49 protein-coding genes are annotated in these 46,975 nt (G+C 63.9%); 30 read left to right on the top strand and 19 right to left on the bottom strand.

What is annotated here, in order from left to right:
* Window positions 1–116: 116 nt before the first annotated feature.
* Window positions 117–716: a uracil-DNA glycosylase family protein gene (locus ACEQXV_RS16320; RefSeq protein WP_370250885.1), complete on the top strand. Its 600-nt coding sequence runs from the start codon at window positions 117–119 to the stop codon at window positions 714–716.
* Entirely contained in the window at window positions 713–1,501 is a 789-nt protein-coding gene (locus ACEQXV_RS16315) for an SseB family protein (protein ID WP_370250886.1), read from the top strand. Before ACEQXV_RS16320 ends, ACEQXV_RS16315 begins: the two co-directional genes overlap by 4 nt.
* A 67-nt stretch (window positions 1,502–1,568) precedes the next feature.
* On the opposite strand, the gene ACEQXV_RS16310 is transcribed toward ACEQXV_RS16315, so the two are convergent.
* The 6 genes from ACEQXV_RS16310 to ACEQXV_RS16285 are packed head-to-tail and all read right to left on the bottom strand — an operon-like array spanning window position 1,569 to window position 8,137.
* Complete coding sequence (locus ACEQXV_RS16310) at window positions 1,569–2,501, bottom strand: 2-hydroxyacid dehydrogenase (RefSeq protein ID WP_370250887.1); 933 nt, start codon at window positions 2,499–2,501, stop codon at window positions 1,569–1,571.
* 12 nt (window positions 2,502–2,513) lie between these two features.
* Window positions 2,514–3,653 (bottom strand): rod shape-determining protein RodA, encoded by a 1,140-nt coding sequence (gene rodA / locus ACEQXV_RS16305; RefSeq protein ID WP_370250888.1) that lies wholly within the window; start codon window positions 3,651–3,653, stop codon window positions 2,514–2,516.
* Window positions 3,650–5,596 (bottom strand): penicillin-binding protein 2, encoded by a 1,947-nt coding sequence (gene mrdA, locus ACEQXV_RS16300; RefSeq protein WP_370270033.1) that lies wholly within the window; start codon window positions 5,594–5,596, stop codon window positions 3,650–3,652. Before mrdA ends, rodA begins: the two co-directional genes overlap by 4 nt.
* Complete coding sequence (locus ACEQXV_RS16295) at window positions 5,593–6,126, bottom strand: rod shape-determining protein MreD (protein ID WP_370270032.1); 534 nt, start codon at window positions 6,124–6,126, stop codon at window positions 5,593–5,595. Before ACEQXV_RS16295 ends, mrdA begins: the two co-directional genes overlap by 4 nt.
* On the bottom strand, window positions 6,119–7,060 hold the full coding sequence (gene mreC, locus ACEQXV_RS16290; RefSeq protein ID WP_370270031.1) for a rod shape-determining protein MreC: 942 nt from the start codon (window positions 7,058–7,060) through the stop codon (window positions 6,119–6,121). Before mreC ends, ACEQXV_RS16295 begins: the two co-directional genes overlap by 8 nt.
* 36 nt (window positions 7,061–7,096) lie before the next feature.
* Entirely contained in the window at window positions 7,097–8,137 is a 1,041-nt protein-coding gene (locus ACEQXV_RS16285; protein WP_370250892.1) for a rod shape-determining protein, read from the bottom strand.
* Between the two features lie 291 nt (window positions 8,138–8,428).
* Here ACEQXV_RS16285 and ACEQXV_RS16280 point away from each other — a divergent pair, with 291 nt between their 5' ends.
* Window positions 8,429–9,412 carry an acyltransferase family protein gene (locus ACEQXV_RS16280; RefSeq protein WP_370250893.1) on the top strand — a complete coding sequence of 328 codons (984 nt, stop codon included), beginning with the start codon at window positions 8,429–8,431 and terminating at the stop codon, window positions 9,410–9,412.
* Window positions 9,413–9,473: 61 nt separating this feature from the next.
* Here ACEQXV_RS16280 and ACEQXV_RS16275 read toward each other — a convergent pair whose 3' ends face one another.
* Both ACEQXV_RS16275 and ACEQXV_RS16270 read right to left on the bottom strand, forming a co-directional pair.
* Entirely contained in the window at window positions 9,474–11,045 is a 1,572-nt protein-coding gene (locus ACEQXV_RS16275; protein WP_370270029.1) for a 2-isopropylmalate synthase, read from the bottom strand.
* Window positions 11,046–11,270: 225 nt separating this feature from the next.
* On the bottom strand, window positions 11,271–12,065 hold the full coding sequence (locus ACEQXV_RS16270) for a glutathione S-transferase family protein (protein ID WP_370270028.1): 795 nt from the start codon (window positions 12,063–12,065) through the stop codon (window positions 11,271–11,273).
* A gap of 84 nt (window positions 12,066–12,149) precedes the next feature.
* Here ACEQXV_RS16270 and ACEQXV_RS16265 point away from each other — a divergent pair, with 84 nt between their 5' ends.
* Both ACEQXV_RS16265 and ACEQXV_RS16260 read left to right on the top strand, forming a co-directional pair.
* Window positions 12,150–12,818 (top strand): SDR family NAD(P)-dependent oxidoreductase, encoded by a 669-nt coding sequence (locus ACEQXV_RS16265; protein WP_370250896.1) that lies wholly within the window; start codon window positions 12,150–12,152, stop codon window positions 12,816–12,818.
* The gene (locus tag ACEQXV_RS16260) at window positions 12,815–14,344 is read left to right on the top strand and encodes a cryptochrome/photolyase family protein (protein WP_370270027.1); all 1,530 of its coding nucleotides are present in this window, start codon (window positions 12,815–12,817) and stop codon (window positions 14,342–14,344) included. Before ACEQXV_RS16265 ends, ACEQXV_RS16260 begins: the two co-directional genes overlap by 4 nt.
* 6 nt (window positions 14,345–14,350) lie before the next feature.
* Here ACEQXV_RS16260 and ACEQXV_RS16255 read toward each other — a convergent pair whose 3' ends face one another.
* Complete coding sequence (locus tag ACEQXV_RS16255; RefSeq protein ID WP_370250898.1) at window positions 14,351–15,871, bottom strand: MORN repeat-containing protein; 1,521 nt, start codon at window positions 15,869–15,871, stop codon at window positions 14,351–14,353.
* Window positions 15,872–16,023: 152 nt separating this feature from the next.
* On the opposite strand from ACEQXV_RS16255, the gene ACEQXV_RS16250 reads away from it, so the two are divergent.
* The gene (locus ACEQXV_RS16250) at window positions 16,024–17,682 is read left to right on the top strand and encodes an NAD+ synthase (RefSeq protein ID WP_370270025.1); all 1,659 of its coding nucleotides are present in this window, start codon (window positions 16,024–16,026) and stop codon (window positions 17,680–17,682) included.
* 221 nt (window positions 17,683–17,903) lie between these two features.
* Entirely contained in the window at window positions 17,904–18,455 is a 552-nt protein-coding gene (locus tag ACEQXV_RS16245) for a 2OG-Fe(II) oxygenase (RefSeq protein WP_370250900.1), read from the top strand.
* Here ACEQXV_RS16245 and soxR read toward each other — a convergent pair.
* On the bottom strand, window positions 18,452–18,898 hold the full coding sequence (gene soxR, locus ACEQXV_RS16240) for a redox-sensitive transcriptional activator SoxR (RefSeq protein WP_370250901.1): 447 nt from the start codon (window positions 18,896–18,898) through the stop codon (window positions 18,452–18,454). The two genes, ACEQXV_RS16245 and soxR, sit on opposite strands and share 4 nt — an antisense overlap.
* Window positions 18,899–18,979: 81 nt before the next feature.
* Between soxR and ACEQXV_RS16235 the strand changes: the two genes are divergently transcribed.
* Entirely contained in the window at window positions 18,980–19,360 is a 381-nt protein-coding gene (locus ACEQXV_RS16235) for a VOC family protein (protein WP_370250902.1), read from the top strand.
* Between the two features lie 53 nt (window positions 19,361–19,413).
* On the top strand, window positions 19,414–19,848 hold the full coding sequence (locus ACEQXV_RS16230) for a DUF1801 domain-containing protein (RefSeq protein ID WP_370250903.1): 435 nt from the start codon (window positions 19,414–19,416) through the stop codon (window positions 19,846–19,848).
* A gap of 21 nt (window positions 19,849–19,869) precedes the next feature.
* Here ACEQXV_RS16230 and ACEQXV_RS16225 read toward each other — a convergent pair whose 3' ends face one another.
* The gene (locus ACEQXV_RS16225; RefSeq protein ID WP_370250904.1) at window positions 19,870–20,277 is read right to left on the bottom strand and encodes a metallopeptidase family protein; all 408 of its coding nucleotides are present in this window, start codon (window positions 20,275–20,277) and stop codon (window positions 19,870–19,872) included.
* Window positions 20,278–20,381: 104 nt separating this feature from the next.
* On the opposite strand from ACEQXV_RS16225, the gene ACEQXV_RS16220 reads away from it, so the two are divergent.
* The 3 genes from ACEQXV_RS16220 to ACEQXV_RS16210 all read left to right on the top strand — a co-directional run bounded on the left by ACEQXV_RS16220 (window position 20,382) and on the right by ACEQXV_RS16210 (window position 24,572).
* The gene (locus ACEQXV_RS16220; RefSeq protein WP_370250906.1) at window positions 20,382–21,644 is read left to right on the top strand and encodes a SulP family inorganic anion transporter; all 1,263 of its coding nucleotides are present in this window, start codon (window positions 20,382–20,384) and stop codon (window positions 21,642–21,644) included.
* 71 nt (window positions 21,645–21,715) lie between these two features.
* Complete coding sequence (gltX, locus tag ACEQXV_RS16215) at window positions 21,716–23,038, top strand: glutamate--tRNA ligase (RefSeq protein ID WP_370270024.1); 1,323 nt, start codon at window positions 21,716–21,718, stop codon at window positions 23,036–23,038.
* Window positions 23,039–23,180: 142 nt separating this feature from the next.
* Window positions 23,181–24,572, top strand: a complete 1,392-nt coding sequence (locus ACEQXV_RS16210) for an MATE family efflux transporter (protein ID WP_370250908.1) — start codon at window positions 23,181–23,183, stop codon at window positions 24,570–24,572.
* Between the two features lie 84 nt (window positions 24,573–24,656).
* On the opposite strand, the gene ACEQXV_RS16205 is transcribed toward ACEQXV_RS16210, so the two are convergent.
* Entirely contained in the window at window positions 24,657–25,067 is a 411-nt protein-coding gene (locus tag ACEQXV_RS16205; protein WP_370250909.1) for a hypothetical protein, read from the bottom strand.
* Window positions 25,068–25,349: 282 nt separating this feature from the next.
* On the opposite strand from ACEQXV_RS16205, the gene rplO reads away from it, so the two are divergent.
* The 18 genes from rplO (at window position 25,350) to ACEQXV_RS16115 (ending at window position 41,266) form a co-directional block, all read left to right on the top strand.
* Window positions 25,350–25,823 (top strand): 50S ribosomal protein L15, encoded by a 474-nt coding sequence (gene rplO, locus ACEQXV_RS16200; protein WP_370254204.1) that lies wholly within the window; start codon window positions 25,350–25,352, stop codon window positions 25,821–25,823.
* Between the two features lie 128 nt (window positions 25,824–25,951).
* Window positions 25,952–27,325 carry a preprotein translocase subunit SecY gene (gene secY, locus ACEQXV_RS16195; protein WP_370270022.1) on the top strand — a complete coding sequence of 458 codons (1,374 nt, stop codon included), beginning with the start codon at window positions 25,952–25,954 and terminating at the stop codon, window positions 27,323–27,325.
* Window positions 27,322–27,969 carry an adenylate kinase gene (locus ACEQXV_RS16190; protein ID WP_370270020.1) on the top strand — a complete coding sequence of 216 codons (648 nt, stop codon included), beginning with the start codon at window positions 27,322–27,324 and terminating at the stop codon, window positions 27,967–27,969. Before secY ends, ACEQXV_RS16190 begins: the two co-directional genes overlap by 4 nt.
* Before the next feature lie 187 nt (window positions 27,970–28,156).
* Window positions 28,157–28,525, top strand: a complete 369-nt coding sequence (gene rpsM, locus ACEQXV_RS16185; protein WP_370270019.1) for a 30S ribosomal protein S13 — start codon at window positions 28,157–28,159, stop codon at window positions 28,523–28,525.
* Between the two features lie 12 nt (window positions 28,526–28,537).
* Window positions 28,538–28,927: a 30S ribosomal protein S11 gene (gene rpsK / locus ACEQXV_RS16180; RefSeq protein ID WP_370270018.1), complete on the top strand. Its 390-nt coding sequence runs from the start codon at window positions 28,538–28,540 to the stop codon at window positions 28,925–28,927.
* Window positions 28,928–29,042: 115 nt separating this feature from the next.
* The gene (locus ACEQXV_RS16175; RefSeq protein WP_370270017.1) at window positions 29,043–30,059 is read left to right on the top strand and encodes a DNA-directed RNA polymerase subunit alpha; all 1,017 of its coding nucleotides are present in this window, start codon (window positions 29,043–29,045) and stop codon (window positions 30,057–30,059) included.
* A gap of 138 nt (window positions 30,060–30,197) precedes the next feature.
* Window positions 30,198–30,620 (top strand): 50S ribosomal protein L17, encoded by a 423-nt coding sequence (gene rplQ, locus ACEQXV_RS16170; RefSeq protein ID WP_370251441.1) that lies wholly within the window; start codon window positions 30,198–30,200, stop codon window positions 30,618–30,620.
* A 336-nt stretch (window positions 30,621–30,956) separates the two neighbouring features.
* Window positions 30,957–31,568 (top strand): autoinducer binding domain-containing protein, encoded by a 612-nt coding sequence (locus ACEQXV_RS16165; protein ID WP_370251442.1) that lies wholly within the window; start codon window positions 30,957–30,959, stop codon window positions 31,566–31,568.
* 60 nt (window positions 31,569–31,628) lie between these two features.
* Window positions 31,629–32,216 (top strand): acyl-homoserine-lactone synthase, encoded by a 588-nt coding sequence (locus ACEQXV_RS16160; RefSeq protein WP_370251443.1) that lies wholly within the window; start codon window positions 31,629–31,631, stop codon window positions 32,214–32,216.
* Window positions 32,217–32,275: 59 nt separating this feature from the next.
* Complete coding sequence (locus ACEQXV_RS16155) at window positions 32,276–33,604, top strand: replication-associated recombination protein A (RefSeq protein ID WP_370251444.1); 1,329 nt, start codon at window positions 32,276–32,278, stop codon at window positions 33,602–33,604.
* A gap of 45 nt (window positions 33,605–33,649) precedes the next feature.
* The gene (gene crcB, locus ACEQXV_RS16150) at window positions 33,650–34,030 is read left to right on the top strand and encodes a fluoride efflux transporter CrcB (RefSeq protein ID WP_370251445.1); all 381 of its coding nucleotides are present in this window, start codon (window positions 33,650–33,652) and stop codon (window positions 34,028–34,030) included.
* Window positions 34,027–35,073, top strand: coding sequence for an RluA family pseudouridine synthase (locus tag ACEQXV_RS16145; RefSeq protein WP_370270015.1), 1,047 nt, complete (start codon window positions 34,027–34,029; stop codon window positions 35,071–35,073). The genes crcB and ACEQXV_RS16145 overlap by 4 nt, the downstream gene beginning before the upstream one ends.
* Window positions 35,070–35,747 (top strand): HAD-IA family hydrolase, encoded by a 678-nt coding sequence (locus ACEQXV_RS16140; protein WP_370270013.1) that lies wholly within the window; start codon window positions 35,070–35,072, stop codon window positions 35,745–35,747. The genes ACEQXV_RS16145 and ACEQXV_RS16140 overlap by 4 nt, the downstream gene beginning before the upstream one ends.
* The gene (locus ACEQXV_RS16135; protein ID WP_370270012.1) at window positions 35,744–36,457 is read left to right on the top strand and encodes an ATP12 family chaperone protein; all 714 of its coding nucleotides are present in this window, start codon (window positions 35,744–35,746) and stop codon (window positions 36,455–36,457) included. Before ACEQXV_RS16140 ends, ACEQXV_RS16135 begins: the two co-directional genes overlap by 4 nt.
* A 235-nt stretch (window positions 36,458–36,692) precedes the next feature.
* Entirely contained in the window at window positions 36,693–37,709 is a 1,017-nt protein-coding gene (locus ACEQXV_RS16130; protein ID WP_370270011.1) for an amino acid ABC transporter substrate-binding protein, read from the top strand.
* A 148-nt stretch (window positions 37,710–37,857) separates the two neighbouring features.
* Complete coding sequence (locus ACEQXV_RS16125) at window positions 37,858–39,147, top strand: amino acid ABC transporter permease (RefSeq protein WP_370270009.1); 1,290 nt, start codon at window positions 37,858–37,860, stop codon at window positions 39,145–39,147.
* Window position 39,148: 1 nt separating this feature from the next.
* Window positions 39,149–40,453, top strand: a complete 1,305-nt coding sequence (locus ACEQXV_RS16120; RefSeq protein ID WP_370270007.1) for an amino acid ABC transporter permease — start codon at window positions 39,149–39,151, stop codon at window positions 40,451–40,453.
* Between the two features lie 12 nt (window positions 40,454–40,465).
* On the top strand, window positions 40,466–41,266 hold the full coding sequence (locus tag ACEQXV_RS16115; RefSeq protein ID WP_370251452.1) for an amino acid ABC transporter ATP-binding protein: 801 nt from the start codon (window positions 40,466–40,468) through the stop codon (window positions 41,264–41,266).
* A gap of 57 nt (window positions 41,267–41,323) precedes the next feature.
* Here the strand turns inward: ACEQXV_RS16115 and ACEQXV_RS16110 are convergent, their stop codons facing one another.
* The 7 genes from ACEQXV_RS16110 to ACEQXV_RS16080 form a co-directional block, all read right to left on the bottom strand.
* Window positions 41,324–41,824 carry a histidine phosphatase family protein gene (locus tag ACEQXV_RS16110; RefSeq protein ID WP_370270006.1) on the bottom strand — a complete coding sequence of 167 codons (501 nt, stop codon included), beginning with the start codon at window positions 41,822–41,824 and terminating at the stop codon, window positions 41,324–41,326.
* Entirely contained in the window at window positions 41,821–42,465 is a 645-nt protein-coding gene (locus tag ACEQXV_RS16105) for a ferredoxin (protein ID WP_370270004.1), read from the bottom strand. Before ACEQXV_RS16105 ends, ACEQXV_RS16110 begins: the two co-directional genes overlap by 4 nt.
* A gap of 39 nt (window positions 42,466–42,504) precedes the next feature.
* Complete coding sequence (gene argB, locus ACEQXV_RS16100; protein WP_370270003.1) at window positions 42,505–43,371, bottom strand: acetylglutamate kinase; 867 nt, start codon at window positions 43,369–43,371, stop codon at window positions 42,505–42,507.
* Window positions 43,372–43,435: 64 nt separating this feature from the next.
* Window positions 43,436–44,089 (bottom strand): ribosome biogenesis GTP-binding protein YihA/YsxC, encoded by a 654-nt coding sequence (gene yihA / locus ACEQXV_RS16095; protein WP_370251456.1) that lies wholly within the window; start codon window positions 44,087–44,089, stop codon window positions 43,436–43,438.
* A gap of 1 nt (window position 44,090) precedes the next feature.
* A complete protein-coding gene (locus ACEQXV_RS16090; protein ID WP_370251457.1) occupies window positions 44,091–44,828 on the bottom strand; it encodes an MOSC domain-containing protein in 738 nt (245 codons plus the stop codon).
* The gene (gene yidC / locus ACEQXV_RS16085; protein WP_370251458.1) at window positions 44,828–46,651 is read right to left on the bottom strand and encodes a membrane protein insertase YidC; all 1,824 of its coding nucleotides are present in this window, start codon (window positions 46,649–46,651) and stop codon (window positions 44,828–44,830) included. Before yidC ends, ACEQXV_RS16090 begins: the two co-directional genes overlap by 1 nt.
* Before the next feature lie 120 nt (window positions 46,652–46,771).
* Window positions 46,772–46,975: EAL domain-containing protein (locus tag ACEQXV_RS16080; protein ID WP_370270002.1), on the bottom strand; the 204-nt coding region annotated here is incomplete at its 5' end.

Raw genomic sequence — 46,975 nt, 5'->3', positions numbered from 1 at the left:
CCCCCCCCCCCCCCCCCCCCCCCCCCCCCCCCCCCCCCCCCCCCCCCCCCCCCGGGTCGGCGCCGAAGGCGGCGAACCGTTCGGGTCTTCCCTTTCGGCCGGTCCGGCGCTTTCTTATGCCCATGTCCTTTGCCGCCTTGTCCCGCAGCATATCGGCCTGCCACCTCTGCGCAGAGCGCTTCGCCGCGACCCACACCGGCCATGCGCCACGGCCCGTGCAATGGTTCCAGCCTGGTGCGCGTATCCTGGTGGCCGGGCAGGCGCCGGGCCTTCGGGTGCACCAGTCGGGCAAGCCCTTCACCGACCGCTCAGGGGATCGGTTGCGCATGTGGATGGGTGTAGACGAAGACACGTTCTACGACCGCGCCCGCGTGGCTATCGTGCCCATGGCTTTTTGCTTTCCCGGCTATGACGCCAAGGGGGGCGATCTGCCTCCCCCGCCGATCTGCGCAAGGACCTGGCGCTCTGCGGTGTTGGAGACCCTTCCGGGGATCAAGCTCACCCTTCTCGTGGGGGCCCATGCACAGCGCTGGCACCTCGGCGGGCACGCGCCGGTCACCGAGCGCGTCCGCGCATGGCGCGACTATGCGCCCATGGTCTTTCCCTTGCCTCATCCGTCCTGGCGCAATACCGCATGGCTGAAGAAGAACCCGTGGTTCGAGGCTGACCTCCTGCCCGCTTTGCGAAGACGTCTGACCGAGGTGCTGGACACATGACCGAGATGACCCCGCTCGATGCGGCCCATGCTGCGATGGAGGCCGCGCCCCAGGACGATGCAGTGCGCCTGCGGTTCTACGAGCGCCTGGCCGACAGCGAGCTTTTTCTCGCCCTTGAGGGGGAACCGGGGGGCGACCAGATCACGCCACGCATCTTTCCGGTCGAGGATCAGAGCTTCGTTCTGGTGTTCGACAGCGAGGAGCGGTTGGCAGACTTCGCGGAAGGCACGGCGCCCTACGCCGTTCTGTCGGGACGGGGGCTTGCCGCCATGCTGTCCAGCCAGGGGATAGGCCTTGCGGTCAACCCTGGCGCGCCCTCTTCGATCCTGATCCCGGCAGAGGCCGTCGACTGGTTGGCTGACACGCTTTCGGAGGCGCCGGAGGAAGTGGAGGAAACCCCCGAGGCAATCGCGCCTCCGTCCGGATTGCCAGAGGCACTGATCACGGCCCTGGATACCAAGCTGGCCACCGCGGGCGGCCTGGCACGCCTGGCCTACCTCTCGGCGGTGACCTATGCGGGCGGTAGAAAATCCCACTTGCTGGCCTTCGTCGATCCGGTTCCCGGCGCAGAGTCGGCACTTGCCCGCGCGGCAGGCGAGGCGCTGACCTTCTCGGGCATCGAGGCAGGCGTCATGGATGTGGGCTTCTTCCGGGCATCAGACCCTGTCTGCGCCAAGCTTGCAAAGACAGGTCTGCGATTCGACCTGCCGGAACCCGCGAAAGCCGACCATGTGCCGGGCAGTGCCCCCGGGATGGACCCGGACATGCCCCCGAAACTGCGCTGACATCCAACCGGTTTCGCCGCTCAAGGCGCATACACCCACATGGCCCGTGCACGGGCGGCACCCCGTCTTAGTATCCGGCGGAGCGATCCACGAGATGTAGCAGCGGCTCGCCGGCTTCGTTGCGACGGATGTTTTCCGCCACGACCTCCGACGCGGTCCCGGGGCGGGTTTCCGACGCGATATGCGGGGTGACGGTCACGCCCGGATGCGTCCAGAACGGATGGGCCTCCGGCAGCGGCTCGATCCGGAAGACATCCAGCGTGGCATGGGCCACCTGCCCGGTATCGAGGGCCGACAACAATGCGCTGTCGTCGATCAGCGGGCCGCGACCAGGGTTGATGATGAAGGCCCCGCGCGGCAGCAAGGCCAGCGTTCTGGCATTCAGGGTGTTCTCGGTCGCGGGCGTGTTGGGGAGCAGCAAAACCACGATCTCGGCGGTCGACAGGCAGGTGTCCAGACCCGTGGCCCCATGAAAGCAGGTCACGCCTGGCACGGATTTCGGGCTTCGGCTCCAGCCCGTGACGTTGAAGCCAAGCGCCAGAAGTGCCTCGGCGCAGGCGCTCCCTAGCGCCCCCATTCCCAGGATTGCCACCGTGCGATCCCTTGCGAGCGGAGGCACCGTCGGGGCCCAGATCCCGGGTGCCCCCTTGATATGCGCGTCCATCCCCAGATGGTGCCGTAACACGTGGCCAGTGACCCACTCCCGCATCCCTTCGCGCAGGCCCGCATCCACCATACGCGTCAGCGGAACCTTCAAGGTGGGATTGCCCACGATGGTTTCGACCCCCGCCCAAAGGCTCAGCACAGCCTTGAGCCGGGGAAAGTCCGAAAAGTCCTGCACGTCGCTGTTGGGGGCATAGACGATGTAATCGACCTCTTCGGGCGGTGCCTTGGTCACCAGTCGGAAGGGGCCGACCCCGCTCGCTTCGAGGGCGCGCTTCAGAGGGGTTTCGTACATCGGCCAGCGTTCGGGCCGGGCGGCAAAGAGGATCGTCAGCATTCAGGAAGTCCTTCAGCGGGGGCGATGGATATGGGCCGATTGCACGAGGCCGAACGCGACCATCAGAACCAGCATGGCCGAGCCACCGTAACTGACCAATGGCAACGGAACGCCCACCACGGGGGCCAGCCCCATGACCATCGCCATGTTGATCGCAAAGTAAAGGAAGAAGGTCACAGCGACCCCGAGCGTCACAAGTGAAGCGAAACGATCCTTGGTCTGCATCGCCGTGACGACGCAAAACAGCAGGATCAGCAGGTATAGCCCCAGAAGAGAGATAGCCCCGATGAAGCCGAACTCTTCGGCCAGTGTCGTGAAGATGAAGTCGGTGTGCTTCTCGGGCAGGAAGTTCAGGCTCGACTGGGTGCCTTGCATGAAACCGCGCCCGGTCCAGCCGCCCGAGCCAAGAGCGATCTGGCTCTGGGTGATGTGATATCCCGCGCCAAGCGGGTCCGAGGACGGATCAAGGAAGGTGTCGATGCGCCGGTACTGGTAGTCCTGCAACAGCTGCCAGGGCGTCCCGCGAGAGGTGAAAACCGCCGTCACCACGCCGCCCCCCGCTGCGATCACGGCGGCGAAATAGGCCCAGTGAACCCCGGCCAGGAACATGACGGCCCCGCCCCCGATCAGCAGCAGCAGCGCGGTGCCAAGGTCGGGCTGGATGAAGGTCAGGAAGGTCGGCACCAGGATCATCGCAACCGGGATTGCAACATAAAGCGGGTGCGAAACTTTGCGGATATCCAGCCAGTCGTAATAGGCGGCCAGCAGCATGACCAGGGTGATCTTGGTCAACTCCGAAGGCTGCAGCCGCATGAAGCCAAGGTCGATCCAGCGCTGTGCACCCATCCCGACAGAGCCGAAAAACTCCACCACAAGAAGCAGGACAAGCGACAGGCCGTAGGCGACCGCCGAGACGTTGCGCCAGAACCAGATCGGGGTGAAGGCCACGATCAGCATGGCGAAGAAACCGAGGGTAAAACGCTGCATCTGCGGCGCCGCCCAGGGCCGCATGGACCCGCCCGCAACCGAATAGAGCATCAGGAAGCCCACGCAGGCCACGCTGGTCACCAGCAAGATCAGGGCCCAGTTCATGTGGAGAACCTTACGCAGGCCGGTCGGCGTGGCCTTCTGGGTGTATTCCAGGAAACTCATGCTCTGATCCGCCCTGTCTGCTCGTCGTCCTCGGGGGCCAGAAGCTGCATGGTGTCATGCATTTCCTCGATGTCGCGGCGTTGGCCAACCGGGTAGGCCTCCAAAGGCGGGACCTCGCCATACATGGCGCGCAACAGGATATCGCGGGCAATCGGGGCGGCCACGGCGGACCCGCCACCACCATGTTCAACCACGACACTGACCGCATAGCGCGGGTTGTCGGCGGGGGCATAGCCGACGAAGAGCGCGTGGTCGCGCCGTTCCCAGGGCAGGTCTTCGTTACGTGTCACGCCGGATTCGCGTTCGGCCGCCGTGATGTTGCGGACCTGACTGGTGCCGGTCTTGCCTGCGATCTCGTAGCCTTCCTCGATCGACCGTGCCCCGAAGGCCGTGCCACGGCGGAAGTTTGTCACGTTCCACATCCCCTGACGGATCACGGCAAGGTGGTCCGCTGAAATCGCAATGTCTTCGAAGTCCCGCTGGCGTTGATCGACGCCGTTGATCGTGCGCACGAGCTGCGGCTGGATCATGCGCCCGGACGCAAGCCGGCTGGTCATGACGGCCAGCTGCAGCGGGGAGTTCAGCACGTAGCCCTGACCGATCGAGGCGTTGAGCGTGTCGCCAACCACCCAGTCCGCGCCGCGGTTTTCGCGCTTCCATTCGCGGGTGGGGATGAGCCCCTCTGAAACGCCGGACAAGGGCAGCTCGTGCCGCTCGCCAAGACCGAACCGGCGGGCCATGGCGGCAATCGCCTCGATCCCGACCCTCTGGGCCAGATCGTAGTAATAGACGTCGCAGGACTCGGCGATGCCATCGACCATATCCATCCGCCCATGCCCACCCCGACGCCAGCAGTGGAAACGCCGGGTGCCCAGTTCGACGAAGCCGTTGCAGGTAATGGTTTCATCGGCTTCGATCACCCCTGCCTCCAATCCGGCCAGCGCGGTGATCATCTTGAAAGTCGATCCGGGTGGGTAGAGCCCCTGCACGGTCTTGCTGGCAAGCGGGCGGTAGGGGTCGTCGGTCAGGCTGCCATAGTCCGCGACCGAGATACCCCTCACGAACAGGTTGGGGTCGAAAGAGGGCGCAGAGGCCAGCGCCAGCACTTCGCCCGTCTCGATCTCCATCACGACCGCCGAGGCGCTCTCCCCCGCAAGGCGCGCCTGCGTGTAGTTCTGCAACCCGGTGTCGATGGTCAGTTGCACGTCATCGCCGGGCTCGGGCTCTTCGCGGTCAAGTTCGCGCATCACCCGGCCCGCGGCGTTGACCTCGACCCACTGGTTGCCAGCTTCCCCGCGCAGCTCTTGCTCCATCCGAGCTTCGACGGCGTAACGGCCAACCTGGAAGTCGGGGGTTTGCAGAACCGGGTCGGTGTCGCCGGTCGATTCAAGGTAGTAGTCCGAAACCGGACCCACATAGCCCACAACATGGGCGAAGTCCGCGCCAAGCGGGTAGACCCGGGAAAGGCCCACCTCGGGGGTGATGCCGGGCAGGGCAGGGGCATTCACGGCGACCGAGGAAAACTCTTCCCAGCTCAGCCGGTCGGCAATCGTGACACGCACATGCGGCGCGCGGGCCATCATCTCCTCGCGCGCCCGCGCGAGCGCCGCCATGTCGATGTTGATGATCCGCGATAGTCGGTCGAGCACGGCGTCGATATCGTCGACATTCTCGCGCACCATGACGACCGAGTAATTCTGCTCGTTATCGGCCAGGATACGGCCCTGCCGATCATAGATCAGGCCCCGGGCCGGAGGCAGCAACTGGATGTTGATCCTGTTTTCTTCAGCCAGCAGGCGGAAGTCGCTGGCGCGCTCGACCTGAAGGTAGCGCATCCGTGCTGCCAGGATCGCCCCGGTGGTCAGCATCAGCCCGCCCACGACCATGGAGCGTCGCGAAATGCGGCGGGCGCTTTCCTCGGCCTCTTTCTGCGTGCGTTTCATGGCTTGCCGCTCTCCAGGTCGACAGCGGGCAATTTATCCATTCCCAGTATGAATTTCGAGAGGATGACGACGAGCGGGTAGATCACGATCGTGGCAAGCCCCTCCATCAGCGACAGGCCGAGGCTCGGCTGGTCGGCAACCAACACCCACAGGATCACCCGCTGGCACATGACCATGGCAAGGATCGTTCCGGCTACAACCGCCCATTCAAAGAGAAATGGGGTCTCTGCAATCCCTGTGCGGCGGTTGCGAAGGGTCTCGGTCGCGACCACGGCCAACCCTGTCCAAAGCCCCGGCGGGCGTTGCAGCAGAAAATCGCTCAAAAGGAAGAGGAAAAGGATCGCCCAAAGTGGAACGGAGCCGGGCTGGCGCAAGATCCAGGCCAGAGTGACACAGAGGATGAAATCGGGTCCGGGCAGGCCGGGAGTGCCGGTTTCCAGCGGCAGGATGCGGAAGAAGATCACGGACAGGCCGAAAAGCAGGTAGACCGTCCGGAAGCCCCAGAGGCGACGCTGAAACTCGTCACCCATCTGTGGCCTCCGCCTCAACGGCCAGTTCCTCGGCCTCCTCCAGCGTGGGTTGGGTCAGGTCGTCCGATGGCAGCGGCCAGGGCGGCCCGATCAACCCGCCGGGGTCCGACAGCGACGACCCGGGATGGCTGCGCATGACACGCAGGAAGTTCAGGCGCGAGAAGTCGGCCGATGGCCGCGCGCGCAGGCGCCCATCACGGTCAACGACAACGTGGCCAATCAACAGGCCGGGCGGAAAGACACCGCCATCGCCCGATGTGATGATCCGGTCTCCGGGAGAGATATCTTCGGGCTGTTCGAGAAACTCCAGCAGCGGCTGCCCGCTGTTGTCGCCCATCAGCAGCGCCTGCTGATTTGACGGCATCACCGTCACCGGGATGCGGCTGGCAGCATCGGTCAGCAGCAGAACCCGCGAAGTGTTGCGCGAAACACCCGATATGCGCCCCACCACGCCAAGCCCGTCCATCGTCGCCCATCCGTCTAGGATTCCGTCTCGCTCACCGACATTGAGCAGGACGGACCGCCGGAAGGGGCTGCCGCTATCGGCCAGCACAAGGCCGGTGACGAAGGTCAGTTCCGGGTCGAGCTGCACCCGGTTCAGGTCGAGCAGCCGGGCGTTTTCCTGCTCCAGTTGCAGTGCGGCTTCGCGCCAGGCGCGCATCTGCTGCAACTCGCGCCGCAGTTCCTCGTTTTGCTGGTAGAGGCGGGTATAGGACTGGAAGTCGTCGATCATCCGTCCCGCGGCAGTCACCGGGGCCATGACCCATTCAAGATTGGGCACGATGCGGTCGGTAATGGCGCCGCGCAGCCGTTCCACGCGCGGGTTGTCGATGCGCCAGATCAGGACCAGGACGGCAAGACATAGCAGAAGCACCGCCAGCAGCAGGCGCCGGACGGGTCGGATATGGCTGCTGTCTGCGCGCTCTTTGGCCATTCAGTCCTTCGGGTCGGGCCGCGCGAGGGCGGCCGGTCAGCTTTCGTAGTCGATTGCGTGACGCAGGAGGTTTTCGTATTCGAGCGCCTTGCCGGTGCCGAGCGCCACGCAGTTGAGGCTTTCATCGGCGACAGAAATCGCCAGCCCGGTCTGTTCGCGCAGCGCCAGGTCAAGTTCACCCAGAAGCGCGCCGCCCCCGGTCAGCATTACGCCACGATCGACGATATCCGCCGCCAGGTCGGGCGGGGTCGCTTCCAGCGCGCCCATGACCGCCTCGCAGATCTGCTGCACGGGTTCGGCCAGTGCCTCGGCCACCTGGGCCTGGCTGATCTCGGTTTCCTTGGGAACGCCGTTCAACAGGTCGCGCCCCCGGATCTGCATCGACGCGCCGCGTCCGTCATCGGGCATGCGCGCAGTGCCGATCGACGTCTTGATGCGCTCTGCCGTGGCTTCCCCGATCAGAAGGTTCTGCTGGCGGCGCAGGTAGCTGATGATTGCTTCGTCCATGCGGTCACCCCCGACGCGGACCGAGCGGGCATAGACAATGTCGGCCAGCGACAGAACCGCCACTTCGGTCGTCCCGCCGCCGATATCCACGACCATCGACCCGGTCGGGTCGGTGATGGGCATGCCTGCCCCGATGGCTGCGGCAATGGGTTCTGCGATCAGCCCCGCCTTGCGGGCCCCTGCCGACAGAACCGACTGGCGAATGGCCCGCTTTTCCACCGGGGTCGCGCCATGGGGCACGCAGACGATGATCTTGGGCTTGGTGAACGTAGTGCGCTTGTGGACCTTGCGGATGAAGTGCTTGATCATCTCTTCGGCCACGTCGAAGTCGGCGATCACCCCTTCGCGCATCGGCCGGATGGCCTGGATGCTGCCCGGTGTCCGGCCAAGCATCAGCTTGGCGTCCTCGCCAAAGGCCAGAGCCTTCTTGACCCCGTCCTTGACCTGGTAGGCCACCACCGAGGGTTCGTTGAGGATCACGCCCTTGCCCTTGACGTAGACCAGCGTGTTCGCGGTGCCCAGGTCGATGGCCATGTCCGCTGAAAAAAGGCTGCCAAAAAGTCCGGCCATTTCGGGGTGAATCCTGCTCTGGTGCGTTTCGTGTCCATTGTCGCGTTCGCGGGGCAGGGACTCAGGGCCCGTCAGCCGCGCTGAACGCATCGCATATAGTCAGTGGCAGGGTCTTAGGTAAAGCCTTGGCGGCGAAGAAATCAGCGCATTTTCGCCAGTTGTCGATTGCGGAAGCGGGGTTCGCGACCGGGCAATAGTCAGTCGTCATGGCGAAAAAGGTTTAGTTTGCACACTGGATCGCGCTAGAGGAACGAAGGTGAGCGTTTTTGTAACAGTATCAGGGTCTGTGGAGTGGCGAGTTTAGGGACGCATGGGAATGCGGCCGCTTCGACCGGGGCCCGCTATGGCGGCATCGACCTGGCAAGGTTGGTGCTGGCCTTGTGCGTTGTGCTTGCCCATTGCGCCACGTTCCAGGCAGTCGGAGACTGGGCACATTTCTTTTTCAACAATGGCCTGGCACGGATCATCGTGCCCTTCTTCCTGCTGACCACCGGCTATTTCTTCGAACGCCAGATGCGGGCGGGCCTTGCGCCCTGGTTGTGGCGGGTGGGACATATCTACCTGGCCTGGACGCTGATTTATCTGCCTTTCCTGCTATTCTACCAGGCCGTCACACCCTACCGGATCGCTCTGACGCTGTTCTTTGGCTTCTTTCACCTGTGGTATCTGCCCGCCCTGTTGGGTGGCATGGCACTGCTTTACGTGATGCGCAATCTGCGGGACGGGGTCTTGTTCTGGGCTGCGTTTGCGCTCTTCCTCGTCGGCTCTGCCCTGCAATACGCGGAAAACCTGTTGCTCGACCTCAATGCCTTCGACAGCCCTTACGACCTGCTGGTTCTGACCCGGAATTTCCTGTTCTACGGCTTTCCCTATCTGGCGCTCGGCCTGCTGATCCGGCGGCGAGAGCCCTTGGTAGGCCAGCCCGCACTGGTCAGGCTGGCCGTCCTTGCGGCGGGCTTCCTGTTTCTCGGGGGGGAATGCTTTCTGGAATTCAGACTGTTCGACCCCAATGGTTTTTTTGACCTGACGGTTTCTGCCTTTGTGCTGACGCCTGTCCTGTTCATTGCCGTACGCGATCTGCCGTTGGTGCTGCCAGGGTTTGATCCGCGCAAGCTGTCGATGGTCGTCTACCTAAGTCACCCGCTTTACCTGTTGCCCTTGCGGGAACTGACCGGGGCAGGGCCGCTGGCGCTGACGGTCATGACGCTCGCTGTAACGCTGCTGCTTGCGCCTGCGTGGTTATGGGTGGCGCGTCGCCTGCCGATCCTTCCCTGAAAAAGAAACCGGCGCCGCAAGACGCGCCGCCGGGTCCAATCCGTTGATCTGTCAGGGCTGCTCAGGACACGTCCTTGTAGGACACTTCCCGCGTATCGCCGCCCGATCCAAGCTTCTCGCGCCGCACGATCAGGCGGTTGAGCGCGTTGACATAGGCTTTCACGCTGGCAACGACCGTATCGGTATCGGCCGACTGACCCGTCGCGATGCGGCCATCTTCTTCGACGCGCACGGTCACGGTGGCCTGGGCATCCATGCCCTCGGTTACCGCGTGCACCTGGTAGAGTTGCAGGACGGCCTCGTTGGGATAAAGCGCCTTGACCGCGTTGAACGCCGCATCGACGGGCCCGTCGCCCTGCGCCGTGGCCTGCTTGTCCTTGTCACCCACGCGCAGCGTGATGTCGGCGGACTGGGGCGCCTCGGTGCCGCAGATCACGCGCAGGAACTTCAGCTCCAGGTGGTCCTCGGTGCCCGCAGCGGCGGCATCGGTGACCAGCGCGATCAGATCGTCGTCGAAGACCTCCTTCTTGCGGTCGGCCAGTGCCTTGAAGCGCACGAAGAGATCGTTGAGCTGGTTGTCGACCATGTCGAAGCCCAGGTCCTTGAGCTTGGCGCGCAGCGCCGCGCGACCTGAATGCTTGCCCAGGGGCAGCGAGGTGCCCGCAAGGCCCACATCCTCGGGCCGCATGATCTCGAACGTATCGGCGCTCTTCAGCATGCCGTCCTGGTGGATACCGCTTTCATGGGCGAAAGCGTTCTTGCCGACGATGGCCTTGTTGGGTTGGACGGCGAAACCCGACACGGTCGAGACCCGACGAGAGAGGTGCATGATCTGGCGGGTGTCGATATTGGTGTGCCACGGCATGATGTCGTTGCGCACCTTCAGCGCCATCACGACCTCTTCCAGCGCGGTGTTGCCCGCGCGTTCTCCAAGACCGTTGATCGTGCATTCGATCTGTCGTGCGCCGCCCGCGACAGCGGCCAGCGCGTTCGCGGTCGCCATGCCAAGGTCATTGTGGCAATGGGTGGCGAAGATCACCTCGTCGGCACCCGGAACCTCGGCAATCAAGCGGCGGATCAGGTCGGCCGATTCCGCGGGCGCGGTGTAGCCCACGGTGTCGGGGATGTTGATCGTGGTGGCACCCGCCTTGATCGCGATTTCAACCACGCGGCGCAGGTAGTCCCATTCCGTCCGGGTTGCATCCATCGGCGACCACTGCACGTTGTCACACAGGTTACGGGCGTGGGTCACCGTGTCATGAATGCGCTCGGCCATTTCGTCCATGGTCAGGTTCGGAATGGCGCGGTGCTGCGGCGAGGTGCCGATAAAGGTATGGATGCGCGGGGAAACGGCATGTTTCACGGCCTCAAAGCAGCGGTCGATATCCTTGTAATTCGCCCGCGCAAGGCCACAGATCGTGGCGTTCTTCGCCAGTTTGGCAATCTCGGACACGGCGGCGAAATCACCTTCCGACGCAATGGGAAAGCCTGCTTCGATGATGTCGACGCCCATCTCGTCCAGAAGGGCCGCGATCTCCAGCTTCTCGTCGTGGCTCATGGTGGCGCCGGGGCTCTGCTCGCCGTCGCGCAAGGTGGTGTCGAAGATCAGAACGCGATCTTTGTCGATGGTCATGGGATGCAATCCTTGGTCTTAGCCTGAGTTGTGGTGCTGTGGTCTTCGGCGCTGGTTCCCCCCTGAGCGGTCGCGCCGACAGGCACGCTCAGAGGCGGCTAAGGAGAAGAAGAAGAGCGCACGGGATCAGCCCGCCCGAGGGGGCGGTCATGGTCCGGGTATGCGTGTGCGTCGTCATGGGGCGCATATTACGTGCGGGAAACGGGATGGAAACCCCCTTTTTGCCTATGTCAGCCCCAGTTCCGCATCCGACGCGATGCGGTCGTATTTGTCCTTGGGGGGCATCGGGCGGTCCGGCCAGTCGGGTGTGAAGGCAAAGCTCGACACCTGCCGACCCTCGGGCAGCGCGCCGTTTCCGGCCCCGATGGCGTAGTCGTAGTAGAGTTTCACGATCTCGTCGTAGCACACCTGCTGCGCGGCGGGGTGGGCGAGGCTGGCCTCTCGCCAGCGGCGAACGCGGGCGAAGCGGGGCTCATCGGGGATTTCGAAGCCTTCGTAATACTCAAGAAACCAGAAGCGCATCATCATCGGGGTGAAGACCAGTTCGGCCAGCCCGAAATCCTCGAACAGCCACAGCCCGCCGGGATTGTGATGGTCGAGAAAATCCGACAGCCACGCGTAGTGATCCAGCATCTTGGCCCGGAAATCCTCGGTCTTCGCCCGGTCGCGGTTCATCACCATCATGTAGCCGGTCATGGTGAAAGGCCCTTCGCGGGTGATCATCATGCGCTCTGTCGCGCGCTCGAAGGGGTCGGTCCGCGCCACAGGGGTGGCTGCAAACCGTTCCTCGACATAGCGCATGATGACGAGGCTTTCTTTCAGGATCCGCCCGTCCTCGGTTTCCAGAACCGGCAAGGCTGTTGTGCCCCGGGTCTTGGCCAGAAGCGCGGGGTCACGCGGTTTGGTGATATCGACGACGCGGAATTCCACGCTGTCGCGAAGGCCCTTCAACTCCAGCAAGATCTCGATACGTTGCGAAAAGGGGCAAACGGGGATGTGATAGATAATGGGTTTGGTCATGGAATGCGGTCCTGTTGGCTTTCGCTTAACTTGGGCCGCTTTCGAGCATTTGACCAGTGCGGGGGGCGTATTAGCTCCCACCCTATGACGCAGGAACGCTCTCTTATCATCGGTGCCTCGGGTGGTATCGGCGCAGCCCTTTGCGAAGTGCTGGCGTCGCGTGGCGAGGTCGTTGGCCTGTCACGCAGCGGGACCGGGCTCGACCTGACGGACGAGGCCAGCATTGCAAACCTCTTGGGGGCGCAACTGGGCACGTTCGACCGCATCATCGTGGCAACCGGGGCGCTTCAGATAAACGGGGCAGAGCCCGAGAAGACCCTGCGCGCGCTGGACCCAAGGGCAATGGCCAATCAGTTCGCGCTGAACGCCATAGGCCCGGCCCTGGTGCTGAAACATGCCGTGCCACTGGTGCCGCGCGATCGGCGTTGCGTTCTGGCCGTGCTGTCGGCGCGGGTTGGTTCCATCGGGGACAACCGCCTTGGCGGCTGGATCAGCTACCGCGCGGCCAAGGCGGCGGTGAACCAGGTCGTGCGGACATCTGCCATCGAATACGGTCGCCTGCGCAAGCAGGCGATCCTTGTCTCGCTGCACCCCGGCACCGTGCAGACCAGCCTGACCGGGCCATACCTCGCGCGTCACGGGGCGGTTTCCCCGCAAGTGGCAGCGGAAAACCTGCTCGGCGTCATCGACGGGCTGTCCACGACCGATACGGGCCAGTTCTTCGATTGGGCCGGCAAGGCGGTGCCGTGGTGACCCCGCGCCTCGTTCTGGTTCTGGGAGATCAGCTGACGTCGTCGGTTGCTGCGCTGAAGGCCGCCGACAAGACGCGCGACGTGGTGGTCATGGCCGAGGTCGCCGCGGAAACCCACTATGTCCCGCATCACCCCAAGAAGATCGTGTTCCTCTTTGCCGCTATGCGCAAGTTTGCATTGCGCCTGAAGGCTGAGGGGTGGCGCGTTGCCTACTCGCGGCTGGATGACCCCGAGAATGCCGGGTCCATAGGCGGAGAGTTGCTGCGCCGGGCGGAGGAATTCGGTGCGTCACAGATGTTGGCAACCGAACCCGGAGAGTGGCGTTTGATCGAAGCGCTGAACGCGCATCCTCTGGAGCTGCAGCTGTTGGAGGATGATCGCTTCCTATGTTCACACGCGGAGTTCGACACATGGGCCGAGGGCCGCAAGTCCCTGCGGATGGAATTCTTCTACCGCGAAATGCGCCGCAAGACGGCGCTCCTGATGGACGGGGATCAGCCCGAGGGCGGCCAGTGGAACTTCGATCATGACAATCGCAAAGGCCCGCCCAAGGGGCTGGCGGGTCCTGTGCCGCCCCGGTTCGAACCTGATCCGGTGACGGATGAAGTGCTGGAACTGGTGGAGACCCGGTTCGGAGCGCATTTCGGGGATCTCTACCCCTTCTGGTTTGCAACCGAACCAAGTCAGGCAGAGGCCGCGCTCGACCATTTCATCGCCCACGCCCTGCCGCGTTTCGGTGACTACCAGGATGCGATGGTCAGGGGGCAGGACTTCCTCTTTCACTCGGTGCTGTCGGTCTACATCAATTCAGGGCTTCTTGACCCGCTCACCGTCTGCCGCCGGGCAGAGGCGGCCTACAGGGCAGGGCAGGCGCCGCTGAACGCGGTTGAAGGCTTCATCAGGCAGATCATCGGCTGGCGCGAATTCGTGCGAGGGGTCTATTTCCGCGAAGGGCCGGGCTATGCGGGCCGCAACGCGCTTGGGCATCGACGCAGGCTGCCCGCTCTTTACTGGGGTGGCGACACGGACATGCGCTGCCTGAAAGAGGCAGTCGGGGTGACGCGCCGCGAATCCTATGCCCACCATATCCAGAGGCTGATGGTGACCGGCAATTTCGCCCTTCTGGCGGGCGTCGATCCGCGCGAGGTGCATGAATGGTATCTGGCCGTTTACGCGGATGCCTACGAATGGGTCGAGGCCCCCAACACGGTCGGGATGAGCCAGTTTGCCGATGGCGGTGTCGTGGGATCGAAACCCTACGTGTCTTCGGGCAATTACATCGCGAAGATGTCGGACTACTGCCAAAGCTGCACCTATGGCGTGAAGGTCAAGCGCGGGCCCGATGCCTGCCCCTTCAACCTGCTTTACTGGCACTTCCTGCTGCGCCACCGGACACGTTTTGCCCAGAACCCGCGGATGGGGCAGATCTACCGCACCTGGGATCGCATGGATGAAGATCACCGCGCGGAGGTGCTGGCCGATGCCGAGCGACTGCTCGCCCGTCTCGATGCGGGCGAGGTGGTTTAGCAGGGATTATTCGGAAGCTGCCTCGGCGTCGCCGGTGGCTTCCGCAGGCGGGGCGGGCGTGTCGCCCGTTGCTTCTGCGGGGGTTTCGGCCTCTTCGCCGTCCGTCACCAGGCGGCCTTCTTCCCAGATGCCCTGAACAACGCGGGCCTCGCGATCCTCGGTTGCTGCATAGGTCATCATGCCGGGGCCCTGGCGGGTGCCGTTGACGAAGTTGCCCTGATAGACATCGCCGTTGGCATAGGTCGCCCGGCCCTCGCCATTGATCTCGCCGCCCTGCCACTGGCCGGTATAGGTAAAGCCGTCAGGCATCGTCAGAGTGCCCATGCCCTCGCGCTGTCCGGCGACGAAGCTGCCTTCGTAGACGGTGCCGTCGGCATAGGAGGCAATCCCTTGCCCGTGGCGCAGCCCGTCCTGCCATGCGCCCTCGTATCGGTAGCCATCGGTGTAGGTCATGACACCCTGGCCATGCTGGCGGGCATTCATGAACTGGCCCTCGTAGACAAGCCCGTTGGCATAGCGCGCTACGCCGAAGCCCTGGATCACGCCCTCGACCCATTCGCCGTCATAGGTGGAGCCATCGGCATAGGTGATCAGCCCGCGCCCGTGCGCCAGGTCATTGCGGAACGCGCCTTCGTAGACCGAACCATCGGGATAAGTCACGGTGCCCTGGCCTTCGATCCGCCCGTCGATCCACTGGCCGGTATAGAGATACCCGTCTGCGCCCCGGAATTCGCCCTGCCCATGACGGCGATCATTGGCAAAGGCGCCTTCGTAACGGTCGCCATTGGCATAGCGCACGACGCCCTGGCCCTGGCGCTGGCCGTTGACCAGCTGTCCTTCGTAGACATCGCCATTGGGTTGGGTCAGCACGCCCGTTCCGTTGATCTGGCCGCCTTGCCACTGGCCTTCGTAGACGACGCCATCGGGCATCTCCAGACGCCCCTGGCCCTGGCGCTGCCCGTTCTCGAACTGGCCTTCGTAGAGCGCGCCATCGGGGTAGGTGATGCGTCCCTGGCCCTGTTTCAGCCCGTTCACCCACTGGCCCTCGTAGCGGTAGCCATTGGGGCTGTCCATCGTGCCGGTGCCATGGTGCAGCGCGTTGCGGAAGCCGCCTTCGTAGCGCACGCCGTTCGCGTATAGCGCCACGCCCTGCCCGTTGATCCGGCCTTCGGACCATTCGCCTTCGTAGGTCGATCCATCTGCGAAAGTGATGGTCCCCAGACCTTGCGGCCGGCCTTCGGCGAAGGCCCCCTCGTAGACGGACCCGTCAGGGAAGACCGCGCGGCCCTGGCCGCGGATTTCGCCATCCACCCATTCGCCGGTATACTCGTAGCCATTCGGCAGCCGGTAGGTGCCGGTGCCGTGCTGCACCCCGTTGCGGAAAGTGCCTTCGTAGATACCGCCACCTTCATACTGGTGGATCTCGATCTCGCCTTCGCCCTGTGCCCATGCCGCGCCCGTCAGCAGAATGGCAATGCCGCCTGCCGCGCAGATCCTGCACAGGAAGTTCCGTCCTGCCTGGCCCACCTGATCGCCCCTTTCCGAGGTTTTCCTTCTCCGTCACCCATGCAAACCTAGTGGAGGGTCGTTAACCTCGCAATGTCTTTTCCCCCGGGTGACTTGGCGGCGGGCGGTGATCTGCTAAAAGGCGTCTCCGAATGCAAGGAAGACGAGTCCCCATGTCCGACACTTTCCGAGTTACGCTCGCACAGCTCAATGCCACCGTCGGCGCGCTTTCGGCCAATGCAGACAAGGCGCGCGCGGCCTGGGCCGAGGCGAAATCCGCAGGCGCGGACCTCGTCGTATTCCCCGAGATGTTCATCACCGGCTACCAGTTGCAGGACCTCGTGCGCAAACCTGCCTTCGCTGCGGATGTTCAAAAGACATTGGCCGATCTCGCCCGTGACTGCGCTGATGGCCCCGCGATCGGCATTGGCGGCCCCTGGCCCGGCCCCGACAAGCCCTTCAATGCCTATTTCATCCTCGAAGGCGGCAAGGTGAAGACGCAGGTGCTCAAGCATCACCTGCCCAATTACAACGTCTTCGACGAGAAGCGCTATTACCACGCGGGCGAAATGCAGGGCCCGGTCCAACTGGGTCCGGTGCGGATTGGCTTCCCGATCTGCGAGGACTGCTGGTTCGAGGATGTCTGCGAGACCCTGGCCGAGACCGGGGCCGAGATCCTGATTTCACCCAACGGGTCGCCCTATCACCGGGGCAAGATGAACATCCGCCAGGCGGTGACGGTATCACGCGTGATCGAAACCGGTCTGCCGCTGGCCTACCTGAACCTTACCGGCGCACAGGATGACCAGATTTTCGACGGGGCGAGCTTCGTGCTGAACCCCGGCGGCGCGCTTGCGGTGCAGATGCCGTTCTTCGACGAGGTTCTCACCCATGTCGATTTCACCCGGACGGCCGATGGATGGCGCGCGGTCGAGGGCGAGAAGGCCCACCTGCCCGACGCGTGGGAGGCCGATTATCGCTGCATGGTGGAATCGGTGCGCGATTACCTGGGCAAGACCGGGTTCGGCAAGGTGGTGCTCGGCCTCTCGGGCGGGGTTGATTCCGCCATCGTCGCGGCCATCGCCGCCGATGCGCTCGGGCCCGAGAACGTGCGTTGCGTGATGCTGCCGTCCGAGTATACCTCGACCACTTCGCTGGAAGACGCCGAAGCGGTTGCGCGCAACCTGGGCACACGGCTCGACACGGTTCCGATCAGCGTCCCGCGCGCGGGCGTGACCGAAGCCCTGGCCGCGCTCTTCGAGGGAACGCAGCCGGGCATCGCCGAGGAAAACATCCAAAGCCGCCTGCGCGGCGTGATCCTGATGGCGCTGTCGAACAAGTTCGGGGAAATGCTGCTGACCACGGGCAACAAGTCCGAGGTCGCCGTGGGCTACGCCACGATCTACGGGGACATGGCGGGCGGCTACAACCCGATCAAGGATCTCTCCAAGACCCGCGTATTCGAGACCTGCCGTTGGCGAAACGCCAATCACCGCCCGTGGATGAAGGGCCCCGAGGGCGAGGTCATCCCGCCCCGCGTGATCGACAAGCCGCCAACCGCCGAGCTGCGCGAGAACCAGAAGGACGAGGACAGCCTGCCCCCCTACGAGGTGCTGGACGTGATCCTCGAGATGCTGATCGACAAGGAAGCCTCGGTCGCCGACGTGGTCGCCATGGGCTATGAGCGCGAAACGGTGAAGAAGGTCGAAAGCCTCATCTACATCTCGGAATACAAGCGCTTCCAGTCCGCCCCCGGTGCCCGACTGACCGAGCGCGCCTTCTGGCTCGACCGTCGATACCCGATCGTGAACCGCTGGCGCGACCCGAGCTGATCCCGCCACCCTCCGGCATTGGCCAGAACGAAGTTGCTCATGATCAGCCGTTTTCCGGCACGGACAACGCCCGCGATCCGCGCCGGATCGCGCCCCGGTCGACGCGCAAGGCGCGGCGAAAAACCCGTCGCAATCCGTCCCCGCGGTCGCATTCAGGCCAGACGCAGTTGCCGGGCCGTGGCAGGCGCACGTTTCACCTTTTCTCGCGATGTCACCGACCGATGATCCACGTCCATACCATCCCTGCCGCGTTCTCTCCCGAGGACTGCGCCCGCATCACCGCCATGACCGAAGCCGCGCCCGCCCAGGATGCGGGGCTTGTGCGCAACGCCACCGACCACAACCTGCGCCGGGCCGATCTCGTGTGGCTTGATGATGTGGCCGAGGCCGATTGGGTGATGGACAAGATCATTGCCCTCGTGCGGGACGCCAACCGGCAGGTGTATGGCTACGACCTCACGGATTTCTCCGAATCTGCGCAGGTCGCCCGCTACGGGGCGGACCGCGAAGGCCATTTCGACTGGCATTCGGATATCGGCGACGGGCGACTGGCCTCCAGGCGCAAGCTGACCATGGTGGTTCAGCTGTCCGAGCCCTCTGCCTATACCGGCGGCAAGCTGGAACTCATGCCGGGCGCGGGCACGATTGTCGCCGATTGCGCGCAAGGCACGGCCACGCTCTTTCCCTCTTTCGTGCTGCACCGGGTGACCCCGGTGACCGAGGGCGAGCGCCGCTCGCTCACCATCTGGTGCCACGGTCCTGCTTTCCGCTAGGCGTCGATGATGTTGCGCGGTCCGGCCCCGCGCGCGCCCTTCTCGTCATCGGGATTGTAGAGCGCGCAGCTCTTCAGGCTCAGGCAGCCGCAGCCGATGCAGCCGTCAAGCTTGTCGCGCGTGCGTTGCAGCCGGTCGATCCGCTCGTCCAGCACCGCGCGGAAGCGGCGGCTGATCCGTTCCCAGTCGGCCTTGGTCGGTGTGCGCCCCTCGGGCAGTTTGGCCATTTCCTCGCGGATCTCGGACAGCGAGAACCCAAGTTCCTGCGCGATCTTCACGAAGCTCAACCGCCGGATATCCGATCTGCGGAACTGGCGCTGGCCAGCGGCCGTGCGGATCGGGCGGACCAGCCCTTCGCTTTCGTAATAGCGGATGGCGGATACGGCCATGCCGGTGCGTTCGGCAATTCGACCAATGGGCAGCATGTCGCTGGCACGGCGCATCAGAAAATCCTTGAGCTAAAGTTAACTTGAGGAATTACACCACGTGGACAGTGAGCGAATCAACCCGAAAGGAGACCCGAGATGACTGCCGCTTTCCTGGAACATGTGAACGTAACCGTAAGTGACCCGCGCCAGATGGCCGATCTGCTGGTCGATCTCTTTGGCTGGCGCATCCGCTGGCAGGGCGAGGGCAAGGGGGGCGGCCTGTCTATCCATGTGGGCAATGACGACAGCTATGTCGTGGCCTACAGCCAGGGCGGACAGATGAAAGCCCCCGACCGCTACCGAACGCCGGGAGGGCTCAACCATATCGGCGTGGTCGTCGACGATCTCGACGCGGTCGAAGCGAAGGTCAAGGCCGCAGGCTACAGTCCGCACAATCATGGTGACTACGAACCCGGACGCCGATTCTATTTTGACGGCCCCGACAATATCGAGATCGAGGTGGTCAGCTACGCCTGACCCTTCGCTGGCGGGTCATCTGCTGTTACTCTCCCGTGGCAGGAGGCCCGCCCATGACCAAGGCCCAGAACAAGACCCGCGTCACGGCGATCGATCCGGCCGGCTTCATCGCGTCGATCGATCATCCAACCCGCCGCGCCGATGCGGAAGCGCTCGACCGCCTGTTCCGCCGCGTGACAGGATTCCTGCCGCGGATGTGGGGGCCGACGATGATCGGCTACGGGCAGTATCATTATCGGTATGACAGCGGACGCGAGGGTGACTTCCTGGCCACGGGCTTCAGCCCCCGCAAGGCCAATCTGTCAATTTACATCCTGCCGGGCTACGCGGATATCGGACCGATCCTGTCGCGGCTCGGAAAGCACCACACTGGCAAGTCGTGTCTTTACGTGAATAAGCTGGCCGATATCGACCCCGTCGTGCTGGAGGAACTCATCCGTGCCGGGCTGGAGGATCTTGGGCGGCGCTGGCCCGTCACGCCTGGCTGACGCCCGCCGTCAAATGCTGGCTCATTCCCACCAGGGGTCAATTTCGGCGATGTCGTCATCGGACCAGCCGAAATGGTGCGCCAGTTCATGCACGAGGACATGGCCCACGAGATGCCCGAGGGGAATGTCGCCCCGGTCGGCCCATTCCTCCAGGATCGCGCGCCGAAAGAGCCAGATCACATCCGGCCCCATCGGCTGATCCATCACCGACTTTTCCGTCAGGGGTATGCCCTCGTAGAGCCCGGTCAGCTCGAACGGGTTTTCGAGCTCCAACTCGCTGAGCATCTCGTCGCTGGCGAAATCCTCGATCCGCAATGCCACCTGCATGGCAGCCCGCCGGTAGGGTTCGGGCAGCGTCAGGAGGGCCTGCTCGGCCAGCCGCTCGATAGTGGCAAGATCGGGAGGAGAAAGAAGCGCCCAGTCAGTCATCTGTCCTAGATGGACCCCGCACGCACAAAAGGGAAGCGCAAGTCCGGCAATTTCATTTGCTTGTTTCCCCTTGCCGGAAAGCCTCTGCGCTGAATACTTGCGCCATGACGCCCAAGCTGCTGACCACCCTCAAGACCTACACCCCGGCGCTGTTCCTGGCTGACATGCTGGCAGGGCTCACGGTGGCCATGGTCGCAATCCCCCTGAGTCTGGCCATTGCCATTGCCTCGGGCGCGGATCCCGCCACCGGGCTGATCACGGCGATCGTCGGCGGCTTCCTGATCTCCCTTCTGGGCGGCAGCCGGGTGCAGATCGGCGGGCCGACCGGGGCCTTCATCGTGGTTGTCTTCGGGGTGATCGCCGCACATGGCTATGACGGGCTGGTGCTGGCCACGCTCATGGCGGGCATGATGCTGGTTGTCGCGGGCCTTCTGCGGGCGGGCAGCCTGATTTCCTACATCCCCGAGCCGGTGATCAACGGCTTCACCATCGGGATTGCCGTCATCATCGGCACCAGCCAGTTGAAGGACGCCCTTGGCCTGACCCCGGATCGCCTGCCCGCCGAGTTTATCGGCAAGGTGGAAGCTCTCTGGTCGGTGAGGGACAGTTTCACCCCGGCGGCCTTCGCTATCGCGATTGCCACGATGCTGCTGATCGTTCTTCTCCGGCGGCTCTTCCCGCGCTTTCCGGGCCTGATCGTGGCCGTGGCGGCGACCTCCGGGCTGGTGGCGCTCTTCGATCTGCCCGTTGACACGATCGGGTCGCGCTTCGGGGCGCTGTCCGCGAGCCTGCCGATGCCGCATCTGCCCGAGATCACCTATGCACGGCTGGTCGAGCTTTTGCCCTCGGCCTTCGTCATCGCCTTCCTCGCAGGGGTAGAGTCGCTGTTGTCCGCCATGGTCGCCGACCGGATGATCGGAAGCCGCCACCGATCGAATGCCGAGGTTCTGGCGCAGGGGGCGGCCAATATCGGCTCGGCCCTTTTCGGGGGCTTGCCTGCGACCGGGGCCATCGCGCGCACAGCAACAAACGTGCGCGCCGGGGGCAAGACCCCGGTGGCCGGGTTGGTCCATGCGCTGACGATCCTGGTGGTCATGATGCTGGCGGCCCCGCTGGCGGGTTATCTCGCCATGCCGGCCCTGGCCGGGCTCCTGCTGCTGACCGCCTGGAACATGAGCGAGCCGCAGCATTGGAAGGCCTATCTCGGCCAGCCGCGTCAAGACGTGGTGCTGCTGCTTCTGACGCTGGTTCTGACGGTTCTGACGGATCTGACCATCGCGATCGGGGTGGGCGTGGCCGTCGGGCTTGCGCTGCGGCTGCGACGCCGCAACGTGCCCCCTGCCAACTGGTCCCCGCCCGAGCGCTGACCCATCCGCTTATGGACATTCGCACGCGCTTGTGAAACAGGATCGGGCCGATCCGAAGGAGTCCGAGATCCATGACCGTCACCCGTTTCGCCCCGTCCCCCACCGGATACCTGCATGTCGGGAACCTGCGCACTGCGCTGTTCAACTTCCTGATTGCGAAAAAGGCCGGGGGCGCCTTCATCCTGCGCCTCGACGACACCGACCCGGAGCGGTCGAAGCAGGAATATGCCGATCAGATCCAACACGACCTGGAATGGCTGGGGCTGACCTGGGACCGGATCGAGAAGCAGTCCGACCGGCTGGACCGCTACGCCGCCGCCGCCGATGAGCTGCGCGAAAAGGCCCGGTTCTACGAGGCGTGGGAGACGCCGACCGAACTCGACCTCAAGCGCAAGAAGCAGCTCAACATGGGCCAGCCTCCGGTATACGACCGCGCGGCGCTGAAGCTTGGCGATGACGAGAAGGCCGCGATGCGGGCCGAACGCGGGCAGGGCGTGTGGCGCTTCAAGCTCAAGCAGGAGCGGATCGAGTGGACCGATGGCATTCTCGGTGATCTCTCCATCGACGCGGCCTCGGTCTCGGACCCGGTTCTGATCCGCCAGGATGGGCAGGTGCTCTACACGCTCGCCTCCGTGGTGGACGATACCGATATGGGCGTGACCCATGTTGTGCGCGGCTCGGACCACGTGACCAATACCGCGACCCAGATCCAGATCATGGAAGCGCTCGGCTTCTCCGCGCCCTCCTTCGCGCACCATTCGCTGCTGACCGGCCCGCAGGGCGAGGCGCTGTCCAAGCGGCTTGGCACCCTGGCGTTGAAGGACCTGCGCGAAAACGGGGTAGAACCGATGGCGCTGCTCAGCCACATGGCCCGGCTTGGCTCCTCGCAGCCGGTGGAGCTGTGCGAGACGCTGGACCAGCTGGCCGATGGGTTCGACCTGTCCAATTTCGGATCGGCCCCCACCAAGTTCGACGTAGACGATCTCTATCCGATCACCGCGCGTTTCCTGCATACCCAGCCCCTCTCTGCCGTGGCGGACCAGGTGGCCGGGATCGGCGTGCCGGATGATCTGGCCGAGGCATTCTGGAACGTGGCCCGTGCCAACATCACCACGCGGCATGACATTGCCGGCTGGTGGCAGCTGTTCCGCGACGGGGCGACGCCTGTGGTGGCCGACGAGGATCGCGAGTTCGTGGCACAGGCCTTCGCCATGCTGCCCGAACCGCCTTACACGCTGGAGACCTGGAAAAGCTGGACCGACGCCGTGAAAGAGGCGACCGGCCGCAAGGGCAAGGGTCTGTTCATGCCGCTGCGCAAGGCCGTGACCGGTTTGGAGCGTGGCCCCGAAATGGCCGATGTGATGGCCCTGTTGCAGAAGAAGCCTTCGCTCTGACAGGCAACCACCATCCAGGAAGACCTCGCACCCCGGACCGATTGGCCGGGGTGTTCTGCTTTGCCTGAACACGCACAGGTTGAGAGATGTCTGTGCAAAATTCGCGTATGGGCGAAACGGGTTTCCTGTGTCACGGAAGGGTATGACACAGTCGAATGCAGTTTTCCTGGAAGGCGCCCCCTTCCGTCATATCGCGGTAATGTCGCTGACGGCTTCGCTTGGGCTCATGGCCGTTTTCCTGGTCGATTTCGTCGACATGATCTTCATCTCGATGCTCGGCAAGGCGGAGCTGGCAGCGGCTGTGGGCTATGCGGGTGCAATCCTCTTTTTCACCTCCTCTTTCGGGATCGGCATGTCGATCGCCGCAGGTGCGCTCGTGGCGCGCGCCCTTGGTGCGGGCGAGCGGGACGAGGCGCGCAAACGCTCCACCACCGCGATGATCTATGGCTTCGGCTTCGGCGCAGTCTTCGCGGCGCTGGTCTGGTTCAACCTTGGGGCGCTGGTCAGCTTGGTGGGGGCCAGCGGGGAAACCCATGACCTTGCCGTGGGCTATCTTCAGATCATCATCCCGAGCCTGCCCCTGCTGCTGATCGGCATGGTCGGAAGCGCGATCCTGCGGGCCCACGGGGCGGCGCAGCGGGCGATGTGGGTGACGATCATCGGGGGGGTGGTGAATGCCGTGCTCGACCCGATCCTGATCTTCGGCCTCGACCTGGAACTGACCGGAGCCGCCCTGGCCAGCGTGGCCGCACGGGTCGCGATTGCCGCGGCCGCAATCCATCCTATCCTGCGCCACTACGGCGGCTTCAGCCGCCCTGGCCCTGCCGAATTCATCATTGATTTCAAACCGATATTTGCCCTGGCCCTGCCCGCGATCCTGACCCAGATGGCGACGCCGGTGGGGCAGGCTTACGTGACGCGGGCGATGGCAGCTTTCGGGGAAGAGGCGGTGGCGGGCATGGCGATCATCGGGCGGCTGACGCCCGTGGCCTTTGGAACCATCTTCGCCCTGTCGGGCGCGATCGGGCCGATCGTCGGGCAGAATTTCGGGGCCCGCAACTTTGCCCGCGTGCGCCGGGCCTATCTCGACGGGCTGCTGTTCACCGCGCTTGTCGTGGTCGTTGTGGCCGGGCTGCTCTACCTGCTGCGCGGGCCGATCGGGGCGTTGTTCGAGGTCGAGGGCCTGTCGCGGGAGCTGCTCTACCTTTTCTGCGGGCCGCTGGCTTTAGCGTGGTTTTTCAATGGGATGATCTTCGTCTCCAACGCCAGTTTCAACAATCTCGGCCATCCCTATTACTCCACCTGGACCAACTGGGGCCGCCATACACTGGGCACCATTCCCTTCGTCATGCTCTTCGCCGCCTGGTATGGCGCGGCGGGCGTCCTGATCGGTCAGGCCGTGGGCGGGGTATTGTTCGGGTTTTGGTCGGGCTGGCTGGCGATGCGGGTGATTTCGCGCAAGGAACCGGGGCCGGAAAGCGGCCCGTTCCAGCGCCAGGCCCGCCTGATGCAGATCTTTCACAACCGCCGCTGAAGCCCCGAAAACAGGGGGGTGCCATGCGTACACCCCCCGTGCACCCCCCGTACACCCCCCGTGCAGACGAAACGTGGATTGCGCCTATTGGCAGAACCCGAGCCAACACTCGCCGGACCGGCATTCCGAGTTGAATCCGCAGGCCGCGCCGAACGGCAGGTTGGACTGGCTTGGGCCGACGGCCCCGCCGCCCGATCCGCCCGATCCGCCCGAGGACGAACTGGCCCCGGCATGCAGCGCGACGCAATAGCCGATGGTCGTGCAGTAATGGGCTTCACAGTTGTTGAAGCCCCAACAGGCATTTGCGCAATCGGTCTGGGACCCATAGCCCGAGATATAGTCCCATCCCGGCGCGTAGATCGCGCCGAAGAAGCCGTTCTCGCTGGAACATGTATAGAGCCGCGCCTGGGCTGACGCATGGGTTGCAGTCATCAGGAGCAGGGCAAGAGCGAAGAAGAGGCGGGATAAAATCGGTCGGGATTGAAGGCTGGACATGGCGACTCCACACACAAAAGAAACATCGTTGATCTGCTACCCGCCGTCACGTTTGCCGGGTCTTCGAGCCGCCCGATCCTGCCGCCAGAGTAACACGTCCGGCCCGAACCCTGAAAACCTTAACCAAGAGCGGCCCTGGGGGCGACAGACGGGTATTGCAGAAGCGGCCGGCATTGCCTATACGCCCCCGGTGGTCCCTCGGGGCCGAGACTCAACATCACAATATGCCGTGTTTGGCCCCATGATCGCTTCGGGGGCCAGTTCCGGCGAAGGAGAAGCGACATGAAACTTCACGAACTGCGCGACAATCCCGGCGCAACCTCCAAGCGCAAGCGCGTAGGCCGCGGCCCCGGTTCGGGCACCGGCAAGACCGCCGGGCGCGGTATCAAGGGTCAGAAGTCCCGTTCGGGTGTGGCCATCAATGGCTACGAAGGCGGCCAGATGCCGCTCTACCAGCGTCTGCCCAAGCGCGGCTTCAACAAGCCCAACCGCAAGCAGTACGCCGTTGTGAACCTGGGCCTGATCCAGAAATTCGTCGACGCCGGCAAGCTCGACGGCAAGGCCGAGATCACCGAGGACGCCCTGGTCGCATCGGGCCTGGTGCGCCGCAAGCTGGACGGTGTGCGCGTCCTGGCCAAGGGTGACGTGAACGCCAAGCTGACCATCTCGGTTACCGGCGCATCGAAGTCCGCCATCGAGGCCGTCGAGAAGGCAGGCGGCAGCCTGACCGTGACGGCTGCGGCTGCGGCGGAATAACTCGGCCCCCGGGCGAAAGCCCGATCAACGCTTGTGAGCGGTAACCTTACCGCTTACATCTTTGGCAAGTTCTTCCCGCGCCGCGAGATCGAACGCGATTTCGCGGCGCTGTGCATGAGAGAGACCCTATGGCATCTGCTGCAGAGCAAATGGCCGCGAACCTGAGCTGGAGCACGTTCGGTAAAGCTACCGAGCTGCGCCAGCGCATCCTGTTCACCATCGGCCTTCTGATCATCTATCGTCTTGGCACCTATATCCCCGTTCCCGGGATCGACGGCGGCGCGCTGCGCGAGTTCATGGAACAGGCGGCGGCGGGCCTTGGCGGCGTGGTCAACCTGTTCACCGGCGGGGCCATCGGGCGCATGGGCGTCTTTGCCCTGGGCATCATGCCCTATATCTCGGCCTCGATCATCGTTCAGCTCATGACGGCCATGGTGCCGGCACTGGAGCAGCTGAAGAAAGAGGGCGAGCAGGGGCGCAAGAAGATCAACCAGTCCACGCGTTACGGCACCGTGTTCCTGGCGACCTTCCAGGCCTATGGCCTGGCCGTCAGCCTGGAAGCGGGCAACCTCGTGACCGATCCGGGCTGGTTCTTCCGCGTGGCCTGCGTGGTGACCCTGGTGGGCGGCACGATGTTCCTGATGTGGCGGGGTGAGCAGATCCCCGCGCGCGGCATCGGCAACGGTATCTCGCTGATCATCTTCGTGGGCATCATTGCCGAGATCCCGGGTGCCCTGGCGCAGTTCTTTGAAAGCGGCCGCACCGGCGCGATTTCCACCCCGGTGATCCTGGGCATCATCGCGATGTTGCTGGCGACGCTCACGTTCGTGGTGTTCATGGAACGCAGCCTGCGCAAGATCCATATCCAGTATCCGCGCCGCCAGGTGGGGATGAAGGTCTATGACGGCGGGTCGAGCCACCTGCCGATCAAGGTGAACCCCGCGGGCGTGATCCCGGCCATCTTCGCCTCGTCGCTGCTGCTGCTGCCGACCACGATCAGCACATTCTCGGGTCAGAATGCCGGTCCGGTGATGCAGTGGATCCTGGCGCTGTTCGGCCCGGGCCAGCCGCTCTACCTGCTGTTCTTCGCAGGTATGATCGTGTTCTTCACCTATTTCTACACGCTCAACGTGTCGTTCAAGGTCGATGACGTGGCCGACAACCTCAAGAGCCAGAACGGCTTCGTGCCCGGCATCCGCCCCGGTCCGAAAACCGCCGAATACCTGGAATACGTGGTCAACCGCGTGCTGGTCCTGGGCTCGGCCTACCTGGCGCTGGTTGTGCTGCTGCCCGAGATCGTGCGGACGCAACTGTCGATCACGGCCTATTTCGGCGGCACCTCGATCCTGATCATCGTGTCGGTCGGGATGGATACGGTGCAGCAGGTCCAGTCGCATCTGTTGGCGCACCAGTATGAAGGGCTGATCGAGAAATCGCAGCTGCGCGGACGCAAGTCCGGTGGCACCAGCCGCACCAAGCGCAAGGGGCCCGCACGTCGATGAACCTCATTCTTCTCGGACCCCCGGGCGCGGGCAAGGGCACGCAGGCGCGTCTCCTGGTCGAAGAGCGCAACATGGTGCAGCTGTCGACCGGCGACATGCTGCGGGCGGCGCAGAGCTCGGGCACCGAGATGGGCACGCGCGTGGCCGAGGTGATGGCGCGCGGCGAGCTGGTCACCGATGAGATCGTGATCGGGCTGATCGAAGAGCAGCTGACCACGGTGCAGGCCGACGGCTTCATCTTCGACGGCTTCCCGCGCACGCTGGCGCAGGCGGACGCCCTGGGCGATCTGCTGGCCAAGACGGGGCAGGGGCTCGATGCCGTGATCGAGATGCGGGTGGATGACGAGGCGCTGGTCGCCCGGATCACCGCGCGCTCGACCTGTGGCGATTGCGGCGAGGTCTATAACGACATCACCAAGCCGATCCCCGAGAGCGGCACATGCTCCAACTGCGGCGGCACCGAGTTCAACCGCCGGGCCGACGACAACGAGGAGAGCCTCAAGCAGCGGCTGATGGAGTATTACAAGAAGACCTCGCCGCTGATCGGCTACTACTATGCCAAGGGCAACCTGGAAGTGGTGGACGGGCTGGGCGAAATCGCCGAGGTCGCGGGGGCGATCAAGAAAGTTCTTGACAAGTCTTGAACGCCCTTGACCCCCCGGGGAAATCGGCCTAACAGCAGGCTTCCCTTATGGGAATCGCGAGAAAAGCGGGACTCGTGCCCGTATCCGCTCGCTCGTTTAGCAAGGGCCCGGCGGCGGACAGCCTCGGGCCTTCGGTTGTGAAAAAAGGTTCTGGAAGGACGGAACCGCAACGAAAAGGACATGATACGTGGCACGTATTGCTGGCGTGAATATCCCCACCGCCAAGCGCGTTCCGATCGCGCTGACCTACATCACCGGCATTGGCCCGGCCTCTGCCCAGTCGATCTGTGAAGCCGTGAACATCGACGCGACCCGTCGTGTGAACGAGCTGTCGGATGCCGAAGTTCTGGCCATCCGCGAGCACATCGACGCCAACTACACCGTCGAAGGCGACCTTCGCCGCGAAGTTCAGATGAACATCAAGCGCCTGATGGACCTGGGCTGCTACCGCGGTCTGCGTCATCGCCGCAACCTGCCCGTGCGCGGCCAGCGCACCCATACCAATGCCCGCACCCGCAAGGGCCCGGCCAAGCCGATTGCTGGCAAGAAGAAGTAAGGAGGCAGGACGATGGCACGCGACAAGACTCGTATGAAGCGCAAAGAGCGCAAGAACATCGCCGCAGGCGTGGCGCATGTGAACAGCTCGTTCAACAACACCAAGCTCCTGATCTCGGACGTGCAGGGCAACGCCATTTCGTGGTCGTCTGCTGGCACCATGGGCTTCAAGGGCTCGCGCAAGTCGACCCCTTACGCCGCCCAGATGGCCGCCGAGGATGCTGGCCGCAAGGCTCAGGAACACGGTGTGAAGACGCTGGAAGTGGAAGTGCAGGGCCCCGGTTCGGGCCGTGAAAGTGCACTGCGCGCCCTGGCTGCAATCGGGTTCCAGATCACCTCGATCCGTGACGTGACCCCGATCGCGCACAATGGCTGCCGCCCGCCGAAGCGCCGCCGCGTCTGATTCTACCTTTACGCCTGCGGGCCGTGTGACACCCACGCGGCCCGCAGGTTTGTCATTTTGATCCTCGAGCGTTCCGGGCACGGATCCGCCCGCGAACAGGAATGGAGGCGACAGCATGATCCACAAGAACTGGCAAGAACTCATCAAGCCGACCCAGCTGGCCGTGACGCCGGGCAATGACCCGTCGCGCCAGGCGACCGTGATCGCCGAACCGCTGGAGCGTGGCTTTGGCCTGACACTGGGTAACGCGCTGCGCCGCGTGCTGATGTCGTCGCTGCAAGGCGCCGCAATCACCAGCGTCCAGATCGACAACGTCCTGCACGAGTTCAGCTCGATCGCCGGTGTGCGCGAAGACGTCACCGACGTGGTGCTGAACCTCAAGGGCGTGTCGCTGCGGATGGATGTCGAAGGCCCCAAGCGGGTGTCGATTTCCGCCAAGGGCCCCAAGGTCGTCACCGCCGGTGACATCTCGGAATCGGCCGGTATCGAGGTTCTGAACCGCGATCACGTGATCTGCCACCTCGACGAGGGTGCCGATCTGTTCATGGAACTGACCGTGAATACCGGCAAGGGCTACGTGGCCGCCGAAAAGAACCGTCCGGAAGACGCCCCGATTGGCCTGATCTCGATCGACGCGATCTATTCGCCGGTCAAGAAAGTGTCTTACGACGTGCAGCCAACCCGCGAGGGCCAGGTGCTGGACTATGACAAGCTGACGCTGAAGCTGGAAACCGACGGGTCCGTGACCCCCGAGGACGCCGTGGCCTTCGCTGCGCGCATCCTGCAGGACCAGCTGTCGATCTTCGTCAACTTCGACGAGCCGGAGGCCGCAGGCCGCCAGGACGACGAAGACGATCTGGAGTTCAACCCGCTGCTGCTGAAGAAGGTCGATGAGCTGGAGCTCAGCGTCCGTTCGGCAAACTGCCTGAAGAACGACAACATCGTCTATATCGGCGACCTGATCCAGAAGACCGAAGCCGAGATGCTGCGCACCCCGAACTTCGGCCGCAAGTCGCTGAACGAAATCAAGGAAGTGCTGTCCGGCATGGGTCTGCACCTTGGCATGGACATCATCGACTGGCCGCCCGACAATATCGAGGACCTGGCCAAGAAATTCGAAGACAACTTCTGATGTCTTCCTCGGGGGCGCGGTTTCGGGCCCCCGCAAATGCCCGCAGATGCGGGGAAAACATGGGCAATCCCGCCCCACCAAGGAGGGACCGGCAACGTGAACCGGCCCCGGACAAAGCACAAAGACTGGAGATAAATCATGCGTCACGCACGTGGCTATCGCCGCCTGAACCGCACCCACGAACACCGCAAGGCGATGTTCGCCAACATGGCTGGCTCGCTTATCGAGCACGAGCAGATCAAGACCACCCTGCCGAAGGCCAAGGAACTGCGCCCGATCATCGAAAAGCTGATCACGCTGGGCAAGCGCGGTGACCTGCACGCCCGTCGTCAGGCCGCATCGCAGCTCAAGCAGGACGCCTATGTCGCCAAGCTGTTCGAAGTTCTGGGCCCCCGCTACGCCGAGCGTCAGGGCGGCTATGTTCGCGTTCTGAAAGCGGGCTTCCGTTACGGTGACATGGCCCCGATGGCCATCATCGAATTCGTTGACCGCGACGTTGACGCCAAGGGTGCCGGAGACCGCGCCCGCGTCGAGGCCGAAGAGGCCGCAGCCGACGAATAAGACGGACCGTCAATTCGAAATCAACGGAAAACCCCGCTTAATTGGCGGGGTTTTTTGTTTGCAACTGCAATTGTGAAAGGGCTCGCTACTCAGCCCGCCTTGGAGCGAGGCGGTTTTTCGCCGTTTTCAAAGAGAGAGACGATTCGGTCCAATTCCGAATCGCAGGGTGGGCAATCGCCAATTATCTCGAGCAATTCCCGCCGAACCTGTGGTGAAAGCCGCATCACACGCGAAAAAATGAATTTGTTAACCTTTTCTGGCATTTCACACACGCGATAACTTGGAATAAAGTGACTTTACGGAGACCCCGAATTCCGACAACCTGTCCAAAAAGACATGTCCAACAGTAGAGTCCTCATATCCTTGCTGGATCAGCTCAAAGCCCTCGCCCCAATGGGGTATACCGTGGGGCTGCACATCCGTTTCGCATCGCCGCTCGTTCTGAAAAGCACCTACCCGCAAGATTGGCAGGAAGAATATCAGAACAACGCCTATGCATTACGGGACCCGCTGGTCTTTTGGGGGATCGGGATCAGTGGGCAAACCAGGTGGAGCGAGATTCGTCTGCCCGACCCGTTCAGCATCATGGATAAAGCCCGGCGTCACGGCCTGCTTTACGGTGCGGTCGTGTCCTGCGGGCCGATTACCTCGCGTTCGATTATCGGGTGCGCGCGTTCGGACCGTGAATTCACGGATGCCGAGATTGACGCGATCGCCGTGGTCTCTCGTGCTCTGCATGAAGCCGCCGCGCCCCCTACGGAATTGACCAAGGCGCAGGTGGAGGCTCTTCGCCTGATCGCCGATGGAGACAGACATACCGCAGCCGCTGCCAAGCTGGGTATTTCCGAGAGCGCGTTGAAGGCGCGCCTGTCCTCCGCCCGCGTTCGCTTGGGTGCGCGAACCACGGCAGAAGCACTAAAGAAAGCGCGGGAATTCCGATTACTATGACAGCACACGCAGTTGCCTTGCGGTTCCGGTTAGTTCAACCGCCATCCAGGAGGCACCTCAATGCAAGTCACGACCCTTTCCTTCGAGAACATGCACAACCACGGTGAGCTGTTCGCGAACATGCTTCGCGCACGCCACCAGACCTTCATCGTGCAGAACCGTTGGGACTTGCCCGAGGCGAACGGGATGGAGTTCGACCAGTATGACACGCCCGCCAGCCGCTGGGTGACGGTGCATGACAACGGCCATGTCATGGCCGGGGTGCGCCTGACCCCCACGACGCATCGCTGTGGCATCTACACCTACATGATCCGCGATGCGCAGCGCGGCTTGCTCGATACGATCCCGGCAGACCTGTTGGACCGCCCCGCGCCGGTGGCCAGCCATGTCTGGGAATCGAGCCGTGTCTTCGTCAGCCGCGAGGTGCCGGCAAAGCTGCGCTTTCGCGTGCAGATGCAGTTGATTTCGGAAATGGTGCGCTCGGCCCGCGACATGGGCGCGACCGAACTGATCGGAATCATCCCCGAAAACTCGCCGCGCCTGGCGCGCCGGGTGGGGCTCGACTGCATTCCGGCGGGCCGGGTGCTGGAGTTCGACGGCGAAAACAGTGTCTGCGTGTCGATCAGCATGGCAACGAAGATGCATTGATCGGCCCTGCCGTGCCGCAATGGCTTTTCCCCGACCGCGACCAGACATAGGGTGCGGGCATGGCCGACCTGTTCGACTCTGCCCCATCCGCCGACACCAAGGCAGCCGGTCCCCGGCCGCTGGCCGATCGGCTGCGCCCGCAAAACCTGTCCGAGGTGATCGGGCAACGACATATCCTGGGGCCTGATGGCAGCCTGCGGGTGATGCTGGACGCGGGCTCGCTCGGGTCGCTCATCTTCTGGGGGCCGCCGGGCGTGGGCAAGACCACCATCGCGCGGCTTCTGGCCCAGGAAACCGACCTGACGTTCGTTCAGATCAGCGCAATCTTCACGGGTGTGCCCGACCTGCGCAAGGTGTTCGAGGCCGCGCGGCTGCGCCGGGCAAATGGCGGCGGAACGTTGCTGTTCGTCGACGAGATACATCGTTTCAACAAGGCGCAGCAGGACGGGTTCCTGCCCCATATGGAGGATGGCACCATCCTGCTGGTGGGGGCCACGACGGAAAACCCCTCGTTCGAACTGAATGCTGCCGTGCTCAGCCGGTCGCAGGTGCTGGTGCTGGAACGGCTGTCGGATGATGACCTGGAACTGCTGACCGCACGGGCCGAGGCGGAATTGGGCGGCACGCTGCCGCTCACGGAGGAGGCGCGCGCGGCCTTGCGGGAAATGGCCGACGGGGATGGGCGCGCGATGCTGAACCTGGTGGAGCAGGTGGCCGCCTGGAAGACGGAGGCCCCGCTTGATCCCAAGCAGCTTGGCCAGCGGTTGAGCCGACGCGCGGCACAATACGACAAGTCGGGCGATGCCCATTACAACCTGATCTCGGCCCTGCACAAATCGGTGCGCGGGTCCGACCCGGATGCCGCGCTTTACTGGTTCGCGCGGATGCTGGAAGGCGGCGAAGACCCCCGCTTCCTCGCTCGCCGGATCACGCGGATGGCGGTCGAGGATATCGGGCTGGCCGATCCGCAGGCGCAGGCCTTGTGCATTGATGCCTGGGAAACCTACGAGCGTCTTGGCAGCCCGGAAGGCGAACTGGCGCTGGCGCAGGCGGTGGTCTACCTGGCGCTCGCGCCGAAGTCGAACGCGGTTTACGTGGCCTACAAGGCCGCGCGAAAGGCCGCCGCCAAGACAGGCTCTGCGCCGCCGCCCAAGCATATCCTGAACGCGCCGACCGGCATGATGAAGGACCAGGGCTATGGTGCGGGATATGCCTATGACCACGACGCCGAGGACGGGTTTTCCGGCCAGGACTATTTTCCCGACGGCATGGCGAGGGCCCAGTATTACGCGCCCGTCGAGCGCGGCTTCGAGCGGGACCTCGCCAAGAGGGTGGCCTATTTCGCCAAGCTGAGGTCCAAGCGGCGGGGCGATGCGTCGGGCGACTGACGCGCGACGCTTGACATCCCGGGGCCAAGGCAACAAACCCCGCCCATGATCACAACGCTTCTTCAGGTCGCCCTCGGCGGCGCCATCGGCGCTTCGCTTCGCTATTCGGTGGGGGTGGGGATCGTGCGCCTGGTCGGCCACGGGTCCTTTCCGCTGGGTGTCCTCACGGTCAATATCCTGGGGTCTTTCCTGATGGGGGTCTTCGTGACCGCCGCCGCGAACCGGGGGCTCACGCATTTGTCTCCGCTGATCATGACGGGGATTCTGGGGGGCTTTACCACCTTCTCCTCGTTCTCGCTGGAAGCCGTCACCCTGTGGGAGCGCGGCGACATGAGCGCGGCGGTCTTCTATGTCGTGGCCTCGGTCACATGTTCGATCTTCGGCCTTCTTCTGGGGCTGTGGCTGGCACGGGGACTCTTCGTATGAGCGGCGTTCAGACCCTGACTGTTGAACCGGGCGATGGAGATCAACGGCTCGATCGCTGGTTCCGCCGGCACTTCCCGCATATCGGGCAGGGCCGGATCGAGAAGATGTGCCGCAAGGGGGAAATTCGGGTCGATGGGGGCCGTGTGAAACCGGCGACCCGGCTGGAAGTGGGCCAGCAGGTGCGCATTCCACCGCTGCCCGACGAGGACGCCCCCCGCCCCGAGGCGCCCAAGCCCACGGTGTCTGACAAGGATGCCGAGATGATCCGCGCCTGCGTGATCTATCGCGACGACCATATCATCGCGCTGAACAAGCCGCGGGGCCTGCCGACCCAGGGCGGCAGCAAGCAGACCCGCCACGTGGACGGCTTGGCCGAGGCGCTGAAATTCGGCTACGAGGAAAAGCCCCGGCTGGTGCACCGGCTGGACAAGGACACTTCGGGTGTTCTGCTGCTGGCCCGCACACGAGAGGTTGCCAAGGCGCTGACCACCGCGATCCGGCATCGCGAAACGCGCAAGATCTATTGGGCGCTGGTGGCCGGTGTGCCGACGCCTTACCTGGGCGAGATCCGCTTTGGCCTGATGAAAGCACCCGGCCATGGCCACAAGGGCGAGGGCGAGAAGATGATCGCCGTTCATCCGCGCGACATGAACAGCATGCCCGACGCCAAGCGCGCCCATACGCTCTATGCCACGCTCTACCGCGTTGCCTCGCGTGCGGCATGGGTCGCGATGGAGCCGATCACGGGCCGCACCCACCAGCTGCGTGCGCATATGGCCGAGATCGGGCATCCGATCATCGGGGACGGCAAATACGGCGGATCTGGGCAGGAAAACCTGGGCGATGGCTGGGGCGCGCAACTGGGCGGGATCATATCGAAGAAGCTGCACTTGCATGCGCGGATGATGCGCTTCGAGCACCCGGTGACTCGCAAGGACGTCACCATCACCGCGCCGCTGCCCGAGCACATGGCGCAGAGCTGGGACACGCTGGGCTGGGATGAAACCCTTGCCGCCGAGGACCCGTTCGAAGGGGTGAAATGAGCCTGAAGCTGGTCATTTTCGATGTCGACGGCACGCTCATCGACAGCCAGGCACATATCGTTGCCTCGATGAACGGCGCGTTCGAGGGCCTTGGCCTGACCCCGCCAGCGCGCGAGGCGACGCTGTCCATCGTGGGGCTGTCGCTGCCCGTGGCGATCGACCGGTTGGTGCCGGGGATGGATGCGGCCACGCAATCTGCGCTGGTCGAGGGCTACAAGAACAGCTTCATGCGCCTGCGAGTGGAAAACGGGGCGGCGCTGTCGCCCTTCTATCCCGGCGCTCGGGAGATGCTGGACCGGCTGGCCGGCGAAGACGAGCTGCTGCTTGGCATCGCCACCGGGAAGTCGCGGCGCGGGATGGAGCATCTTTTCGACATGCACGGCATCCGGCCGCTCTTCCAGACCGTGCAGGTCGCCGATGACCACCCGTCCAAGCCGCACCCCGCGATGATCGAGGCCTGTTTGGCCGAGACGGGGGTAGATACTTCACATGCGGTGATTCTCGGGGACACGGTTTTCGACATCGAAATGGGCCGCAATGCCGGAATTCAGGCAATCGGTGTCAGTTGGGGGTATCACCCGGTCGAAGACCTGCAAGCGGCGGGTGCCGAGCGGGTGCTTGGCGAATTCGGCCAGTTGGCAGAAGCATTGAACGAGATCTGGGGCACGGCATGAGCGAGTGGAAGGCAAAGCGTTTCTGGAAGGATGTGAGCGTGGAGGCTGAGGGCGACGGCTGGCAGGTTCTGCTCGATGGACGCCCGGTGCGCACGCCGCTCAAAACCCCGATGATCCTGCCCACCCGCGAAATGGCCGAAGCCGTTGCCGCGGAATGGACGGCGCAGGAGGGCGAGATCGACCCGCTGTCGATGCCGGTCACCCGCTCGGCCAATGCCGCGCTGGACAAGGTGACGGCACAGCACGCTGAGGTTGCGGCCATGCTGGCGGCTTATGCCGAAACCGATCTGCTGTGTCATCGCGCGGCCTTCCCCGAAGAGCTTGTGGAGCAACAAAAAAAGGGGTGGGACCCGGTTCTGGACTGGGCTGCGCAGACCTATGGCGCCCCCCTCGTCGCGGTTGAGGGCATCCTTCCGGCTGAACAGCCGGCTGACAGCCTGGCGCGATACCGGGTCGAAATCGCCAGCTACGCACCCTTTTCCCTGACCGCGTTGCATGACCTCATCACGCTGTCGGGGTCACTTGTCCTTGGGCTTTACGCCGCCCGCGAAGGGGCCCCCGCCGAGACGATCTGGGCGCTCAGCCGAATCGACGAAGACTGGCAGGTGACGCAATGGGGCGAGGATGAGGAGGCCGCCGAGGCAGCCGCCATCAAGCGCGCGGCGTTCCTTCACGCAGCAAGCTTCCTCGCGCTCGCGCAAGGATCGTGATGTTTCATCCGGCTAAGCGATAATGCTGTTGCGCAAGCAATGGGCAGCTAGAAAAAATTACCCTAGGTAAGGCTTGGAACAGGGTGTTTCAGTCTTCGCCGCCCTTGACCTACCCAAAGAGATTTGCCCAATTAACAGGCGGGGGCCGGGTCAGCTTTGACCTTGTCCCTCCCAATTCAAGGTCTCAATGACCAAATAAGCCCGCCTCACGGCGGACCATCAGGAAGAGGTAAAAATGAAAAAATCCGTTCTTCTCGGCACGCTTGCCGTAGCTGGCCTCGCAGCCGGCTTCGCTTCCGCACAGACGCTGGACGAAGTCCGTGCGCGCGGCAGCCTGAACTGCGGCGTGTCCACCGGCCTCGTCGGCTTCGCAGCACCCGACGCCAACGGCGAATGGGATGGCTTTGACGTCGGCGTTTGCCGTGCCGTTGCAGCCGCTGTTCTCGGCGATCCGTCTGCCGTGAACTTCGTGCCCACCACTGGCCAGACCCGCTTTACCGCGCTGGCATCGGGCGAAGTCGACATGCTGGCCCGGAACACCACCTGGACCTTCAGCCGTGACGTTGACCTGCGTTTCGAATTCGTGGGCATCAACTACTACGACGGTCAGGGCTTCATGGTCCCGCGTGACCTGGGCGTGTCCTCGGCCATGGAACTCGATGGCGCCACCGTCTGCATCCAGACCGGCACCACCACCGAGCTCAACCTGGCGGACTTCTTTGCCTCCAACAACATGAGCTACGAGCCGGTTCCGATCGAAACCAACGCAGAAGCACAGCAGCAGTACCTTGCTGGCGCCTGTGACGTGTACACCACCGACGCTTCCGGTCTGGCCGCAACCCGCGCCACCTTCGAAGATCCGTCGGCACACGTGGTTCTGCCGGAAATCATCTCCAAGGAGCCGCTCGGCCCGCTCGTCCGTCATGGCGACAACGAATGGGGCGACATCGTTCGCTGGACCCTGAACGCCCTGATCTCGGCAGAAGAGCTCGGCGTGACCTCGGCCAACGTTGCTGAACTGGCAGCAGGCACCGAGAACCCGGAAATCAACCGTCTGCTCGGCTCCGAGGGTGACCTCGGCGGCATGCTCGGCCTGTCCTCTGACTGGGCCGTCCAGGCGATTTCCGCAGTGGGCAACTATGGCGAACTGTTCGAAGGCAACATCGGTGAGAACACCCCGATCGGTCTCGCACGTGGCCTCAACGCCCAGTGGACCGATGGTGGCCTGATCTACTCGCCGCCGTTCCGCTAAGCACATCCGGATGGAAGGGCGCGGCAATGCCGCGCCCTTTCTCCAATTGCGCCTCACCAAGTTTCAGACCGTGCGACCAGAGCATCCCTTTGCGGGGTGAATGGGGGGTCGTGGGTCGCTCCTCAAGCGACAGTCGGGGTTGCCATCAATGTCTTCGATAGCCCAACCACCCACCGAGTCCTTCCGGCTCAGTCAGTTAATTTACGACACCCGATACCGGTCCATGACCATTCAGGTTGTCGCCCTCATTCTCATCATGCTCGCGCTGTTCTGGCTCGGCCGCAATATCGTGGCCAACCTTGAACAACTGGGTAAGGACTTCGATTTCGGATTCCTGAGCTCGCGCGCCGGTTACGACATCAACCAGCGCCTGATCGAGTATTCAAACGACTCCACGCATGGCCGCGCCGCCATCGTGGGGATTCTCAACACGCTTCTCGTGGCCTTCCTGGGCTGTATCCTTGCGACCATCCTTGGGGTGTTCGCGGGTGTGCTGCGCCTGTCCAACAACTGGATCGTGGCGCGGCTGATGACCGTCTACGTGGAAGGCTTCCGCAATATCCCGCTGCTGCTGTGGATTCTGCTGATCTTCGCCGTGATGACCGAAGCCACGCCGCAACCGCGGGATTTCCGGGGCGACGATCCTGCTGCTTCGATGATCTTGGGCGATAGCGTGGCCGTCACCAATCGCGGCATCTATGTGCCAAACGTCATGTTCACCCGCTCGCTGGGCGGCAATGAGATGACCGAGGCCGCAGACGGTGCAGCGGCTGCCGTGATCCCCAGTTCGTCGGTGATCGACTGGCTGCTGATCCTGGGCCTGATCGTCGGCGGTATCGTTGTCGCGAAGATGATGGGCCGCCGGGCCACCGCGATCCAGGAAGCGACGGGCGTTCGCCCGGCGGGCACCTTGTGGATGCAGCTGGCCGCGATCTTCGGCCCGGCCATCGTGGTTCTGATCGCGCTTGGGGCAACGCTGGACATCCCGGCACTGCGGGGCTTCAACTTCGATGGCGGCATCCACCTGCGCAACTCGCTGATCGCGCTGTGGTTTGCCCTGTCGCTCTATACCGGGGCCTTCATCGCGGAAATCGTGCGGGCAGGGATCATGGCCATCAACAAGGGCCAGACCGAAGCCGCCTATGCCCTGGGTCTGCGCCCGGGACGCACGATGAACCTGGTGATCCTGCCGCAAGCCATGCGCGTGATCATTCCGCCGCTCATCTCGCAATATCTGAACCTGACCAAGAACAGCTCTCTCGCCATCGCGGTGGGCTACATGGACGTCCGTTCCACCCTTGGCGGGATCACGATCAACCAGACCGGCCGAGAGCTGGAGGGCATGCTTCTGCTGGGGCTTTTCTACCTCATCACCTCTCTGGCGATCTCCAGCGTGATGAACGTTTACAACAACTCCGTTAAGCTGAAGGAGCGGTGAGATGAACCACAATGCGTCTTACGTCCGCACCGAAATGCTGGAGGCCAAGGATCCCCCGATCGGCGAAAAAGGTGCCGTGAAGTGGATCCGGGAGAACCTGTTTTCTTCCTGGCTGAACTCCATCCTGACCATCGTCTCGCTCTACGTGATCTACTGGGTTCTGGCCCATATCACGCCCTGGACCGTGGGCGGCATCTGGAATGCCGAGTCGCTGTCCCAGTGTCGTGAAATCCGGGACTCGATCTATGCAGACGGGCACGAGGTCGCCTGTTGGGCGGTGATTTCCGACCGGTGGCACCAGCTGCTGTTCGGGTTCTACCCGTCCAGCCTCTACTGGCGTCCGATCCTGGCACTGGTGATCTTCGGGGCGGCCATCGCGCCGATCCTGTTCGACACCGTGTCGCGCAAGCTGCTGATCCTGACGGCGGTAGCGCCCTTCGCGGCCTACTGGCTGCTGTGGGGGGGCACCATCTGGGGGCCCATCGTCGCGGCGCTCGGCTTCGTGATCGGTTGGGCGATCCTGACCAAGGCCGGTCCGACGCTCGGCACCCTGCTGGCGACGATCCTCGCCATCGTGGTGCCGCTGCTCTACTGGCTGTTCCTGGCAGGGCCCATTTCGGGCGCGCTCGGCTCGGCCCTGCCGATTGGCATCGAGTCGATCCCGTCTGACCGGTTCGGCGGCTTCATGCTGGCCATCGTGATTGGGGTGACGGGTATCGTGCTGTCGCTGCCCCTGGGCATCCTTCTGGCGCTTGGCCGTCAGTCGGACCTCTTCATCATCAACAAGTGCTCGGTCGTCTTCATCGAGGTGATCCGGGGCGTTCCGCTGATCGTGTGGCTGTTCACGGCATCTCTGCTGCTGAACTACTTCCTGCCGCCCGAGGTGGAGTTCGACCTGATGTTGAGGGTGATCATCATGGTGACGCTCTTTTCCTCGGCCTATATCGCCGAGGTGGTGCGCGGGGGCCTTGCGGCCCTGCCTCGCGGCCAGTACGAGGGCGCGGACAGCCTGGGCCTGAACTACTGGCAGTCCATGCAGCTGATCATCCTGCCGCAGGCACTGAAGATTTCCATCCCGGGGATCGTGTCCTCGTTCATCGGCCTGTTCAAGGATACCACGCTGGTGGTGTTCATCGGCCTGCTGGACCCGATCGGCCTGTCCAACGCCATCCGCGCGGATGCCGCCTGGAACGGGGTCTACTGGGAACTGTTCATCTTCATCGGCCTGTGCTTCTTCATCTTCTGTTTTTCCATGTCCCGCTACTCCATGTGGCTGGAGCGCAAGCTCCACACCGGGCATCGCTAAGGAGGCGTCTCAATGTCTGACGTTCAAACTTCCATCCAGGACCGCGAAATCGACCGGTCTCACATGAAGGTCTCGGACGAGGTCGCCATCGAGATCTCGGGCATGAACAAGTGGTATGGCACGTTCCACGTGCTGCGCGACATCGACCTGACGGTCTATCGTGGCGAACGGATCGTGATCTGCGGCCCCTCGGGGTCGGGCAAGTCCACGCTGATCCGGTGCATCAACGCGCTGGAAGAACACCAGCAGGGCAAGATCGTGGTGGACGGCACCGAATTGTCGAATGACCTCAAGAACATCGACAAGATCCGGTCCGAGGTTGGCATGTGCTTCCAGCACTTCAACCTGTTCCCGCACCTGACGATCCTGGAAAACTGCACGCTGGCCCCGATCTGGGTGCGCAAGACGCCCAAGAAAGAGGCCGAGGAAACGGCGATGCATTTCCTTGAGAAGGTGAAGATCCCCGAACAGGCCGACAAGTATCCCGGCCAGTTGTCCGGCGGTCAGCAGCAGCGCGTGGCCATCGCCCGTTCGCTGTGCATGCGGCCGCGGATCATGCTCTTCGACGAACCCACCTCGGCGCTAGACCCCGAGATGATCAAGGAAGTGCTCGACACCATGATCGAGCTTGCCGAGGAAGGCATGACCATGCTGTGCGTGACCCACGAGATGGGCTTTGCGCGGCAGGTCGCCAACCGGGTGATCTTCATGGATGCGGGGCAGATCGTGGAGCAGAACGAGCCCGAGCCGTTCTTCACCAACCCGCAGTCGCCGCGCACGCAGCTGTTCCTGAGCCAGATCCTCGGCCACTGAGCCGCGCGGGATCGCATGATCGGAGGGGCCCCCGTTCGGGGGCCTTTTCCTTTTGGGTCAGAGGTCGTGCGGGGTGACGAAGCCGAGCACCTCGCCCATGCCCCAATCGAGATCGCGCCAGTCACGTTCGCCGAAATCAATCACCAGCGTCGCGCAGGTCGGGAAATCCAAGAACCGGCGATGGTCGGGCGCGGCGCGCAACAGCCGGTGGGCAAAGTCGCCCATGCCGGGATTATGGCCGATCATCATGTGGGTGAAGCTGAAGGACCCACGCGCGCGGGCCATCAGCACATCCGCCGACGCATGGTAGAGCGCCTCGGCGGTCGAGACCTTGGGCGCGCCACCGAGCGTCGAGGCGATGCCGGCCCAGGTTTCCTGTGCCCGGAGGGCCGACGAGACCGTGACCTTGTCGGGCATGTAGCCCGCCTCTCGCAGCCAGGCACCGATGCGGGGGGCATCGCGCCGGCCCCGCTTGTTCAGCGGCCGATCATGGTCTGACAGGCGCGGATCGCCCCAGTCGGATTTCGCGTGGCGGGTGAGGATCAGGGTCAGGGTCACCGGTGAAAATACCTCATGTGATGGGCAGATTGGGCGGGGTCTCGCCCGAACCTGCGGCTGACCGGGCAGGCGCGGCGCACAAGGCAGCCGCCCGACAGGCAGTCTGCGCCTGCATCCGTGTCCAGGAAGGCGTGACAGGCGGGCACGTCATAGGGCCGGGGCCCAAGCGCGCCCACGGGGCAGGTCGAAAGGCAGGGGCGGTCGCAACTTGCGCAGGGGCTGGTCCCCGCAGGTGCTGGCAGTTCGAGCCGCCCTTCCAGCCAGATGGCCCCCCGGATGGAAATCATCAGCCCGGCCGTGTCATGGACCAGCATCCCGACCGGCGAGGGCCAGGCCCGCCCGGTGCGTTCTGCCCATTTGATGAAGGGCGCGTAGGGCGGCCCGCCAAAGGGAAAATGCGCCGTGCCGTCAAGCGCCCTGGCCATGCCGCCGATCACGCGGGTGGACCAGCGGTCGATTGGGTCGGGCAAACCGTCCAACGCTTCGGGCCCGGCCCGGACATGTGCCCAGAACCCTGGTTCGAGTGGAGAGAAGAGCAGCATGGTCCCCGGGGGACAGCCGTCCCCCTCTTCGGCGTGAAACGCGCCGAAGAGGTCCAGAAAATGCGGGGCGGCAAGCGCCTGAATAGCGGCGAGATCCATGGGCGCGACTGTGCGGCGGCGCAGATGGCTTGGCAAGCGTCAGGCGCGGATCATGCTGCCCGCGCCGTGGGCGGTGAAGAGTTCCAGCAGCACGGCATTGGGCACGCGCCCATCAACGCTCGTGCAGGCGCGCACCCCGTTTCGGACCGCGTTCACGGCGGTTTCGGTCTTGGGGATCATGCCGCCCGCGATGACGCCCTCGGCGGTCATCTGTTCCACTTCTGCTGCGGACAGTTGGGTCAGCACCTCGCCTGCCGCGTTTTTGACCCCGGCCACATCCGTCAGCAGCAGCAGTCGGTCGGCCTTCAGGGCTGCGGCGATGGCACCCGCCGCGGTGTCGCCGTTGATGTTGTAGGTCTCGCCCGCGCGGCCTGCACCAAGGGGGGCGATCACCGGGATCATGTCATCCTCGAAGAGGTTCAGCAAAACCGCCGGGTCAACCTCGGCCGGGTCGCCCACGAAGCCGAGTTCGGGATCGGAGGGGTCGCAGATCATCAGGTTGGCGTCCTTGCCGGACAGGCCCACGGCCTTGCCGCCCTGCGCGTTGATCGCCTGGACGATGCGCTTGTTGACCATGCCCGACAGCACCATTTCGACCACGTCGACGGTGGCGGCATCAGTCACGCGCTTGCCCTTCACGAAGTCGGATTTCACGCCGAGCTTGGCCAGCATCTCGTTGATCATCGGGCCGCCACCATGGACGATCACCGGGTTCATGCCCACCTGGCGCAGCAGCACCATGTCGCGGGCGAAAGTGGCCATGGCCTCTTCATCGCCCATGGCATGGCCGCCGAACTTGATGACCACGATGGCATCGTTGTAGCGCTGCATGTAGGGCAGGGCTTCGGACAGGGTGCGAGCGGTGGCGGCGTAGTCGCGGGTCGTCATGGTCACTTGCTTCTTCATCGGGCTGCCCTCTGGGTTCAGACCTTGTTAGCCCCGCAGCAGGCCGCACTCAAGCGTTCTGCGTTCAGCCCGCGATACCGGCGATGATGCTGCGCAGGGTCTCGATTCCGACACCCTTGTCGGACGAGGTGACCACCAGCTCGGGATAGGCGGCCGGATGCTTGGCCAGTGCCTCACGCACCTGGGCGAGAATCTTGACCATCTCGTCTTTCTTGATCTTGTCGGCCTTGGTCATCACCACCTGGAAGGGGACCGCGGACCGGTCGAGCAGGTCCATGATCTCTTCGTCGACGGGCTTCACCCCATGCCGGCTGTCGATCAGCACGAAGGCGCGGCGCAGGTTGGCGCGGCCCGAGAGATAGGCCTTGAGCAGCTTTTGCCACTTCTCGACCACCTTTACCGGCGCATTGGCGAAGCCGTAGCCGGGCAGGTCGACCAGGTAGTGACTGTCGGCGATGGTGAAGAAGTTGATTTCCTGGGTGCGGCCCGGCGTGTTGGACGCCCGCGCCAGGGCCTTGCGCCCGGTCACCGCGTTGATCAGCGTGGACTTGCCCACGTTCGACCGGCCGGCAAAACACACCTCGACCCGGTCGCCCGGCGGCATTCCGTCCATCGCGACGACGCCCTTGAGAAAGTCGGACCCGGCAGCGAACAGAAGGCGGCCCTTCTCGGCCTCTTCCGGTTCTGGTTTCGGGGCCAGGGAAAAATGGATTTCCATGTCAGATCACCTCTGCCGTATCGCCAAGCCGGACCTCGCCAGAGCCCACGACCTCGCCATAGACGCAAAATTCGCGGTCTTCGTTCAGAACACTCAGCGTGTCCGCGTCCCGCTTGCCGGTTTCAGGGTTGGTGGTCGTCGCCAGGCAGCGCACCACCGGTTCCCGGATCGCGATTTCGGCGCTGCCGATGCGCAGCGTCTTGCCCACCAGGTCGAATTCTTCCCACGGGGCCAACCCTTCGAGCCAGATATTCGCGCGCCAGCGCTTGGTCGACAGGGGCGTGCCAAGTTTCTGTTCCACGACCCTGTGCGACGACAGGTTGCCGATGCTGACCGATGGGTAATCGGTGTCGGTCATACCCCGGCCCGGCACGCGAAGGACGCGTTGCGACTGCGCGCGCGCCGGGTCCATCAGGGGTTTGGTCCAGGCGATGAGCGCGTCGGGGTCTTCATCGGGGCGAAGCCTCAGGGTGCCAAGATCGGGATGGGTCAGGGTGACGGTTTCCGTGTCCTCGTCCAGCACCGCGTCGATGGCCATCAGACCCGGCAGCTTGGCCCCGATCGAGAAGTTCACGCAGGGGGCCCATTCCGTCCCGTCCGCCTTGGCGGCATCGTGGGCCACGGCCCAGACCCTGTCCCATGGAAAACTCATGCCCGCCGTTAGGCGGGCATGGGTCAGGGCTTCGCGCCCGTGGCTCTTGATCGGGTGGCGCCAGAGCGCCTCAACCGTGACGCTCATCAACTGCTCTTCTTGCGCTTGAAGCTCTTGCGGATATTGCCGAACACGTCCGGCCGATGCCCGTGGCTACGCATGATGATGTACTGCTGCGTGAAGGTGATGGTGTTGTTGGTGATCCAGTAGACGATCAGGCCGCTGGCGAAGCCGCCGAGCATGAACATGAACACCCAGGGCATCCAGGCAAAGATCATCTGCTGCGTCGGATCGGTGGGCGCCGGGTTCAGCTTCTGCTGGAGCCACATCGAGATGCCGAGCAGGATCGGCAGGATGCCGATGAACACCAGCGCCAGGATGCTGCCGGCTTCGGGTGCGGCCCAGGGCAGCAGGCCGAAGAGGTTGTAGATCGACGAGGTGTCAGGCGCAGACAGATCGTTCAGCCAGCCGAAGAACGGTGCGTGGCGTAGTTCCAGCGTGACGAAGATCACCTTGTAGAGCGAGAAGAAGATCGGGATCTGCAGAAGGATCGGCAGACAGCCCGAGGCGGGGTTCACCTTGTTCTTCTGGTAAAGCTCCATCATGCCCTTCTGCAACGCCTCGCGGTCGTCGCCGGCCCGTTCCTTGAGCTTCTCCATCTCGGGCTGAAGCTCTTTCATCTTGGCCATCGACACGTAGGACCGATAGGCCAGCGGGAAGAGGATGGCCTTGATCAGCAGCGTCAGCGCGATGATCGAGATGCCCATGTTGCCAATCAGCACGTTGAGATTGTGCAGCAGCCAGAAGATCGGCTTGGTGAGGAAGAAGAACCAGCCCCAGTCGATCGAGTCGATGAAGCCGTCGATGCCTTCTTCGGCCTCGTAACGGCGGATGGTTTCCCATTCCTTGGCGCCCGCGAAGAGACGGGTGGTCGATTCCGCGGTTTCGCCGGGCGCGACCGTGACTGCGGGAAGGCGGGTTTCGGTCTGGTAGATCTCGGCGCCGGGCACATAGCGGGTCACGGCGGTGAAGGGCTGGCCCGCGCCGGGCACAAGCGACGTCATCCAGTACTTGTCGGTGAAGCCGATCCAGCCCGACCCGGTGACCTCGGTCACTTCGGCGGGCGAGCCTTCGCGCTGAACGAATTCGAGATCGGCGATGCCGTCATAGTCCAGTTCGTTCAACGTGCCGTCAGAGTTCTGCACGACCCCTTCATGCAGGATGAAGAAATTCTGCAGGTCCTCGGGCAGACCATGGCGCGCGACGATGCCGTAGGGGGCAAGGCGCGCCTCGGTGTCACCGGTGTTCTCGACCGACTGGGTGATGGTGAACAGGTAGTCCTCGTCGACCGAGATGGTGCGGCGGAAGACAAGGCCCGAGCCGTTGTCCCAGACCAGAGTGATCGGGGTTTCGGGGGTCAGGCGGTCACCTGCCTCCAGTTCCCAGGCGGTGTTCGCACCGGGAACCTGGTCGAAATCGAGCGCGCCGCCGGGCGTCCAGCCATAAAGCGCGTAATAGGCCCCGGCTTCGCCCACGGGCGACAGCAGGCGCACGTTCGGGGACCCCTCTTCGATGGTCTCGGTGTAGTCGGTCAGCAGTAGGTCATCGAGCCGGCCGCCGGTCAGGGCAATGGAGCCCGACAGCGACGGGGTTTCGATCTCGACGCGCGGGGTCTCGACCAGTTCCTCGGGCGCGGCATCGGTGCCTGCACCTTCGGCTCCGGCCGCAGGCGGCGGGGCGAGGGCGACCTCGTTTCCGTTTTCATCGACGGTCGAGACCGCCTGCGGATCGGACGCCGCCGGGTCGGCAGGGGGCTGTTCCGGCGGGAACAGGAATGTCCAGATAAGAATGACACCCATCGAGAGCGCCATTGCCAGAATGAGGTTCTTGTTCTGGTTCTGATCTTCCATACCTGCGTATCCAGCCTTGGTTGAAGTCACGGAGGTTCAACAGACTGAGGCTGGAAAGGTCAAGCGGTTTTCCCCGTCAAAGGGGTCTGCGCGCGGATTGGCCCCGGATTCGGCGGGGTATCAGCCGATGCGGCGACGAAAGGGGGTGGGCGGAGAGGCTTTCGCGGCCCTGTCGCGCATCCAGGCAATCGTTTCGTCAAAGGGCATCGGCCGGGAAAAGAGGAAGCCCTGCAGGTGATCGCACCCCAGTTGCTGCAGAACGCTGTGCTCTCCGGGGGTTTCCACGCCCTCGGCAACGGTGGTCACGTTCAGCCGCTCGGCGAG

The sequence above is a fragment of the Nioella sp. genome, from assembly GCF_964229645.1.
Classification (GTDB): Bacteria; Pseudomonadota; Alphaproteobacteria; order Rhodobacterales; family Rhodobacteraceae; genus Nioella.
The sequence above is the reverse complement of the archived record's forward strand: the minus strand, read 5'-3'. Positions and strand labels throughout refer to the sequence as shown.

Coding starts and splice junctions, on each gene's coding strand:
- ACEQXV_RS16285 (WP_370250892.1), bottom strand. CDS start 8,137: ATGGCCGGACTTTTTGGCAGCCTTTTTTCAGCGGACATGGCCATCGAC.
- mrdA (WP_370270033.1), bottom strand. CDS start 5,596: ATGAAACGCACGCAGAAAGAGGCCGAGGAAAGCGCCCGCCGCATTTCG.
- ACEQXV_RS16270 (WP_370270028.1), bottom strand. CDS start 12,065: ATGACCAAACCCATTATCTATCACATCCCCGTTTGCCCCTTTTCGCAA.
- ACEQXV_RS16225 (WP_370250904.1), bottom strand. CDS start 20,277: ATGACTGACTGGGCGCTTCTTTCTCCTCCCGATCTTGCCACTATCGAG.
- ACEQXV_RS16205 (WP_370250909.1), bottom strand. CDS start 25,067: ATGTCCAGCCTTCAATCCCGACCGATTTTATCCCGCCTCTTCTTCGCT.
- ACEQXV_RS16210 (WP_370250908.1), top strand. CDS start 23,181: ATGACACAGTCGAATGCAGTTTTCCTGGAAGGCGCCCCCTTCCGTCAT.
- soxR (WP_370250901.1), bottom strand. CDS start 18,898: ATGCGCCGTGCCAGCGACATGCTGCCCATTGGTCGAATTGCCGAACGC.
- rpsK (WP_370270018.1), top strand. CDS start 28,538: ATGGCACGCGACAAGACTCGTATGAAGCGCAAAGAGCGCAAGAACATC.
- ACEQXV_RS16230 (WP_370250903.1), top strand. CDS start 19,414: ATGACCAAGGCCCAGAACAAGACCCGCGTCACGGCGATCGATCCGGCC.
- rplQ (WP_370251441.1), top strand. CDS start 30,198: ATGCGTCACGCACGTGGCTATCGCCGCCTGAACCGCACCCACGAACAC.
- yidC (WP_370251458.1), bottom strand. CDS start 46,651: ATGGAAGATCAGAACCAGAACAAGAACCTCATTCTGGCAATGGCGCTC.
- ACEQXV_RS16145 (WP_370270015.1), top strand. CDS start 34,027: ATGAGCGGCGTTCAGACCCTGACTGTTGAACCGGGCGATGGAGATCAA.
- ACEQXV_RS16125 (WP_370270009.1), top strand. CDS start 37,858: ATGTCTTCGATAGCCCAACCACCCACCGAGTCCTTCCGGCTCAGTCAG.
- ACEQXV_RS16115 (WP_370251452.1), top strand. CDS start 40,466: ATGTCTGACGTTCAAACTTCCATCCAGGACCGCGAAATCGACCGGTCT.
- ACEQXV_RS16310 (WP_370250887.1), bottom strand. CDS start 2,501: ATGCTGACGATCCTCTTTGCCGCCCGGCCCGAACGCTGGCCGATGTAC.
- ACEQXV_RS16135 (WP_370270012.1), top strand. CDS start 35,744: ATGAGCGAGTGGAAGGCAAAGCGTTTCTGGAAGGATGTGAGCGTGGAG.
- ACEQXV_RS16315 (WP_370250886.1), top strand. CDS start 713: ATGACCGAGATGACCCCGCTCGATGCGGCCCATGCTGCGATGGAGGCC.
- rodA (WP_370250888.1), bottom strand. CDS start 3,653: ATGAGTTTCCTGGAATACACCCAGAAGGCCACGCCGACCGGCCTGCGT.
- ACEQXV_RS16320 (WP_370250885.1), top strand. CDS start 117: ATGCCCATGTCCTTTGCCGCCTTGTCCCGCAGCATATCGGCCTGCCAC.
- ACEQXV_RS16175 (WP_370270017.1), top strand. CDS start 29,043: ATGATCCACAAGAACTGGCAAGAACTCATCAAGCCGACCCAGCTGGCC.
- gltX (WP_370270024.1), top strand. CDS start 21,716: ATGACCGTCACCCGTTTCGCCCCGTCCCCCACCGGATACCTGCATGTC.
- ACEQXV_RS16275 (WP_370270029.1), bottom strand. CDS start 11,045: ATGACCATCGACAAAGATCGCGTTCTGATCTTCGACACCACCTTGCGC.
- ACEQXV_RS16105 (WP_370270004.1), bottom strand. CDS start 42,465: ATGGATCTCGCCGCTATTCAGGCGCTTGCCGCCCCGCATTTTCTGGAC.
- secY (WP_370270022.1), top strand. CDS start 25,952: ATGGCATCTGCTGCAGAGCAAATGGCCGCGAACCTGAGCTGGAGCACG.
- ACEQXV_RS16155 (WP_370251444.1), top strand. CDS start 32,276: ATGGCCGACCTGTTCGACTCTGCCCCATCCGCCGACACCAAGGCAGCC.
- ACEQXV_RS16250 (WP_370270025.1), top strand. CDS start 16,024: ATGTCCGACACTTTCCGAGTTACGCTCGCACAGCTCAATGCCACCGTC.
- ACEQXV_RS16295 (WP_370270032.1), bottom strand. CDS start 6,126: ATGGGTGACGAGTTTCAGCGTCGCCTCTGGGGCTTCCGGACGGTCTAC.
- ACEQXV_RS16235 (WP_370250902.1), top strand. CDS start 18,980: ATGACTGCCGCTTTCCTGGAACATGTGAACGTAACCGTAAGTGACCCG.
- ACEQXV_RS16245 (WP_370250900.1), top strand. CDS start 17,904: ATGATCCACGTCCATACCATCCCTGCCGCGTTCTCTCCCGAGGACTGC.
- mreC (WP_370270031.1), bottom strand. CDS start 7,060: ATGGCCAAAGAGCGCGCAGACAGCAGCCATATCCGACCCGTCCGGCGC.
- ACEQXV_RS16165 (WP_370251442.1), top strand. CDS start 30,957: ATGTCCAACAGTAGAGTCCTCATATCCTTGCTGGATCAGCTCAAAGCC.
- ACEQXV_RS16160 (WP_370251443.1), top strand. CDS start 31,629: ATGCAAGTCACGACCCTTTCCTTCGAGAACATGCACAACCACGGTGAG.
- ACEQXV_RS16120 (WP_370270007.1), top strand. CDS start 39,149: ATGAACCACAATGCGTCTTACGTCCGCACCGAAATGCTGGAGGCCAAG.
- ACEQXV_RS16220 (WP_370250906.1), top strand. CDS start 20,382: ATGACGCCCAAGCTGCTGACCACCCTCAAGACCTACACCCCGGCGCTG.
- argB (WP_370270003.1), bottom strand. CDS start 43,371: ATGAAGAAGCAAGTGACCATGACGACCCGCGACTACGCCGCCACCGCT.
- ACEQXV_RS16140 (WP_370270013.1), top strand. CDS start 35,070: ATGAGCCTGAAGCTGGTCATTTTCGATGTCGACGGCACGCTCATCGAC.
- ACEQXV_RS16130 (WP_370270011.1), top strand. CDS start 36,693: ATGAAAAAATCCGTTCTTCTCGGCACGCTTGCCGTAGCTGGCCTCGCA.
- ACEQXV_RS16190 (WP_370270020.1), top strand. CDS start 27,322: ATGAACCTCATTCTTCTCGGACCCCCGGGCGCGGGCAAGGGCACGCAG.
- ACEQXV_RS16265 (WP_370250896.1), top strand. CDS start 12,150: ATGACGCAGGAACGCTCTCTTATCATCGGTGCCTCGGGTGGTATCGGC.
- yihA (WP_370251456.1), bottom strand. CDS start 44,089: ATGGAAATCCATTTTTCCCTGGCCCCGAAACCAGAACCGGAAGAGGCC.
- ACEQXV_RS16090 (WP_370251457.1), bottom strand. CDS start 44,828: ATGAGCGTCACGGTTGAGGCGCTCTGGCGCCACCCGATCAAGAGCCAC.
- crcB (WP_370251445.1), top strand. CDS start 33,650: ATGATCACAACGCTTCTTCAGGTCGCCCTCGGCGGCGCCATCGGCGCT.
- rplO (WP_370254204.1), top strand. CDS start 25,350: ATGAAACTTCACGAACTGCGCGACAATCCCGGCGCAACCTCCAAGCGC.